49 protein-coding genes and 1 tRNA gene (2 of these 50 cut by a window edge) are annotated in these 57,671 nt (G+C 66.4%); 35 read left to right on the top strand and 15 right to left on the bottom strand.

Going from position 1 to position 57,671, the window contains the following annotated elements; translation table 11 throughout:
• Positions 1–1,404: the 3' portion of a sensor histidine kinase gene (locus tag ASF60_RS20090; RefSeq protein WP_056189279.1), read on the top strand. It extends 87 nt beyond the left edge of the window; the window shows 1,404 of its 1,491 coding nt (coding positions 88–1,491); its start codon lies beyond the left edge, outside the window; the stop codon is at positions 1,402–1,404.
• A 27-nt stretch (positions 1,405–1,431) separates the two neighbouring features.
• Here the strand turns inward: ASF60_RS20090 and bioB are convergent, their stop codons facing one another.
• Together bioB and ASF60_RS20080 are read right to left on the bottom strand one after the other, a co-directional pair.
• Positions 1,432–2,451: a biotin synthase BioB gene (gene bioB / locus ASF60_RS20085; protein ID WP_056189276.1), complete on the bottom strand. Its 1,020-nt coding sequence runs from the start codon at positions 2,449–2,451 to the stop codon at positions 1,432–1,434.
• A 47-nt stretch (positions 2,452–2,498) separates the two neighbouring features.
• Positions 2,499–3,383 (bottom strand): fumarylacetoacetate hydrolase family protein, encoded by an 885-nt coding sequence (locus tag ASF60_RS20080; protein ID WP_056189272.1) that lies wholly within the window; start codon positions 3,381–3,383, stop codon positions 2,499–2,501.
• A gap of 438 nt (positions 3,384–3,821) precedes the next feature.
• Between ASF60_RS20080 and ASF60_RS20075 the strand changes: the two genes are divergently transcribed.
• Together ASF60_RS20075 and ASF60_RS26055 are read left to right on the top strand one after the other, a co-directional pair.
• Entirely contained in the window at positions 3,822–5,141 is a 1,320-nt protein-coding gene (locus ASF60_RS20075; RefSeq protein ID WP_056189689.1) for an OmpP1/FadL family transporter, read from the top strand.
• A 417-nt stretch (positions 5,142–5,558) separates the two neighbouring features.
• Positions 5,559–7,994, top strand: a complete 2,436-nt coding sequence (locus ASF60_RS26055; RefSeq protein WP_056189269.1) for a PQQ-dependent sugar dehydrogenase — start codon at positions 5,559–5,561, stop codon at positions 7,992–7,994.
• Positions 7,995–8,149: 155 nt separating this feature from the next.
• Here ASF60_RS26055 and ASF60_RS20065 read toward each other — a convergent pair whose 3' ends face one another.
• Entirely contained in the window at positions 8,150–9,958 is a 1,809-nt protein-coding gene (locus ASF60_RS20065; RefSeq protein ID WP_056189266.1) for a PHA/PHB synthase family protein, read from the bottom strand.
• A gap of 144 nt (positions 9,959–10,102) precedes the next feature.
• Here ASF60_RS20065 and ASF60_RS20060 point away from each other — a divergent pair, with 144 nt between their 5' ends.
• The 5 genes from ASF60_RS20060 (at position 10,103) to prfB (ending at position 14,329) form a co-directional block, all read left to right on the top strand.
• Positions 10,103–10,432, top strand: coding sequence for a hypothetical protein (locus ASF60_RS20060; RefSeq protein ID WP_056189264.1), 330 nt, complete (start codon positions 10,103–10,105; stop codon positions 10,430–10,432).
• A 232-nt stretch (positions 10,433–10,664) separates the two neighbouring features.
• A complete protein-coding gene (locus ASF60_RS20055; protein ID WP_056189686.1) occupies positions 10,665–11,897 on the top strand; it encodes an LL-diaminopimelate aminotransferase in 1,233 nt (410 codons plus the stop codon).
• Positions 11,898–12,074: 177 nt separating this feature from the next.
• On the top strand, positions 12,075–12,287 hold the full coding sequence (locus ASF60_RS20050; protein WP_056189261.1) for a hypothetical protein: 213 nt from the start codon (positions 12,075–12,077) through the stop codon (positions 12,285–12,287).
• Positions 12,288–12,492: 205 nt separating this feature from the next.
• Positions 12,493–12,810: a hypothetical protein gene (locus ASF60_RS20045; RefSeq protein ID WP_056189683.1), complete on the top strand. Its 318-nt coding sequence runs from the start codon at positions 12,493–12,495 to the stop codon at positions 12,808–12,810.
• A 390-nt stretch (positions 12,811–13,200) separates the two neighbouring features.
• A protein-coding gene (prfB, locus tag ASF60_RS20040; protein ID WP_156375915.1) for a peptide chain release factor 2 occupies positions 13,201–14,329 on the top strand; the annotation gives its coding sequence in 2 pieces (ribosomal slippage) (positions 13,201–13,269 and positions 13,271–14,329; 1,128 coding nt in all).
• A gap of 53 nt (positions 14,330–14,382) precedes the next feature.
• Here prfB and ASF60_RS20035 read toward each other — a convergent pair.
• Together ASF60_RS20035 and ASF60_RS20030 are read right to left on the bottom strand one after the other, a co-directional pair.
• The gene (locus ASF60_RS20035) at positions 14,383–15,519 is read right to left on the bottom strand and encodes a M23 family metallopeptidase (RefSeq protein ID WP_244478521.1); all 1,137 of its coding nucleotides are present in this window, start codon (positions 15,517–15,519) and stop codon (positions 14,383–14,385) included.
• A gap of 160 nt (positions 15,520–15,679) precedes the next feature.
• Positions 15,680–16,147: a peroxiredoxin gene (locus tag ASF60_RS20030; RefSeq protein ID WP_056189680.1), complete on the bottom strand. Its 468-nt coding sequence runs from the start codon at positions 16,145–16,147 to the stop codon at positions 15,680–15,682.
• A gap of 172 nt (positions 16,148–16,319) precedes the next feature.
• Between ASF60_RS20030 and ASF60_RS20025 the strand changes: the two genes are divergently transcribed.
• The gene (locus ASF60_RS20025) at positions 16,320–19,769 is read left to right on the top strand and encodes a YhdP family protein (protein WP_056189254.1); all 3,450 of its coding nucleotides are present in this window, start codon (positions 16,320–16,322) and stop codon (positions 19,767–19,769) included.
• A gap of 183 nt (positions 19,770–19,952) precedes the next feature.
• Entirely contained in the window at positions 19,953–21,191 is a 1,239-nt protein-coding gene (locus ASF60_RS20020) for a GGDEF domain-containing protein (RefSeq protein ID WP_056189251.1), read from the top strand.
• 96 nt (positions 21,192–21,287) lie between these two features.
• Here the strand turns inward: ASF60_RS20020 and tyrS are convergent, their stop codons facing one another.
• Positions 21,288–22,586, bottom strand: a complete 1,299-nt coding sequence (tyrS, locus tag ASF60_RS20015) for a tyrosine--tRNA ligase (RefSeq protein WP_056189247.1) — start codon at positions 22,584–22,586, stop codon at positions 21,288–21,290.
• Between the two features lie 120 nt (positions 22,587–22,706).
• Here tyrS and ASF60_RS20010 point away from each other — a divergent pair, with 120 nt between their 5' ends.
• The 3 genes from ASF60_RS20010 to ribB all read left to right on the top strand — a co-directional run bounded on the left by ASF60_RS20010 (position 22,707) and on the right by ribB (position 26,172).
• Positions 22,707–23,846, top strand: a complete 1,140-nt coding sequence (locus ASF60_RS20010) for an anhydro-N-acetylmuramic acid kinase (protein ID WP_200941008.1) — start codon at positions 22,707–22,709, stop codon at positions 23,844–23,846.
• A 94-nt stretch (positions 23,847–23,940) separates the two neighbouring features.
• The gene (aroC, locus tag ASF60_RS20005) at positions 23,941–25,044 is read left to right on the top strand and encodes a chorismate synthase (RefSeq protein ID WP_056189244.1); all 1,104 of its coding nucleotides are present in this window, start codon (positions 23,941–23,943) and stop codon (positions 25,042–25,044) included.
• A 51-nt stretch (positions 25,045–25,095) separates the two neighbouring features.
• On the top strand, positions 25,096–26,172 hold the full coding sequence (gene ribB / locus ASF60_RS20000) for a 3,4-dihydroxy-2-butanone-4-phosphate synthase (protein ID WP_056189241.1): 1,077 nt from the start codon (positions 25,096–25,098) through the stop codon (positions 26,170–26,172).
• A 143-nt stretch (positions 26,173–26,315) separates the two neighbouring features.
• On the opposite strand, the gene ASF60_RS19995 is transcribed toward ribB, so the two are convergent.
• On the bottom strand, positions 26,316–27,245 hold the full coding sequence (locus tag ASF60_RS19995) for a histone deacetylase family protein (RefSeq protein WP_056189238.1): 930 nt from the start codon (positions 27,243–27,245) through the stop codon (positions 26,316–26,318).
• A 197-nt stretch (positions 27,246–27,442) separates the two neighbouring features.
• Between ASF60_RS19995 and ASF60_RS19990 the strand changes: the two genes are divergently transcribed.
• From ASF60_RS19990 to ASF60_RS25855, 9 genes are all read left to right on the top strand, one after another.
• The gene (locus ASF60_RS19990) at positions 27,443–28,096 is read left to right on the top strand and encodes a L,D-transpeptidase (protein ID WP_056189235.1); all 654 of its coding nucleotides are present in this window, start codon (positions 27,443–27,445) and stop codon (positions 28,094–28,096) included.
• A gap of 168 nt (positions 28,097–28,264) precedes the next feature.
• Entirely contained in the window at positions 28,265–28,702 is a 438-nt protein-coding gene (locus tag ASF60_RS19985) for a hypothetical protein (protein WP_056189233.1), read from the top strand.
• 99 nt (positions 28,703–28,801) lie between these two features.
• Positions 28,802–30,082, top strand: coding sequence for a GGDEF domain-containing protein (locus ASF60_RS19980; protein ID WP_056189230.1), 1,281 nt, complete (start codon positions 28,802–28,804; stop codon positions 30,080–30,082).
• 134 nt (positions 30,083–30,216) lie between these two features.
• On the top strand, positions 30,217–32,220 hold the full coding sequence (locus ASF60_RS19975) for an acetyl-CoA carboxylase biotin carboxylase subunit (protein ID WP_056189226.1): 2,004 nt from the start codon (positions 30,217–30,219) through the stop codon (positions 32,218–32,220).
• A gap of 77 nt (positions 32,221–32,297) precedes the next feature.
• Positions 32,298–32,729 (top strand): gamma-glutamylcyclotransferase, encoded by a 432-nt coding sequence (locus tag ASF60_RS19970; protein ID WP_056189223.1) that lies wholly within the window; start codon positions 32,298–32,300, stop codon positions 32,727–32,729.
• Positions 32,730–32,853: 124 nt separating this feature from the next.
• On the top strand, positions 32,854–33,693 hold the full coding sequence (locus tag ASF60_RS19965) for a formate/nitrite transporter family protein (RefSeq protein WP_056189220.1): 840 nt from the start codon (positions 32,854–32,856) through the stop codon (positions 33,691–33,693).
• 15 nt (positions 33,694–33,708) lie between these two features.
• On the top strand, positions 33,709–33,993 hold the full coding sequence (locus ASF60_RS19960; protein ID WP_056189218.1) for an acylphosphatase: 285 nt from the start codon (positions 33,709–33,711) through the stop codon (positions 33,991–33,993).
• 114 nt (positions 33,994–34,107) lie between these two features.
• A complete protein-coding gene (locus ASF60_RS19955) occupies positions 34,108–34,830 on the top strand; it encodes a DUF599 domain-containing protein (protein ID WP_056189215.1) in 723 nt (240 codons plus the stop codon).
• 149 nt (positions 34,831–34,979) lie between these two features.
• Positions 34,980–35,240, top strand: a complete 261-nt coding sequence (locus ASF60_RS25855) for a DUF3253 domain-containing protein (protein WP_056189674.1) — start codon at positions 34,980–34,982, stop codon at positions 35,238–35,240.
• Here ASF60_RS25855 and ASF60_RS19945 read toward each other — a convergent pair.
• Complete coding sequence (locus ASF60_RS19945; protein WP_056189672.1) at positions 35,198–36,040, bottom strand: YdcF family protein; 843 nt, start codon at positions 36,038–36,040, stop codon at positions 35,198–35,200. The genes ASF60_RS25855 and ASF60_RS19945 overlap by 43 nt on opposite strands.
• Positions 36,041–36,263: 223 nt before the next feature.
• Between ASF60_RS19945 and ASF60_RS19940 the strand changes: the two genes are divergently transcribed.
• Complete coding sequence (locus tag ASF60_RS19940) at positions 36,264–36,566, top strand: DUF6894 family protein (protein ID WP_244478520.1); 303 nt, start codon at positions 36,264–36,266, stop codon at positions 36,564–36,566.
• Positions 36,567–36,735: 169 nt separating this feature from the next.
• On the opposite strand, the gene ASF60_RS19935 is transcribed toward ASF60_RS19940, so the two are convergent.
• Both ASF60_RS19935 and ASF60_RS19930 read right to left on the bottom strand, forming a co-directional pair.
• The gene (locus tag ASF60_RS19935; RefSeq protein WP_056189212.1) at positions 36,736–38,169 is read right to left on the bottom strand and encodes a mannose-1-phosphate guanylyltransferase/mannose-6-phosphate isomerase; all 1,434 of its coding nucleotides are present in this window, start codon (positions 38,167–38,169) and stop codon (positions 36,736–36,738) included.
• 234 nt (positions 38,170–38,403) lie between these two features.
• Entirely contained in the window at positions 38,404–38,691 is a 288-nt protein-coding gene (locus ASF60_RS19930) for a hypothetical protein (RefSeq protein WP_056189209.1), read from the bottom strand.
• Between the two features lie 559 nt (positions 38,692–39,250).
• Here ASF60_RS19930 and ASF60_RS19925 point away from each other — a divergent pair.
• Together ASF60_RS19925 and ASF60_RS19920 are read left to right on the top strand one after the other, a co-directional pair.
• Positions 39,251–39,583 carry a SelT/SelW/SelH family protein gene (locus ASF60_RS19925; protein ID WP_056189205.1) on the top strand — a complete coding sequence of 111 codons (333 nt, stop codon included), beginning with the start codon at positions 39,251–39,253 and terminating at the stop codon, positions 39,581–39,583.
• 95 nt (positions 39,584–39,678) lie between these two features.
• Positions 39,679–41,823, top strand: a complete 2,145-nt coding sequence (locus tag ASF60_RS19920) for a sensor histidine kinase (RefSeq protein WP_056189668.1) — start codon at positions 39,679–39,681, stop codon at positions 41,821–41,823.
• 36 nt (positions 41,824–41,859) lie between these two features.
• Here the strand turns inward: ASF60_RS19920 and ASF60_RS19915 are convergent, their stop codons facing one another.
• Positions 41,860–42,696 carry an aldo/keto reductase gene (locus ASF60_RS19915; protein ID WP_056189203.1) on the bottom strand — a complete coding sequence of 279 codons (837 nt, stop codon included), beginning with the start codon at positions 42,694–42,696 and terminating at the stop codon, positions 41,860–41,862.
• Positions 42,697–43,447: 751 nt separating this feature from the next.
• On the opposite strand from ASF60_RS19915, the gene ASF60_RS19910 reads away from it, so the two are divergent.
• The 3 genes from ASF60_RS19910 (at position 43,448) to ASF60_RS19900 (ending at position 46,697) form a co-directional block, all read left to right on the top strand.
• Positions 43,448–44,821, top strand: a complete 1,374-nt coding sequence (locus tag ASF60_RS19910; RefSeq protein WP_056189200.1) for a methyl-accepting chemotaxis protein — start codon at positions 43,448–43,450, stop codon at positions 44,819–44,821.
• A gap of 94 nt (positions 44,822–44,915) precedes the next feature.
• Entirely contained in the window at positions 44,916–46,448 is a 1,533-nt protein-coding gene (locus ASF60_RS19905; RefSeq protein WP_056189197.1) for a class I adenylate-forming enzyme family protein, read from the top strand.
• A 157-nt stretch (positions 46,449–46,605) separates the two neighbouring features.
• Positions 46,606–46,697 (top strand) — tRNA-Ser (locus tag ASF60_RS19900).
• Between the two features lie 198 nt (positions 46,698–46,895).
• Here ASF60_RS19900 and ASF60_RS19895 read toward each other — a convergent pair.
• The 4 genes from ASF60_RS19895 to ASF60_RS19880 form a co-directional block, all read right to left on the bottom strand.
• On the bottom strand, positions 46,896–47,630 hold the full coding sequence (locus ASF60_RS19895; RefSeq protein WP_056189194.1) for a DUF4396 domain-containing protein: 735 nt from the start codon (positions 47,628–47,630) through the stop codon (positions 46,896–46,898).
• A gap of 802 nt (positions 47,631–48,432) precedes the next feature.
• On the bottom strand, positions 48,433–48,894 hold the full coding sequence (locus ASF60_RS19890; RefSeq protein ID WP_056189191.1) for a hypothetical protein: 462 nt from the start codon (positions 48,892–48,894) through the stop codon (positions 48,433–48,435).
• 723 nt (positions 48,895–49,617) lie between these two features.
• Positions 49,618–50,223: a hypothetical protein gene (locus tag ASF60_RS19885; RefSeq protein ID WP_244478519.1), complete on the bottom strand. Its 606-nt coding sequence runs from the start codon at positions 50,221–50,223 to the stop codon at positions 49,618–49,620.
• Positions 50,224–50,436: 213 nt separating this feature from the next.
• Positions 50,437–50,859 (bottom strand): hypothetical protein, encoded by a 423-nt coding sequence (locus tag ASF60_RS19880; protein ID WP_056189183.1) that lies wholly within the window; start codon positions 50,857–50,859, stop codon positions 50,437–50,439.
• A 436-nt stretch (positions 50,860–51,295) separates the two neighbouring features.
• Between ASF60_RS19880 and ASF60_RS19875 the strand changes: the two genes are divergently transcribed.
• The 7 genes from ASF60_RS19875 to ASF60_RS19845 form a co-directional block, all read left to right on the top strand.
• Positions 51,296–51,583, top strand: coding sequence for a hypothetical protein (locus tag ASF60_RS19875; RefSeq protein ID WP_056189180.1), 288 nt, complete (start codon positions 51,296–51,298; stop codon positions 51,581–51,583).
• A 484-nt stretch (positions 51,584–52,067) separates the two neighbouring features.
• Entirely contained in the window at positions 52,068–52,721 is a 654-nt protein-coding gene (locus ASF60_RS19870) for a LemA family protein (protein WP_244478518.1), read from the top strand.
• Between the two features lie 21 nt (positions 52,722–52,742).
• Entirely contained in the window at positions 52,743–53,525 is a 783-nt protein-coding gene (locus ASF60_RS19865; protein WP_056189176.1) for a TPM domain-containing protein, read from the top strand.
• Positions 53,515–54,147 (top strand): TPM domain-containing protein, encoded by a 633-nt coding sequence (locus ASF60_RS19860; RefSeq protein WP_056189662.1) that lies wholly within the window; start codon positions 53,515–53,517, stop codon positions 54,145–54,147. The genes ASF60_RS19865 and ASF60_RS19860 overlap by 11 nt, the downstream gene beginning before the upstream one ends.
• Before the next feature lie 145 nt (positions 54,148–54,292).
• Positions 54,293–56,359 (top strand): carbon starvation CstA family protein, encoded by a 2,067-nt coding sequence (locus ASF60_RS19855; RefSeq protein ID WP_056189173.1) that lies wholly within the window; start codon positions 54,293–54,295, stop codon positions 56,357–56,359.
• Between the two features lie 5 nt (positions 56,360–56,364).
• A complete protein-coding gene (locus tag ASF60_RS19850) occupies positions 56,365–56,589 on the top strand; it encodes a YbdD/YjiX family protein (RefSeq protein WP_056189170.1) in 225 nt (74 codons plus the stop codon).
• A gap of 131 nt (positions 56,590–56,720) precedes the next feature.
• A protein-coding gene (locus tag ASF60_RS19845; RefSeq protein WP_156634323.1) for a DUF898 family protein crosses the window boundary here: on the top strand, positions 56,721–57,671 show its 5' portion. It continues 330 nt past the right edge of the window; the window shows 951 of its 1,281 coding nt (coding positions 1–951); its start codon is at positions 56,721–56,723; its stop codon lies beyond the right edge, outside the window.

The raw sequence follows: 57,671 nt of genomic DNA, 5'->3' as shown, positions 1-57,671 counted from the left end.
CTATCCGGGCGGCTGTTCCTGCTCACCGTGGCCTTCGTGGCCCTGATCGAAGTGCTGATCTACGTCCCGACGGTGTCGAACTACCGCCGGATGTGGCTCTCTGACCGGATCGCCGCAGCCCAGGTCGCGGCCCTGGTGCTGGACGCCGCTCCGGACCAGCAGGTCTCCGAGGGCCTGTCCCAGCGCCTCCTGGCCGGCGCGGGTGCTCGTGCCATCGCGGTTCGGGGCAATGGCGCCCGACGTCTGCTGTCGATCGAGATGGTGCCGGACACCGTGTCCGAAATCATCGATCTGCGTGAGGATCATTGGATCGCGTCGATCCGCGGCATCGCCCGGACCCTTCTGGCCGAAACACCACACCCGATTCGGGTCATCGGACATGGACGGGACGGCTTCGATCTCGTCGAGATCCTGATGGATCCGGGGCCATTCCGTGAGGCGGTGGCAGACTTCGCCATTCGCCTCGCCCTGTCATCCCTGGCCATCGCGGCGGCTGTGGCGGGGTTGATCTTCCTCGTGCTCCAGCGCGCGATCGTTCGGCCGGTCGGCCGCCTCGTGCGCAACATCACCGACTTCGCCGAGAACCCCGAGGCGATCGATGGCGTCATCGTGCCCTCTCGCCGGACGGACGAGATTGGACAGGCGGAAATCGCCCTGGCCCGGATGGAAACTGCGCTCGCGGGCGAGCTCCGTGAGAAGCGGCGCTTGGCCGGGCTCGGTCTCTCGGTGAGCAAAATCAACCACGAACTGCGCAATCTGCTGACCACCGCGCAGTTGCTCAGCGACCGACTGGATGGCGTCACCGATCCGGTCGTTCAGCGCGTGGCCCCGCGCCTCGTGGCGACCCTGGATCGGGCGATCCGCTTCTGCGAGGAAACCCTGGCGTATGGCCGGACCTCGGAGCGCAAGCCGAACCGGCGCACGGTTCCGCTGGCTGCGCTGTTCTCGGAACAGGCCGACCTCGCCGGACGCGGCCGCGATTCAAAGATCGCCATTCACGAGATCTGCCCGGGCGATCTCAAGATCTTCGTCGACCCGGATCAGTTCTCACGGGCGCTCGCCAACATCGTGCGGAACGCAGTCCAGGCGCTGAGCCCTTCGGCCAATGGGGCGGAGGCTTCGGTTCGCGACAATCCTGCGATCACCATCGAGGCCAAGCGTGTCGGCGCGGCGGGATCTGGCGAGACCACGATCCTCGTGGCCGATAACGGCCCGGGTCTTCCGGCGCGTGCTCGCGAACACCTGTTCAGCCCGTTCAAGGGGTCGTCGCGCTCAGGCGGAACCGGTCTCGGCCTCGCTATCGCATTCGAGCTGGTCGAGCTGAACGGGGGACGCTTGACCCTCGACGAGACCGCGTGTGGAACCTGCTTCCGCATCACCATCCCGGACGCCGCCGGCGGGTGAGCCGCGGCGGGTTTTGGGAGAGGGAGGCTACTCCGCCGCCGCGAGCGTCAGGCCCGGAACGGTGATGCCGATGTCGCGCAGCAGCTCGGCATCGGAATCGGTCTCGTTGTTGGCCGTGGTCAACAGGCGCTCGCCGTAGAAGATCGAGTTGGCGCCGGCGAGGAAGCACAGGAACTGTGCCTCGCGGGTCAGGCCCTTGCGCCCGGCGCTCAGCCGCACGCGGGCGCGCGGCATGACGATGCGTGCGGTGGCGCACATCCGAACGAGATCGAGGGGATCAACGGCCGGACGATCTTCCAAAGGCGTACCCTCCACCGCCACCAGGGCATTGATCGGAACGCTTTCCGGATGCGGCGCATGGTTCGCCAGCACCTGAAGCATGCTCGCCCGGTCCTTGACGCCCTCGCCCATGCCGACGATGCCGCCGCAGCAGACGCCGATACCGGCGTCGCGCACGTGCTGCAGGGTGGTCAGGCGGTCTTCGTAGGTGCGGGTCGAGATGATGTCGCCGTAGAATTCGGGTCCGGTGTCGAGGTTGTGATTGTAGGAGGTGAGCCCGGCCTCCGCGAGGCGCTCGGCCTGCGTCGGCGAGAGCATACCCAGCGTCACGCAGGCTTCCATGCCGAGGCCGCGCACGCCGCGCACCATCGCCAGCACGGCATCGAATTCCGGGCCGTCCTTGGGCTGGCGCCAGGCCGCGCCCATGCAGAAGCGGTGAGCGCCGGCGGCCTTCGCCTCCGCCGCTTCGCGCAGCACCGCATCCACCGGCATCAGGCGCTCGCGGGCCATCCCGGTGCCCTTGTGGTGGGCCGATTGCGGGCAATAGGCGCAATCCTCGGGGCAGCCGCCGGTCTTGATCGACAGGAGGCTGGCGCGCTGGATGTCGGCGGGATCGTTGTGGGCGCGGTGAACCTGCGCCGCCCGGAACACGAGATCGAGGAGCGGCAGATCGTGGATCGCCTGAATCTCGGCCACCGTCCAGTCGTGACGGATGGCCGAGGTTTCGGCGGCCGGGAAGGGGGCGAGGGGGGCCAGAGCGTCGGTCATATGCCCAGAAGGCGAATCCTGGCCGGAAAATCAAGCCGGCCGCGCATTCAGTGGGTTGGCTCGCCGGCCGCCACCTTGGCGGTCCAGTCGTCGAAGGCGATGATCTCCTGTCGCTGCTCGCCGAGACCGTCGATGCCGAGGGTCACCACGTCGCCGTTGCGCAGGAAGCGGGGTGGCTTGCGCGCCATGCCGACACCGGGCGGCGTGCCCGTGGTGATGATGTCACCGGGCTCCAGCATCATGAAGTGCGAGACGTAAGCGACGAGCTGGGCAGGATCGAAGATCATCGTGGCGGTCGAGCCGGTCTGCATGCGGGTGCCGTTGAGGTCGAGCCACAGACCGAGCCGCTTGAGGTCGGGGATCTCGTCCAGCGTGACGAGCCAGGGGCCGAGGGGACCGAAGGTCGGGCAACCCTTGCCCTTCGTCCAGGTCCCGCCGCGCTCCATCTGATATTCGCGCTCCGACACGTCGTTGCAGATGCAGGCGCCGGCCACGTAGGACAGGGCCTCGTTGGCGTGGACGTAGGAGGCGCGGGCGCCGATCACCAGCGCCAGTTCCACCTCCCAATCGGTCTTGGCCGAGCCCTTGGGCAGGATCACCCGGTCGTTGGCCCCTGCCAGGCACGACGGAGCCTTGTTGAAGAGGATCGGCTCGGGCGGAATGTCGGCGCCGATCTCGGCGGCATGGTCGGTGTAGTTCAGCCCGATGGCGATGACATTTCGCGTCGCGCCGACGCAGGGGCCGAGGCGTGTCCCGGCGGGCAGGGCCGGAAGGCTGGCCGGATCGATCCGGCGCAGGCGCTCCAGAGTTTCGCGCGACAGGGCGGGGCCGGCGATGTCCTTCACGTGCGCCGACAGATCGCGCAGGACGCCCTGCGCGTCGACGAGACCCGGCTTCTCATCCCCGTTCGCACCGTACCGAACCAGTTTCATGGCTGATGCCTCTCTCTACTTCCCGAAGCAACAGATCGATCCCCGGACAACAGGCGGCAAGAGGCGACACGCGACAGATGCCGCGGAATCTGTTCGCTTCAGAAACGTCGGAACCGCCCGACGACGGCACTTTTGTCGCCCAAAGGCCACACCGATGCCCGGAGATGCGTCTGCGCCGATTTTCCCGGAACGGCGCTTACTCACAAATGAGAGAGTTTAGATATGAACCATTCTGCGGCCCATCTCATACAGGGGATTACGAGGATGAAATATTACGCATATCGAAGTATAAACGCGAATATTAACGCGATATTTACTTAAGTTTAACAGGATTGCGAAGTCGACCCGACCACGTCATTGTCACACCCAAGGTGCGGGGCCGCCCCGTTCGGGACGGGACAAGCGAGCATCAGCAACAGGGGTGGGTCTTACATCATGATGGGCACGTTTCGGGGCCGTTCCATCCGCAGCTTCGCGCGGTCGGGCGTTTCGGCAGCCTTTTTCTGCGCGAGCGTGACCGCTGCCTCGGCCGGTGCCTTCGGCATCCGAGAGCAGAGCACGCAGGCCCAGGGCCTTTCCTTCGCGGGTGCCGCCTCCGGCTCCGGCGGCGTGTCCTCGATGTTCTGGAACCCTGCCACCGTCACCATGCGGCCGGGCTGGGTGACCGAGCAGAACCTCTCCTTCATCAACCTGTCCGGGCGGATCACTCCCGAGGCCGGCACCAACCCGGCGTTTGCCCGCCTCGGTGGCAGCGGCGATATCGGCCAGGGCGCCGTAGTGCCTGCGGGCGCCACCTCCTACCAGCTCAACGAACGTCTCTGGATCGGCATCACGACCGGCGCGCCCTTCGGCCTCGTGACCAAGCCGCGCAACACTTGGGCCGGCGAGATCTACGGACGCTCCAGCCGGATCTTTTCCCTCGCCTTCAATCCGGTCATCGGCTTCAAGGTCAACGAATGGCTGTCGGTCGCCGCCGGTCCGAACATCGAATATTTTAAGCTGACCCTGCGTCAGGGGTTTCTCTCGCCGATCAATATCGATCCCGCGAACCTGCCGAGTTCCGGCATCAAGGCGGATTCCTGGGGCGTCGGATTCACCGCCGGTGTTCTGATCACGCCGCTGGAAGGCACCGCAATCGGCGTCGGCTTCCGGTCGTCGGTGCATCACGACATCGGTGGTCAGCTCATCCTTCCGGGCCCGTTCGCCGCTCTGGGCGGTGACGTGAAGGCGAAGCTCAACACGCCCGAGAAGCTGAGCGTCGGCCTCACGCAGGCGATCAGCCCGGTGGCCCGCATCAATTTCGGCTTCGAGTGGGACAACTGGAGCCGCCTCGGGGAGATCAATGTCCTCTCCAATCGGACCGGTGGCGTCGCGACCGTCCTACACCTGAACTACAAGGACGGTTATACCTATTCCATTGGTGGCGAATACGATTGGTCTCCGGCGCTGACGGTCCGCGCCGGTGTCGCCTACGAGCAGTCGCCCATCAACGACGCGAACCGCACCGTCCGCCTCCCGGACGGCGACCGGGTCAACCTCTCCTTCGGCGGAAGCTACCGCTGGAGCGAGAAGCTGACGCTCAATCTCGCCTATTCCCACCTGTTCGTGGACAAGAACAGCATCGTGACGCGCGACAACCCGCTGGTGCCCTTCGTCGGGACGGCGAACGGCAGCGCCGACATCGTGTCGGTCGGCTTCCGCTACGTCTTCGGCGAGCCGGCCGTAGTCGCACCTGCGCCTCTGGTGCGTAAATTCTGAAGCTGGTGCCGGCGGCGGTGCAGACGCGATCTTCAACGCCGCCGAGACGCCCCGGGACCGGCCGCTCATCGCTGAGAGCTAACAGACCCGGGCCGCAGGCAAGGCCGTTCCAGAACGCAACCAAAAGAACGATTGACGCCGCATCGAGATCTTCCAGCCTGCGATATATCCTACGAGATCACGGGCCGCCCCCATCAAGCAGATGATTTTTGTGCGCCGGCAGTGAGCGACCAAGGCCTGTAATAGCCATTACTTGAAAGATTTTCTGACAACCGATCCGGATCGCGAAAAAGCTGGACAACCCGACCCAGGGTCGAATGCTCATTTATCAAGAGCTTTCAGAAAAGCGCATTGATACCTTGATGGATGCGATGTCTCGCGTCACCATGGCCGATCTCGGCACATGGAGTGGCAGGAATGATCACGAATCTTGGTCCAGATGACGATCGGGTCGTCGGTTCGTCTGGCGCGGACACCCTGTCGGGAGGCTTGGGCTCGGATACCCTGACAGGCAGCGGCGGAGACGATATCCTGTACGGGTTCGGGTCCGCCGATCGCGCCCTCGATTCAGGCGCCATCGACGTCCACCGCCTACCCGTCGGCTTCGCCAGTCCCGTCTATGCCGCATCGCCGCCCGGGCAGCCGGGCCTTCTCTACGTGGTCGAGCAGCATAGCGGTCGGATCGTCATCCTCGATACAGCCAGCGAGACCAAGTTGGCGATTCCGTTCCTCGATCTTCCCGACACCAGCCTCGCGCCCGGTGGAGAGCAGGGCCTTCTCGGCCTGGCGTTCGATCCCGGCTACGCCGCCAACGGCAAGTTCTACGTCTATCTGACCAACCCGACCGGAGCCGTCGAGATTCGCGAGTACACGCGATCCGCGACCCAACCGAACCAGGCCGATCCGGCCTCCGCCAAGGTCATCCTCGCCTTCGACCATCCGGGAGACCAGCATTACGGCGGCTGGATGGACTTCGGTCCGGACGGCTTCCTGTATATCGCCACCGGCGATGGCGGATTCCCGGGACGCGTGGAGGACACGGCGCAGGACACGAATTCACTCCTCGGCAAAATGCTGCGGATCGACGTCCGTGCCGATGGCTTTCCGAACGACTCGACCCGGAACTACGTCATCCCGGATGGGAATGCGTTCGCGCCGGGCGAGGGTGCACCCGAGGTTTGGGCGCTCGGCCTGCGCAATCCCTGGCGGAACAGCTTCGATTCCAAGACAGGCGATCTCTACATCGGCGATGTGGGCGAGGACCGAACCGAGGAGATCAACGTCGTCCAAGCCGGCACCGGTGGCGGTTTGAATTTCGGCTGGCGCGTGAAGGAAGGATCGATCGGCCCGGACGATCCGGCCTATACCGATCCGACCTTGGAGTACCAGCATGGCAGCGGCCCACTGAACGGGTCCTCAGTCACCGGTGGCTACGTCTACCACGGCCCCGGTGGTGTGCAGGATCTCTACCTCTTCACCGATTTCTCGGCCAATCATCTCTGGGCCACCCGCATCGTCAACGGCGAACCCCAGTTCTTCCGGAATCTGGATCAGGATTTGCGCATCGATAATGGCCGCTTCAGCGCCATCGTGTCTTTCGCCCAGAGCGGCGACGGCAGCCTCTACGCGATGGGCGTCGACGGGAAATTCCTCCGCTTGAGTTTCTCGGAAGGTGCCGGCGACGGGAACGACACGCTCGACGGCGGCGTGGGGAACGACATGCTCTTCGGCGGGAGCGGCGACGATCGGCTTTTCGGCGGCGCCGATGTCGATCAACTCGTCGGCGGGCTCGGCGATGACGTTCTCGATGGCGGCACCGGCGACGATATCGCCCGCTTCTCCGGAACGTTGGCGCAGCATGCCATCCGGTACGACGCCCCCACCGGACGCTTCACCATCAGCGACACGCGGCCTGGTCTCAATGACGGGACCGATACCCTGAGCGGCATCGAACGTTTCCAGTTTGACGATCAGGTGGTCAACGCGTCGAGCTACCAGCCGACGGTCTTCTCGCTCGCCGCCCTCTCCGCTGCTGCGCTGGAGGGGAACGGCGGTTCGACACCTTTCCAATTCGACATCACCCGTGACGGGTCCGTCGATGCCGCCGCGACCATCCGCTTCTCGGTCACCAGCGACACGGCGGACGGCGCCGATTTCTCCGGTGGTGTTCTCCCGTCCGGTACCGTGACGTTCGCTGCCGGGCAGAGCACGGCGCGCGTCACGATCGCGGTTGCGGGCGATGCGCTGGTCGAGCGCGACGAGGCCTTCACGGTCACCCTCGCATCCCCCAGTACCGGCAGCATCGACCCGCTTCATGCAACCGCATCGGCGACGATCCGCAACGACGACATTGCGTCAGGGAGCTACGTCCGCGGCACGGCATCGGCCGACGTCCTCGATTTCTCGACCTCGACCACGCGCGTTCAGATCGCCGGCCTCGACGGCGACGACACGCTTCGCGGCGGCCGCGGAGATGACTCCCTGAATGGGGGCGCCGGCAACGACGTGCTGTCCGGGGGCAACGGCAATGACGTGCTCACCGGGGGCCTCGGAGCGGATCGCATGGCCGGTGGTGCCGGAAACGACACCTTCCTGATCGCTCGCGGAGACTTGGCTTTGAAGGGAGCCACGGACCTGATCGTCGATTTCCAGGGTGCGGGCGCCCTCGGCGGCGATCTGATCAAGCTCACCGGTTTCACGGCCGGCTCGACTCTGGCTATGGTGGGGACATCGGGGAACGCGATGGTCTACGAGATCCACGATACCGCTGGCCTGTCCGAAGGACAATTGCTGATCAGCACCGGCGGCACACCGGGCACCCTTCTGATTCCGAGCGACTACGCCTTCGCCTGATCGGCAGACGCGACGAAGCATCTGTTCTCTGAGGGCGGCCATGGATGCCCTCGGGGGACGGCGATGAATGCCCTCAGGGCCGATCCTTCAGGATTGGCCCGTCGTCAAAGACGATCGGAACGGCACGCGGTCGATGTACCGCGAGGGCGCAGCCCTTACGCTTTCATCCGGACGTAGGTGCCGGGTGCCGGGCCAAGAGAGGCAAGGCCGGCTTCGCCGGGAATCCGGGCCGGGACGCGGGCCGGGGCCTGATGCTCCAGCCACTGGAACCAGTAGGGCCACCACGATCCCTTGGTTTCGATCGCCGCCGCCAGCCAGTCCTCGAATTTTCCCTTGGCCGGGCCGCCGGTCCAGAACCCGTATTTCGGCTTCGAGGGCGGGTTCACCACTCCGGCAATGTGACCCGATCCCGCCAGCACGTAGTCAACCGGACCGCCGAACTTCGAGGAACCCTCGAACACCGACAGGGCAGGAGCGATGTGATCCTCCTTGGTGGCGAGATTGAAGATCGGAATTTTCACCTTCTTCAGATCGAGCCGCACGTTGCCGAGGATCATCTTGCCCTGCGCCAATGTGTTGTTGAGGTAGCAGTTGCGCAGGTAGAACGAGTGGTTGGCCGCCGGCATCCGGGTCGAATCGGCATTCCAGTACAGAAGGTCGAAGGGCATCGGCGACTGGCCCTTGACGTAGTTGTTGACCACGTACGACCAGATCAGATCGTTCGGCCGCAGCATGTTGAAGGCTGTGGCCATGCCGGTGCCCTCGAGGTAGCCGCGCTTCTCCATCCGCGACTCGATCAGGCGGATCTGGTCCTCATCGGCGAACACCTTCAGGTCACCCGCATGGGTGAAGTCCACCTGCGTGGTCAGGAAGGTCGCGCTCTTAATGCGCTTGTTGCCGGTTGCGGCCTGCATCGCCAGGGTGACGGCGAGCAGCGTGCCGCCGACGCAGTAGCCCGCCGCCGCGACCTCGCTTTCGCCGGTGGCCACCCCGATCGCGTCGATCGCGCTCTCGATCCCCTCCCGCATGTAGCTTTCGAAGTCCTTGTCGGCGTGCCGCGCATCCGGGTTGACCCAGGAGATGCAGAACACCGTCAGTCCCTGGCTCACCATCCAGGCGATCAGGCTCTTCGAGGGGTTGAGATCGAGGATATAGAACTTGTTGATCCAGGGCGGCACGATGAGGAACGGGCGCTTCAGCACCGTGTCGGTGGTGGGCGCGTACTGGATCAGCTCCATCAGATCGTTGCGGAACACCACTTCGCCCGGCGTCACCGCTACGTTGACGCCGACCTCGAAGCCGGCGGAGGGGTCGGTCTGGCGCACGCGAAGCTGGCCCTTGCCGGCCTCGATGTCCTCGGCCAGCATCTTCATGCCGCGCACCAGGTTGGCGCCGTTCTCCTTCAGGGTGTGCCGGATCAACTCCGGATTGGTCATCACGAAGTTCGAGGGCGAAAGCGCGCCGGTAATCTGGCGCAGATAGAACTGCGCCTTGTGCCGGGTGTGCTCATCGATGCCCTCGGCGTCCTCGACCAGCCCTTCGGCCCAGCGGGACGTGATGAGATAGCTCTGTTTGATGAAGTCGAAGATCGGGTTGGTCGACCATTCCGCGTGGGCGAAGCGGTTGTCCTTCGGCTCGGGCTGCGCCACGGGCGCGGCCGCCTCGCCCTGCAGCCTCTGCCAGGTCGAACCCCACAGGGTGATGAAGGCCTCGCTGAGCTTGGTCTGGGCCTCGACCGTCCGCTTCGGATCGGACAGCCAGGTCTCGGCCACGGTGCCGAGGGTGCGGACCACGTCCTTGACCTCCTCGGGCGGCTCGACCGCCTCGACCGGGAGGGCATCCGGCGTTCCAACCGGTTTCATGTAGCGAGAGGCAGCACGCCCGAATTCCTCGACCAGAAGGCTGGCGTTGCGGGACAGAGCTTCGATGTCGGGCAGCGGCGGCGTCGTCCGTTCGGTCGTCACGCGTGCGTTTCTCCCCGAGTTCGGCCCGACCCTTGTGCGTGCGACGCCTGTCGCGCGACCGAGGGAAGCCTCGTTTCCGACAAATTAACGCGCCATCGCGCAGTTCCGCCAGAGCGCCCGCTTCCGAAACGGCCGAGTACCCCCATGTCCCGGCGTCACAACCGTCAGTTTGTCGCCCTTGCTGTCGCCGCCGCGCTGCTCGGCGGCTGTTCCAGCGATCTCAATCCGATGCGGGCCGCCTATGGCACGGGCGAGGCGGGTCCTCAGGCCAAGGCGCCGGAATTCGTCGCCGAGTCGCGGCGCAAGGATGATGGTTTCATGCCCGTCGGCGTCTCCGCCCCGGCCCGACCCACCCGCGCCAAGACAGCCGAGGGCACCAAGGCGCTGGAGGAGGAACTGGTGGCCGCCCGCGGCCGCAACGAGGCGCGCGGCCGCTCGGCGGAGAGTGCCGCGCAGGCCGGCAAGGCGCAGTAGCCCGATCGCGCGCGCCCGCTGATTTCGTTCGGCGTCGTGGCACAAAACTGCTAGACCCTTGCGAAGCGTGCGATATCTGCGATGGCCCTGTGCCCGGCAAGGTCGCCATGAGACGTCCGGATTTCCGCCCGAGGGACCTCCGGACGAAACCACGATTCCGCTCGGGTTGATGACAGATTCGCGCGTCGGGAGAATCCCGCGCCCACCTTTGCTCCTGGACACCGTGAAGGCCATGACCGACTTCCACCGCATCAAGCGCCTGCCGCCCTACGTGTTCGAGCAGGTGAACCGGATCAAGGCCCAGGCCCGCGCCAACGGCGCCGACATCATCGACCTCGGCATGGGCAACCCGGATCTCGACGCCCCGAAGCACGTCATCGCCAAGCTGGTGGAGACCGCCGGCCGCCCGCGCACAGATCGCTACTCGTCGTCGAAGGGCATTGCCGGTCTGCGCCGGGCCCAGGCGAACTACTATAAGCGCCGCTTCGGCGTGAGCCTGAATCCCGACACCCAGGTGGTGGCGACTCTGGGCTCGAAGGAAGGCTTCGCCAACATGGCCCAGGCCATCACCGCGCCGGGCGACGTGGTGCTGGTGCCGAACCCGAGCTATCCGATCCACGCCTTCGGTTTCCTGATGGCCGGCGGCGTGATCCGCTCCGTGCCGGCCGAGCCGACCCCGGCCTTCTTCCCCGCGGTCGAGAAGGCGATGCAGCACTCGATCCCGAAGCCGGTGGCGATCGTGGTGTGCTACCCCTCGAACCCGACCGCCTACGTGGCGAGCCTCGATTTCTATCGGGACCTCGTTGCCTTCGCCAAGCGCCACGAGATCATCATCCTGTCGGATCTGGCCTATGCCGAGGTCTATTTCGACGGTGATCCGCCACCCTCCGTTCTGGAAGTGCCGGGCGCCATCGACTGCACCGTCGAGTTCTCCTCCCTGTCGAAGACCTTCTCCATGGCCGGCTGGCGCATGGGCTTCGCGGTCGGCAACGAGCGCCTTCTCGCGGCGCTGACGCGCGTGAAGTCGTACCTCGATTACGGCGCCTTCACGCCGATCCAGGTGGCGGCAACCGCGGCCTTGAACGGGCCGGAGGATTGCATCGTCGAGATGCGATCGATCTACAAGAAGCGCCGCGACGCGCTGATCGAGTCCTTCGGCAAGACCGGCTGGAAGATCCCGACGCCCTCCGCCTCGATGTTCGCCTGGGTGCCGATCCCGGAAAAGTACCAGGCGTTGGGCAGCCTCGAGTTCTCGAAGCTGCTGCTGGAGAAGTCCGACGTGGCGGTGGCCCCCGGTATCGGCTTCGGCGAGCACGGCGACAACTATGTCCGCATCGCCCTGGTTGAGAACGAGCAGCGCATCCGGCAGGCGGCGCGCAATGTCCGGCGCTTCTTCGAGACCTCCGACAAGACCCTGCACAACGTGGTGCCGCTGTCCGAAGCGCCCCTGTCGAAGGCGGGCTGACCGCGCGCCGGCTGCTTCCGCCGCAGCCTGTTGCGGTCGGGAGACAGGCGGCCGCAAAGCGGTCCGGCGATCATCGGCGTGCTTGTCACGACGGGGCCGGGTCAGCAGGGTCTTGCGTGGCCGCGTCCGGGTTTCCCCCCGTATCGCGCGGCCGGTTCGCCGAGGCCCGAGGAACGTATGCGTCGCCTGACCCTTGCCGTCGCCCTGGTGCTCAGCGCCTCCGCGGGAGCCTGCGCTCCGAAGCCGATCGTGGCCCGCGATCCGGTGCCGGCGCCAGAGCCGACCCTCGGCTACGAGTGCACGTCGCGCTCGACCGTGCTGAACGCCTATCACACCAATTGCGAGCCGATCCTGCAGGAGCGCTCGGTGGTGGTTCGCGCCAAGGGCTGACCCTGGCCCGGTGGATCGCGTTTGCGACTCGCCGGTCCAACCCCGCGCCGCCCTCGGATTTCTCCGCCTTACCCACAGGGTACCGTGCGAATCCTGCCGCAGCGCGTCCGATCGGACACGGACAGCACCATCGGGTTGAGGCATAAGGGGATCGGGCGCGTTTCTCCCTGAGTCTGTCTGCCCACCGGAGTTCTTCGTGCTGACCATGCGAACCGTCCTCGCCGCCGGCCTGATCGCGCTCGGGCTCCCGGGTGCCGCCTCGGCACAGATGCGTTATCTCGGGGCCGATGGTCCGATCGTTCTGCCGACGAGCCCGAGCAGTGGTCGTCCGGTTCCGGACGTGCCGAACGCCATTCCGGTGCCGCAGGTGATGAACGGCGGCGGCTTCGGCCTGACCGGAACCGATTATTTCAGTGATGGGCTCAGCGAAGGCCCACTGAACAGGAAGCACCGGCCGCGCGAATTCGTCCTCGCACCCGCCCGGATCGGACCGGCGGACTACGTCCGCCCCGCTCTGCGTTAGCGCCGGTCGCGCAGCCGCCCTTCCGCTCCAGCGACGGGTCCGCGCCGGACGAAGTGCTTGCCGTACCGTTTGCGCCGCCGAGACGAACACCGGCGCGGATTCGATGCGACGTGACCATCGAGGGCGGGGACCATCGCGCGCCCGGGCGACTGATCTGCCTCACGTGTCAATTCTTGAGGTCGGCCCGCCGCGTAGGCGTCGAGGACGGGATCGGCGATGATCGGCGAGCGCATTACTCGCAAGCGAGGCACGCTGAAACCCGTTCGATTCCGGTGATGCCGCTCGCCCAGGAGACACCAGACCCAAGGTTTCGGCACGTGCCGTTTACACCATCGGGTCCGCCCGGTATCACCCGATCCCAGATCCCCAAAAACGAGCCCGAAACACCAGATGCGCGCCGAGATCGAACAACTCTCGGATGCCGCCAAGCAGTCGATCGGACTGCTGAGGAGGCATCTTTGACTGGGATACCGTCGAAAAACGTCTCGCGGAGCTGAACGCAGCTTCCGAGAACCCCGAACTCTGGAACGACGCCGAGGCGGCCCAGAAGGTGATGCGCGAGCGCACCCAGCTCGATGATGCGGTCAACGCGATCAAGAAGCTGTCCCAGGACCTCGAGGACGCCCATACGCTGATCGAACTCGGCGAGATGGAGGGCGACGAAGCCACCATTCAGGAAGGTGAGGCCGGGGTGCGCGCCGTCGAGAAGGAGGCCGCGCGCCGCCAGATCGAGACTCTGCTCTCCGGCGAAGCCGACGGCTTCGACACCTACCTCGAAGTGCATTCGGGCGCCGGCGGCACCGAGAGCCAGGACTGGGCCAACATGCTCCAGCGCATGTATGGACGCTGGGCCGAACGCCGGAAGTACAAGGTCGAGATCGTCGAGTGGTCGGATGGCGACGAGGCCGGGATCAAGGGTGCGACGCTCCTGATCAAGGGCCACAATGCCTATGGCTGGCTCAAGACCGAGTCGGGCGTGCATCGGCTGGTGCGGATCTCACCCTACGATTCGAGCGCAAGGCGGCACACCAGCTTTGCCAGCGTCTGGGTCTATCCGGTCATCGACGACCGGATTGAGATCGAGATCAAGGAATCCGACTGCCGCATCGATACCTACCGGTCGTCCGGTGCCGGTGGCCAGCACGTCAACACCACCGATTCGGCAGTGCGCATCACGCACATTCCGACGGGTATCGTGGTGGCGTGCCAGCAGGAGCGCTCGCAGCACAAGAACCGAGCGACCGCCTGGAACATGCTGCGCGCCCGCATGTACGAGGCCGAATTGAAGAAGCGGGAGGAGAAGGCCAGCGCCGAGGCCGCCGCCAAGACCGACATCGGCTGGGGTCACCAGATCCGAAGCTACGTGCTGCAACCGTACCAACTGGTGAAGGACCTGCGGACCGGCACGCAATCGACCGATCCCGACGCGGTGCTGGATGGCTCCCTCGATCCGTTCATGGAAGCCTCCCTGGCCCAACGCGTCTATGGCGGCGCCGACGTGGTCGAGGACATCGAGTAGGGCAGGGGCGCTCTCGAAGCGCCGCGGCAACTCTCGGAGCGCCGCGGCGACCCTCAAAGCGCCACGGCGACCCTCAGGAAGCGGATCGGATCGACGGGCTCACCGTCGATCCGGGTCTCATAATGCAGGTGACTGCCGGTCGAGCGCCCGGTCGATCCGACGCGGCCGACGATCGCTCCGGGTTCGACCCACTGCCCCGGGACCACGTCGAAGGCCGAGAGGTGGGCGTAACGGGTGATCAGGCCATGGCCGTGATCGACCTCCACCATGTTGCCGTAACCGCCGTTGTAATCCGCCAGCGTGACCCGTCCGGCCGCGGTGGCACGGGCCGGCTCGCCGGTCTCCGCCCGCAGGTCCATGCCGGTGTGCATGGCGTAGCTGCGGGTGAACGGATCGAGCCGCCCTCCGAAATTGCTCGACAGGCTGAACTCCCCCGACAGGGGACGACGCACCGGCAGCGTGGCCGCGATGCGGCGGAGGCGCGCCTCGTCGGCAAGCGAGCGCTGGGCCTGAGCCAAGGAGAGGCCGAACGCATCGGGATCGAGCGGAACCAGGGGGCCGCCGATGCCGCCGGTGGACTCGCGTTCGAAGCGCGCGGGGTCCAGCCCGAGCCGGGCGACGAGACCGCGAAGGCGCTGGGCGCCCTGGCCGGCCCGCAGGCCGATGCGGTTGAGCACGCGGGATTGCGCTTCGGCGAGCCCGTCGAGGCTTTGCTCCAGAGCGGCAAGCCGTCCCTCCACAGCCCTTGCCGACTGGCGCCCGGGTGCGAGGTCGTCCTGGGTACGAAGTTGCAGCGTGTCGGGAGTCGGATAGGGCTTCGATCCGCTGGTCGGCTTCGATAATGTCTCGGCAGCCCGCTCCTCGACCGGAGCTGCGCCGGGCTGGGACGTGCCGGGTTCCCCTGCCAGAGTGGCGATGGCGGCCTGACGGGCTTCCATCGCGGCCTGACGGCGGACGAGTTCGGCCAGGCGCTGGGTGATACCGTCCCGCGCGGCGGCCTGCTCCATCGTCACCCGGTCGAGTTGCAGGCGCAGGGCGCCGATGCGCTCCTCGTATCCATACTGGATTGCGCTTTGCTGGGAGACGAATCGGGCGAGGACCTCGTCGTGAAAGACGAGGTAGTATGTCGCCCCGCCGGCCCAGGCGACGGCCAGGGCCAGCGCTCCCGCGAGGAGGCGTGTCCGAAGCACGGAACCGGAGACGACGGGGGTCGCCTTCCGAGATGGTTTTCGAGAGGACGATGGCGACAGTGACATGGGACGCGTGACCTGATCCACGACGTCACCCTGCCGAATCAGGGTTAACGAACCGCCAAGACGTTCTGGCGCGAACGAGTTGCGAGATTTCGCTTCAGGCGAGGTCGCGCGCTGCCGCCAGCACCTCTTCGGCATGTCCCGGCACCTTCACCTTGGGCCACAGCCGCGCGACGCGGCCATCGCGGTCGATGAGCAGCGTGGTGCGCTCGACGCCCATGTATTTGCGGCCGTACATGCTCTTCTCGACCCAGACCCCGTAGGCTTCCAGCATCGCCTTGCTCTCGTCCGACGCAAGGGGGAAGGTCAGGCCGTACTTGGCGCGGAACTTGTCGTGGCTTTTCACCGAATCCGGTGAAATCCCGATCACGATGGTGTCAGCGGCGGCGAAGTCGCCCTCGAGAGCGTTGAAGCCCTGAGCCTCCAGGGTACACCCGCTCGTGTCGTCCTTGGGATAGAAGTACAGGATGGCCTTGCGGCCCCTCAGGGCGCTGAGACTGATCGTTTCGTCACCGGCGCCCGCAAGGGTGAAGTCGGGCGCCTGATCTCCGGTCGCGAGGGGCATCATGCCTTCCTTTCGGCTGATTGATAGTGTGCGTCTGCGGTTGCATCCCGATGGAGCCCGATGCTCCGGAAACGCGTCGCCGCGGACCTGATAAGCCCCGCGAAAGCCGAAACCCGTAGGACAGCCGCTCGATAGCCCGGGGGGACGTTCCGATCCAGCGGCACAAGGATTGATGGACCAGGAAACGGCCAACGTTGTGCAACCCGCGCGGCCCGGCGTGCGATGGCGCGCCTTGCTCTGGCTGGTGGCAGCCCTGGGGCTCATCGTAGTCTTGAGCGTCGGCGGTCTCATCCTGCGCCTTTCGCAGGGACCGATGCGGTTCGATGGACTCTCGGAACGGGTCGCGTCCGCGATCGCCGGCAGCATCGGACCGGGCTGGCGCGTCGGGCTGAGCGACAGTGCGGTCGAGCTGGATTCAGAGAACTCGCTGGCCCTGAGGGTCGTCGGTCTCGACATCCACAATCCCGAGGGCGACCTCGTGGTGCGTGCGCCCCAGGCCGTGGTCAGCCTGGACAGCTGGAGCCTCCTGCGCCTCTCGGTCCTGCCCCGCGCCATCGAGTTCCGCGACCTGCAGATGACGGCGCTGATCCACCGGGACGGCAGCATCGCCTTCGCGGCTTCCGACTCGACCCAGGCCGGGTCCGTCGAGCCGCACACCCTCCCGAGCGTCGATGCCGTGCTCGGCCGCGTCTCACCGATCTCCGCCACGGTCGCCTCAATCTTCGGCGTCGTGCTCGACTCGGCCGGCGTGATCGGGGCCCTGGACCGGGCGCGGATCACCAACGGGCGGCTCACCCTCATCGACGACGACGCCCGCCAGCGCGCCGTGTTCGAGCACGTCAACGGTCTGTTCCGCCGCGATGCCGTGCGGGACGCCCGTATCTTCGAATTGCGGATCGACGGCCCGCACGGCGAGTGGCGCTTCGGCGGCGACCTGCACGAGGCGGGCGGCACGAAGCGCACCGGGACGATCACCCTCGACGATCTGCCGATCAACGATCTCCTGCTGCTGTCGGGTCAGTCCAAGCTTCCGGTCGAGACCGACCTGAAGGTTTCGGCCAAGACGGACGTCGCCATCGATGCCGGCCGTATCGAGACCATGAAGGCCGAAATCCGCACCGGCGGCGGCAATGTCCTGATCGAGGAGAAGGACTTCAACCCGGTCACCATCGACAGCCTAGTGGCCGAACTCAGCTGGGACGAGGCCGGTCGCGCGATGAAGCTCGACGGGCTCGATTATCGCGGCGCCGGCAATGCGGTCCATCTCACCGGTGCCTGGACGGCGGCCCCGTCCGGCGCGGATACGGCCTGGACCCTGGTGCTCGCCGGCAAGGACGCGGTGCTGCGCGGTGCCAGCCCGGCTGACAAGCCGGTGACGCTCGATGCGGTCTCCGCCCACCTCACCGGTAAGGCCGGCGGCGTCGTCATCGACGATTTCGCCATCAAGGCGGGGGCGGCGACCGGTCGGATCACCGGGACTCTCGGAACGACCGCCGACGATGACGGCCTGACCCTGAAGATCACCGCCGCCTCAACCGACGCGCGCACGGCACTGCGGCTGTGGCCCGAACACGTGGCGCCGCCCGCACGCAACTACCTCGTCGACTATCTGCGTGGCGGGACCGTCAACGCCGTCGACATCAGCGTCGACATGAGCGGGACCGAACTGGCCGCCGCCACGCGCGGCGAGCCCATGCCCGACAATGCGGTGCACATCGACTTCGCCGTGTCGGACGCGACCCTGACGGTCGTGCCGGAATCGCCGCCGCTGACGCGCGGACGCGTGACCGGCACCATCACGGGGCAGACGACCAACATCCGCAACGTCACGGCCGATGTCCAGATGCCGGACAACCGGATTTTGTCGATCTCGGACGGATCGTTTGTCATCCCGAAGATTACCCCCGACATGGTCACGGCGCAGATCGGGCTGCGGCTCAGCGGGGGGGCGGATGCCCTGGTCTCCCTGCTCCAGACCAAGATGTTCAAGACGCTCACGGGCCTCGACCTCGATCCCGCGACGGTGAAGGGCAGTGCCGACCTGCGGATTGATTTCCCCCTCGACCTGAAGCACATTCCCGACTTGGCGGATCTGCCGGTGGGCATCAAAGGCACCCTGTCCGACATCGGTGTCGACAAGGTCTTCGGCAAGGATCGGCTCGAGGGTGGACGCTTCACTATCCTCTGCGAGCGCGGGGCGTTCTCCCTGAAGGGCGAGGGGCGGGTGATGGGCACCCCCCTGACCGTCGACCTGCGTCAGCCGAAGGCCGGCGCGCCGGGTGAAGTCAATATCGGCTTTGCCCTCGACGACGCCCTCCGCGCCCGCAAGGGTCTGCCGGTGGCGCCGCAGCTCTCAGGCTCCATCCCGGTGCGGATCACCATGCCGATCGGCCGGGCCGGCCCCGGCAAGGCGCCGGCCCGGGTGGAGGCCGATCTGAGCCGGGTCGGCAGCGACGGCCTGCTGCCCGGCGTTACCAAGGCGGTGGGCAAGCCGGGACGCGCCAGCTTCACGGTGGTGGAGGGCGCGAACGGCGCTCAGGATTTGCGCGATCTCAGCGTCGATGCCGGCCCCCTGATGGCGCGCGGCAGCATCAGCCTGAACGGCGAGGGCGGGTTCGAACGCGCGGACCTGACCGCCCTCAAGCTGTCGCCCGGCGACGACATGCGCCTGTCGGTCGACCATACCAGCGGCAACGCCTATCGGGTCTCGGTCCGGGGCGCAGTGGCCGATGCGCGCCCGTTCCTGCGCGGGTTGACCGGGCCGGCCGCCAAGGGCGGCCGTGAGGCGAGCCCGAAAGACATCGACGCCGACATCAACCTCGCCATCGTCAGCGGCTTCAACGGAGAAGCGTTGACCAACGCAAGTGCCAAGCTCCTGTTGCGCGGCCGCGACCTCCGAAGCGGACGCATTCTCGGAAAGTTCAGCAGCGCGCCCTTCTCGGCCCAGATCACCCATGCCGATCGCGGCGGATCGAGCATCGCCATCGAGACGCTGGATGCCGGCTCGGCGCTCCGTTTCGCCGACATCTACAAGCGCATGTATGGCGGCAAGCTGATCATGAGCAGTTCGCTGAACGACGGGCCGCAGCCGGGCTCGGTCCAGATCCGCAACTTCATCCTGCGCAACGAGCCCGCGCTGTCGAGCATCATGGCCCAAGGACCGGCGACCAGCGAGGTCACCGATGCGCGCGGCCGGAAATACGTGGTCCAGAACGCCGGGAACGACGTGGAATTCGACCGGCTTCGGGCGATCTTCACCCGTACGGGGAGCCGGATCGACATCAGCGATGCGGCGATCTCGAATCCCGCCATGGGCTTCACCATGACGGGTTACCTCGACACCGCCAAGGAACGCACCGACATCAACGGCACGTTCGTACCGCTCTACGGCCTCAACAACGTCGTCTCGCAACTGCCGATCCTCGGCCAACTCCTCGGCGGCGGCCGAAACGAAGGGCTTTTCGCCCTCAACTTCCGCGTCTCGGGACGCCTGGCCAAGCCGGATGTGAGCGTGAACCCGCTCTCGGCATTGGCACCCGGCATTCTGCGCAAGCTGTTCAGCGCCGGCGGCGGCAACGACGGCGTCGCAGCCGGGCCGCCGATGGACGAAACCGAGCGCTGAGCGGAGTCAGTCCGAGACAGCGGTAGCAGGACCGCAGCCAGACGGGACGAGAGTCAGTCCGGTTCATTCTGAACCAGCCAGACTCTCGGGTCTTTGGTTTTCGTTTGTCTTATCGGGATAACCGATTTCCACTCATCCCTGACAAACTCTAGACCAGGATTCTGACAAACGACGGACTATGACGTGACCCTCGACATCGCTACTCTGCTCATCGCCACGACGGTGATCGACTTTGGTATTGCGGTCTACTTCTGGGTATTGTGGGTCAGCGGCCGCGCTGCCCGCATCCATCTCTGGATCGCCGCCTCGGCGACCAGCGCAACGGCGGGATGCCTTCTCTTCATGCTGCGCCAGATCGCGCCGGACTGGGTCGCGATCTGGCTCGCTCAGGTCTGCTTCATTCAGACCTTCGCCTTCCTGTGGGCGGCGGTCCGACTCGTCCACCATCGATCGCATTCTCCGATCGCGATCTGGGCCGGCACGACGGTCTGGACGGCAGCCTGCCTGGTGCCGGCCTTCTTCGCGGGCGAGCAATTTCGCTACATCGTCGCAACCCTCGGCTTCACGGCCTATTGCATCGCCATGTCAATGGAGATGCTGCGGCCCGATCAGGTACGGCCAACCCCCAACCGCGTTCTTGCCGCGTTTCTGCTCTGGCTGCTCTCGATCGCCTCTCTTGGACTGACGGCCTACACGGCCGTCCAGGAGAACATCGTCGTCCCGCTCGATCATGCTCAGACCCGGGCGGCGCTGTGGCTAATGCTGTATCTGGTGATCTACATCGTCCTGATCCTGGCCGTGACCACGCTGGAACTCGGGAACGAAGCGGAGCGCCAGCGCAAGGTGGCGACCACCGATAGTCTGACCGGATTGCTGAACCGGCGCGCGTTCTTTGATTGCGCCGAGGGGCTCGCGGCACAGCACCGGGACATGGCCGTGCTGATGCTCGACATCGATCATTTCAAGCGGATCAACGACAGCGGCGGGCATTCGGCCGGTGACGCGGCTCTGATCCGCTTCGCGGCGCTCCTGCGCCAGACGGCCAGGAGCCTGCGCGAGACACAGCCGCGGTCGACCGAAAGGCTCGGCGAACCGGTCCTCGCTCGGATCGGAGGCGAGGAGTTCGTCTGTCTGATTCCGGGTGGAACCCGCTCGGACGGCGCCCGTCTCGCCGAGGCAATTCGCTTGAACGTCGAGACCGACGGGCCGGCCACGGGCCGGCCCGGCATGACCGTGAGTATCGGCTGTGCCGCGGCGCCGGTGACGGGCAGCACCCTCATAGACCTGCTGCAGGTTGCCGATGCCGCCCTCTATCGCGCCAAACGGGCGGGTCGCAATCGCGTCGAAGCGGAAAATTCGTTGATCGAACCGGCGACCGATACCCTCTCGGATTCCGGGACCCAACAGCAGCGGTTTGCCTGATCCCGGGCGCCACGCCGTCCGGGCCGCAGGCAGTCATCGGGACTGCCGGCGGTATCCTGGTCCGAAACGATGTCCGGGTGACGGAACGTCCCCGCCTCAGCCCACCCGCACCAGCACGTGCTTCTTGCGGCCGAACGAGAGCTTGATCACACCATCTGCCGTCAGGTCGGCGTGGCGCAGCACTGACCGTTCGTCGGTGACCGGCACATCGTTGACGCGCAGGCCCCCGCTCTTGATCTGACGCCTGCCTTCGCTGGTGGAGGGCAGAAGCTTGGCGTATTCGGGCCCGAAGGCCGAGAGTACGCCGAGGCCGGCGTCCAGCAGATCGGCCGAGACCGTGATGCTCGGCAAATCCTGCGCCACCGTGCCTTCCACGAAGGTCTTCCGCGCGGTCTCTGCCGCGGCGTCTGCAGCCTCGCGGCCATGCATCAGGGCGGTGGCCTCGGTGGCTAGCACCTTCTTGGCCTCGTTGATGCCGGCACCGGGCAGGGCTTCGAGGCGCGTGATCTCGTCCATCGGCAGCAGCGTGAACAGCTTGAGGAAGCGGCCGACATCGGCGTCCTCGGTGTTGCGCCAGAACTGCCAGTAATCGTACGGGCTCAGCATCCCGGCATCCAGCCAGACCGCGCCGGCCGCGGTCTTGCCCATCTTGGCGCCCGAAGCGGTGGTGAGGAGCGGGCAGGTCAGCCCGTAGAGTTGCGGCGTGCCCATGCGACGGCCGAGATCGATGCCGTTGACGATGTTACCCCACTGGTCGGAGCCGCCCATCTGAAGCACGCAGGCGTAGCGGCGATTCAGCTCGACGAAGTCGTAGGATTGCAGGATCATGTAGTTGAATTCGAGGAACGATAGTTCCTGATCGCGCTCCAGACGCATGCGCACGCTGTCCATCGACATCATGCGGTTGACCGAGAAGTGGCGCCCGATGTCGCGCAGCATCTCGATGTAGTTCAGCTTGGTCAGCCACTCGGCATTATCGACCATCGTCGCAGCATTGCCACCGTCACCGAAGTTCAGAAACCGCGAGAAGGTCTTCTGGATGCCGGCCTTGTTCTCCTCGATCTGCTCCAGGGTGAGGATCTTGCGTGATTCGTCCCGGCCCGAGGGGTCGCCGACCCGCGTCGTGCCGCCGCCCATCAGGGTGATCGGAGTGCCGCCGGTGGCCTGAAGCCAGTGCAGCATCATGATCGACAGGAGGTGACCCACATGCAGGGACGCGGCGGTGCAGTCGTAGCCGACATAGGCCGTCAGGCGGCCCTCGCGCGCGGCCGCGTCGATGCCGGCGAGGTCCGAGCCCTGGTGGATGTAGCCACGCTCGGTGAGGACCTTCAGGAACTCGGATTGCGGCTGGAAGGGCGCGGCGGCGGAGGCAACCTGGGTGGCGTCGGAGGACATGCGAAGTTCCGGTTCGAGGGAATCGCGGCGCGGGACAGGGTCGAAGGCCGCGTGATAGCACCGCACGGGATCTGGGCGGCTCTTAGCAGGGCTGCACACGGAAGGCACGGGGCGGAAACCATGGCGATGATGCGCGCGATCGGACTGATGAGCGGCACGTCCCTCGACGGCGTCGACGTCGCGCTGATCGAGACGGACGGCGAGACCGTGCGGGTGGTGGTGAGCCATAACGGCTATCTCGAACCCCTCGGGCCCACGGGCTATCGCGGCTACTCGGACGAGGATCGGTCCCTGCTGCGCCAAGCGCTGATCGATGCGGAGGGCATTAACGCGCGCGAGGACCGTCCGGGATGCCTTGCCGAGGCCGAGGCCTTCGTCACCGCCGCCCACGCCGAGGCGGTCGAGAGCTTCCTGGCCGATAACGGCCTCACGGCCGCCGACATCGATGTGGTCGGCTTCCACGGCCAGACCGTGGTGCACCGGCCGGACCAGCGCATGAGCGTGCAGATCGGCGACGGCGCGGCCCTCAGCCGCCGCCTCGGCATCGCCGTGGTCTCGGATCTGCGCCACGCCGACGTGCTGGCAGGTGGGCAGGGAGCCCCCCTGGTACCGGTGTTCCACCAGGCGCTGGCCCGTGCCTCCGGCTTCGAAGGGGCGCTGGGCATCCTGAACATCGGCGGAGTCGCCAACGCCACGATCCTGTCGGCGAACGGCGACGTCATCGCGTTCGACACCGGACCCGGCAATGCCCTGATCGACGACTGGATGCGCGAGCGCACCGGCCGCCCCCTCGACGACGGCGGCCGCACCGCCGCCCGCGGCCGGCCCGACGAGCCGCTGCTGGCCTGGCTGCTGATCCACCCGTTCTTCGCCCGGCGCCCGCCGAAGTCGCTCGACCGGAACTGGTTCTCGCACAAGCTCGCGGGCCAGCTCTCCACCGAGGACGGCGCGGCGACGCTGACCGCTTTTACCGCGCGGGCGGTGGCGCGCGCCCTCGACCATGCGCCCGAGATTCCCGCACGCTGGATCGTGGCCGGCGGCGGCGCCCGCAACGGCGAACTGGTGCGCCTGCTGAATTATCACCTGCGCGCCGAGATCACGACGGCCGACGCCATCGGCTGGTCCTCGGCCTATCTCGAGGCGCAGGCCTTCGCGCATCTCGCGGTGCGCTCGGTGAAGGGCCTGCCGATCACCTTCCCGTCCACCACCGGCGTCCGTGAACCAACGACCGGCGGCGTGCTGGCACGACCGGAGGCTTAAGGTTCGGCCCGTGTCCTGGCGCACGGTCGTCCCCGAACCGGCGCATGGCCCCGCGCTGGCCCTCGGGGCAAACCCGCGCTAGAGCGGGTGCGCCATGTCGCACAATACGTTCGGACACCTGTTTCGCGTCACCACCTTCGGCGAGAGCCACGGGGTCGCCCTCGGCTGCGTGGTCGATGGCTGTCCGCCCGGATTGGCCCTGTCGGCGGAAGACATCCAGGCGGAACTCGATCGGCGCAAGCCCGGGCAGTCGCGCTTCACCACGCAGCGGCGCGAACCCGATCAGGTCCGCATTCTCTCGGGCGTCTTCGCCGACGACCGCACCGGCGGCATCCAGCTGACCACCGGCACCCCGATCGCCCTCGAAATCGAGAATACCGACCAGCGCTCGAAGGATTATTCCGAGATCCGCGACAGCTTCCGGCCGGGCCACGCCGACTACGCCTACGACGCGAAGTACGGAATCCGCGACTATCGCGGCGGCGGGCGCTCCTCGGCGCGCGAGACCGCCGCGCGGGTCGCGGCGGGCGCCGTCGCCCGCAAGGTCCTGCCTGCCGGCGTCACCATCCGCGCCGCCCTGGTGCAGATGGGACCGCACGCCATCGACCGGTCGCGCTGGGATTGGGAGGCGGTGAACGCTAATCCGTTCTTCTGCCCCGATCCCGAGACGGCAAGCTTCTACGAAGACTATCTCGACGGCATCCGCAAAGACGGCTCGTCGGTTGGCGCCGTGATCGAGGTGGTGGCCGAGGGCGTGCCCCCCGGACTCGGGGCGCCGATCTACGGCAAGCTCGACGCGGATCTCGCCGCCGCCATGATGTCGATCAACGCCGTGAAGGGCGTCGAGATCGGCGACGGCTTCGCCTCCGCGGCCCTGCGCGGCGAAGACAATGCAGACGAGATGCGGTCCGGCAATGCCGGCGCCCCGACCTTCCTGGCCAACCATGCGGGCGGCGTCCTCGGTGGCATCTCCACCGGACAGCCCATCGTGTGCCGCTTCGCCGTGAAGCCGACCTCGTCGATCCTGACCCCGCGCATGAGCGTCACCCGTGACAACCGCGACGTCGACCTCATCACCAAAGGGCGGCACGACCCCTGCGTCGGCATTCGCGCCGTGCCGGTGGCCGAGGCCATGATGGCGTGCGTCCTCGCCGATCACTATCTGCGCCATCGGGGGCAGGTCGGCGCGCGGGACTGATCCCGCTTGCGCCCGCCATCGTCCGATCCGCGAAACGTCAAGAGACAGCCCGTGCCCCACACCCAAGTCACCGAGGCCATCGAGGCCTATGCCCGCGGCGAGATCGTCGTCGTCACCGATGACGACGACCGCGAGAACGAGGGCGACCTCGTCGTCGCGGCCTCGCTCTGCACCCCGGAGAAGATGGCGTTCATCATCCGCAACACCTGCGGCATCGTCTGCGCGCCGCTGACCCGCGCCGAGGCCCGGCGCCTTCGCCTCGACCCGATGGTGGCCTCGAACGACGCGCCGCTCGGCACCGCCTTCACGGTCACGGTGGACACCAAGCACGGGCTGACCACCGGCATCTCGGCCGAGCAGCGCTGCAACACCGTGCGGGCGCTGGCCAACGGCAACATGGGCGAGGACGATTTCGTCCGTCCCGGCCATGTCTTCCCGCTGATCGCCAAGGATGGCGGCGTGCTCATGCGCTCCGGCCACACCGAGGCGGCGGTCGACCTGTGCAAGCTCGCCGGATTGCCGCCGGTCGGCGTGATCTGTGAACTCGCCAACGACGACGGCACCGTGATGAAGGGCCCGCAGATCACCGCCTTCGCGGACCTGCACAAGCTCAAGCGGGTTTCGGTGGCCGATCTGATCGCCTACCGGCAAGCGCGCGAAACGCTTGTCGAGCGGGTCAGCACCTTCCCGGTGAAGACCGAGTTCGGCGAAATGACGGGCTACGCCTACACCACGCCGTTCGAGACCGTGCAGCAATTCGCGTTCGTCCATGGCCGCATCGGCGATGGCAAGGACGTTCTGGTGCGGCTCCACCGTTCCAACGTGGTCGCCGACGTGATCGAGGGGGGCCGTCAAATCGAAGCGGTGATGCGCCGCTTCGCCGAGGAAGGCCGGGGCGTTCTGGTCTACCTGCGCGACGGTACGGCCGGCGTACCCCTGAAGCCCTTCGCCGAAGAGGGTTCGGAGGCCCAGCGGGTGGCCCAGTGGCGAGAAATCGGACTTGGGGCGCAGATCCTGCGCGACCTCGGCGTCGCGTCGATCCGCAACCTCGCGACCTCGTCGCGCGCCTATGTAGGCCTGTCCGGTTTCGGGATCGAGTTCCTGGGTGACGAGCGCATCGACGGATAGGGCGCGCGAAGCGTCCGCTCGCGCGTCAAGCACCCGGTCCAAGCCTCGAATGCACGCGCCGAAGAGCGAGGCTTACGCCCGACCTTTCGGTTTCCCAGGTTCTTGCGAGTTTGAGGCGTAGCCCCCGCAGGCGGCGTGCTCCTTCACCGGCCCATCAGGGCGTCAACGTGAGCCGACACCGAAAGTCCCAGTCCCTTCAGGCTGTAGCCCCCCTCCAGTACGGAAACCACGCGGCTGCCTGCATGTCTGGCGGCGAGGTCCACGAGGCGGCGCGTCGCCCAGCCGAAATCGGCCTCGGTCAACTGGACATGCCCGAGCGGGTCGAGGTGGTGCGCATCGAACCCAGCCGAGATGATAACGAGGTCGGGCGCGAAGGCGTCGAGACGGCGCAGGATGCCGGCCTCGAAGACCTCGCGGAAGCGTTCGCTATCGTCGCCGGCGCGCAGGGGCACGTTGACGATGGTGTCGTGATTGCCGCGCTCGGACGCCGCCCCCGTGCCCGGGAAGAGCGGCATCTCGTGAGTCGATGCATACAGGACCGATTTGTCGTCCCAGAAGATGTCCTGGGTTCCGTTGCCGTGGTGGACGTCCCAATCGACAATCGCGACCCGGCTCGTCCCGTACGCCTCCCGGGCATGGCGGGCCGCGATGGCGGCGTTGTTGAACAGGCAGAACCCCATGGCGGTCATGCGCTCGGCATGGTGCCCCGGCGGGCGCATGGCCACGAAGGCGTTGGTGCACTCACCTGTCATGACGGCATCGACCGCATGGACCGCGCCGCCGACCCCGCGCAGCGCGGCTTCGAGGGTACCGGGCGACAGCAGGGTGTCGCCATCGATCTGGACGTAGCCGTCCATCGGCGACGCTTCGATGATCGCCTGGACGTAGGGGACGGGATGGACCAGGGCCGGAACGGAGGCGTCGGCCTTCGGCGCCAGCCCGCGCAGCAATCCCGCGAAGCGCTCGTCCTCCAGCGCCCGCTCGACGGCGCGGATGCGATCGGCCCGCTCGGGATGCCCTTCGGGCATGGCATGGTCGAGGGCGGACGGATGGCTCACGTACAGCGTCGTCACGGTCGTCCCTCCAATGGCGAACCTGTGCTGCGGCATTCCCGCAACACATGGTGCCAATGTATCACATCTTGCATGCGATCGTCGTGTTGGGATGCGCGTTCGGCCCTGGTTGTGCAAGACCTGATCCACCTAGAATCGATCGGGCCGCGTCACAGGTGGGCAGGTCGAAACCAGCCCTACCAAGACAGGCCCCACCCATGCGCACTCCCGCCATCGCCCTGCTGTTGAGTGCCCTGCTGCCCCTTGGGGCCTGCAACCCCCGGACGGCGGGGATCTCCACCGCACCGGCGACGGTCCAAGTCGCCGCGGTCACACCCGCGCCTGGCAGCGCCGCACCGATGGACCCCGTTGCCCGCGACAAGGCCTGGATGAAGCTGGCGCCAACGGCAATCGTCGATCCGAAGATCGCTCGCACCACCGTGGATTACCTGACTCGGGAAGCCCCCGGTACGGTCATCGTGGTTACCAAGGAGCGGCGCCTGTACTACGTGCTGCCGGACGGCAAGGCGGTGCGCTATCCCGTGGCGGTCGGCCATGCCGGCATGGCCTGGGCCGGGACGGCCAATGTCGATCGCAAGGGCGAGTGGCCCGATTGGAACCCGCCGCCCGAGATGCTGGCGCGCCGGCCCGACCTGCCGAAGCGCCTGGAAGGCGGACCGACCAGCCCCATCGGCGCACGGGCTCTGTACTTGGCCGAGGGCAGGAAGGACACGCTGTTCCGCATCCACGGCACCAACGAGCCCGAGAAGATCGGCCAGGCGGTGTCCTCGGGCTGTATCCGCATGCTCAACGACGATGTCGTCGACCTCTACGACCGCGTGCCGATCGGCGCGAAGGTGGTGGTGCGCTGAGGCGCAGTGTGGAAGGTCATCTTTTCGAAAGGCTCATTCGTGATCAGGCTTTAACCTGAACGTCGATTCAGATTTGGGCGTTAACTGCTTGAACGATGCCGTCCTGCATAGTCAAACCATCGACAGGGACACAGACCGGCCAAGACAAAGCCGGGGAGGCATCAAGACATGATCAACCTTTCGCTTCAGGTTTTCTGTAACCGTATCGTCGCCGCCGGCGCTATCACCGCCGCCGACGTCGTCGCGCTGACCCGCCACGTCCTTCCGGATGGCCTCACCAGCCGCGACGAGGCCGACATGCTGATCGCCCTCGACCGGGTCGTGACCGCGACCGATAAAGCCTTCGGGGATTACCTGACCGCCGCCGTGGTCGACTTCGCGGTCTGGGGCGAGCGTCCCACCGGCTACATCAACACCGAGCTGGCGTGCTGGCTGGTCAGCTCCCTGCGCGCCGGCAGCGGCCCGAGCCCCCTTGCAGCTCGGATCGCCCGCGAAGTGGTCCGCGAGGCCCAGGTGAGCGACGAAGCACTGATCGCATTCGCGCTGTCCGCGAAAACCGTTCGACAACACACGCATCCCGAGACATCTTTTGTTAAGGCGGCATGACTTATCCTGATACCGTGACCCGTTCAGGCCTTGACAGCAGGTGCTCGTCTCAACCCGGATTTCCTGATGAGGCAGTCGACAGTCGGAAAGGCAGCGAAGATGCGGGCCAGCCGATGGCGGGCGCCCATCGATGCCCTGGACCCCGCAGGACGAGCGGAACTGCTGACCGAGGTCGAAGCCGTCCTTGACGGCCGCATCCGCGACCTCACGCTGACGAAACGTCTCGAAGCCCTCTATCACAGCAGCACCTGGCACGAACGTGCCAAGCGTATTCGCTCATGGCTGATCTGGGTCGCGATCCTGAATACGCCCATCTTCGCCATCGACGTTCTGCAGAATCCCCGTATTTTCGAAGTGTCGCTCCTGTCGCACTTCATCTTCCTTCCGGTTATCTATGGTAGCTTGTGCTGGGCGATGACCCGGTTTCGGTCGCAAAAAGCCGAAAGTCTCATCCTGCCGGTCGCGGCCGTATCCCTGATGCTGATGTCCGGCGTCCTGGGCTACACCGGTGAGGGCGCAATCCCCGAGCGCTACCTGAGCGGTGGCTTGTTCGTCCTGGCGACCGGCTTGGTGATCTTTCCGGTTCGCCTCGTCTCGACCATCAGCGCCGCCGTCCTGGCCATCGGCATCTACGGGGCTTTCTGCCTCCGGAACCCGGCCATGGATCCCGTCATTCGGGCGACGATGGCGGTCTTCTACGGCGCCATACTCGGATGCCTGATCCCGGCGCGTCGGAGCATGAATATCCTCCATCGCCATTCCTTCATGCTCAGGCTGGAAGACCTGCTCAAGGCCGATCGATTGACCGAGATGAACACGCGCCTCGCGGTGCTGGCCGGGACCGACGACCTCACCGGTCTCGCCAATCGCCGCGCCATCCGGGGCCGTCTGGTCGATGCCTGGGCCGAGGCGGCACAGCGCGACGGCAGGCTCGGCGTCGCCCTGCTCGATATCGATCACTTCAAGCGATTCAACGATACCGCCGGACACGATGCGGGTGACCGCTGTCTCATCGCCGTTGCGGAGGCCATACGTCAGGCGATGCCGGCCCAGGCGGTGGTCGGTCGCTTCGGCGGCGAGGAATTCATAGCCGTTTTACGGGATGCGACGCCGGAGAGCCTTCTGGTATTGGGCGAGGTGATCCGCTGCGCCGTCTCGGACCTCGGCATGCCTCATCCGGGGCTCGAAGGCCGGCAGGTGGTCAGCGTCAGCGTCGGGATCGCGCTGGCGACACCCGACGACTCGACCAACTGGCCGGACAATTTGGTCAAGCACGCCGACATCGCCCTCTATCGCGCCAAGGCTAACGGCCGGAACCGCGTCGTGGCGGCCTGGGATGCGCAGGCGGCCATCTCGGCGCCGGCGCGGCAGATGGCGTGAACACAATTCACGGTTCAACGGGCGCCTCACGGTTCGGTCTGCTTCCCGAAGCCGCATAACTGCTTTATCGGAGACAAGCTTGGGCGCCGACCGCGCCTCGATGTTTACCGTTTGAATACAGAGTGCGCGGATCAATGTTCGAGAAAATCCTGATCGCGAACCGTGGCGAGATCGCCTGTCGCATCATCAAGACCGCCCGCCGCATGGGCATCAAGACCGTGGCGGTCTACTCGGATGCCGACCGCGATGCCGTGCACGTCGCCATGGCCGACGAGGCGGTGCATATCGGGCCCGCGCCGGCGGCACAGTCCTACCTGCTGATCGACAAGATCATCGAGGCCTGCAAGCAGACCGGCGCCCAAGCCGTGCATCCGGGCTACGGCTTCCTATCCGAGCGCGAATCCTTCCCGCGCGCTCTGGAGGCGGCCGGCATCGTCTTCATCGGTCCGAACCCAGGCGCGATCGCCGCGATGGGTGACAAGATTGAGTCGAAGAAGGCGGCGTCCGCCGCCAACGTCTCCACCGTTCCGGGCTTCCTCGGGGTGATCGAGAGCCCCGAGCACGCGGTGACGATCGCGGACGAGATCGGCTATCCGGTCATGATCAAGGCGTCGGCCGGCGGCGGCGGCAAGGGCATGCGCATCGCCCATTCCTCGTCGGAGGTCGCCGAGGGCTTCGCCCGTGCCAAATCGGAAGCTGCTTCGTCCTTCGGCGACGATCGCGTCTTCGTGGAAAAATTCATCACCGATCCGCGCCACATCGAGATCCAGGTGATCGGCGACAAGCACGGGAACGTGATTTACCTCGGCGAGCGCGAGTGCTCGATCCAGCGACGTAACCAGAAGGTTATCGAGGAGGCGCCGTCGCCACTTCTCGACGAGGCCACGCGCCGGAAGATGGGCGAGCAGGCCGTCGCCCTCGCCAAGGCGGTGAGCTACGATTCCGCCGGCACGGTCGAGTTCGTCGCCGGCCAGGACAAATCGTTCTACTTCCTCGAAATGAACACCCGCCTGCAGGTGGAGCATCCCGTCACCGAGATGATCACCGGGCTCGACCTCGTCGAGATGATGATCCGGGTCGCGGCCGGTGAGACGCTTCCGCTCGCGCAAACCGATGTGAAGCTGAATGGCTGGGCCGTCGAGAGCCGCGTCTATGCCGAGGACCCGACCCGCAACTTCCTGCCCTCGATCGGCCGTCTCACCACCTATCGGCCGCCGGCCGAGGGCGAGTTCGGCGGCGCCATCGTCCGCAACGACACCGGCGTGGAGGAGGGCGGCGAGATCGCGATCCACTACGATCCGATGATCGCCAAGCTGGTGACCTGGGCGCCGACACGGGCCGAGGCCATCGAATCGCAGGGCGAAGCCCTCGACGCCTTCGCCATCGAGGGCATCCGCCACAACATTCCGTTCCTGGCGGCCCTGATGGCCCATCCGCGCTGGCGTTCGGGCAACATCTCCACCGGCTTCATCGCCGAGGAGTTTCCCGAGGGCTTCGTCGCCCCCGATCCGAAGGGCGCCGTCGCCCAGCGCATGGCGGCGGCCGCGGCGGCCATCGACCACAAGATGAACCAGCGCAAGCGCGGGATCTCCGGCCAGATGCGCGATCCCGCCCTGCTGCATTTCGAGCGCGACCGCATCGTCGTGCTGGCCGGCGAATCCTACCCGGTCACCGTCGACGCCGTCGGCGGTACGCTGCTGGTGACGGGCGAGGACGGCACCACCTGGACGGTGTCCAGCGAGTGGCGTCCCGGCGAGCCGGTCTGGCAGGGCGAGATCGCCGGCACCCGTGTCGCCATGCAGGTGCGTGGCCTCCTCAACGGCGTCGCTCTGCAGCATGCGGGCGCGGCGGCCGAGGCCCGCGTCTACACCCGGCGTGAAGCGGCGCTGGCAGCCCTGATGCCGATCAAGGAGGATGCAGGCTCCGGCAAGCAGGTGCTCTGCCCGATGCCCGGTCTGGTGAAGGCGATCCTGGTGAAGGAAGGCCAGGAGGTGAAGAACGGCGAGCCGCTGGCCATCGTCGAAGCGATGAAGATGGAGAATGTCCTGCGTGCCGAGCGCGACGCAACCGTCTCCAAGATCTCCGCCAAGGAAGGTGACAGCCTTGCCGTCGACGCGGTGATCCTCGAATTCGCCTGAGGTATCGCTGAGCCGCACCGTGCACCCTCCTCCATTCGGGGAGGGCGCACGGTCGGGACGGACGCCAGGAACGGTCGATGCCCCTCTACTTCGCCTACGGTGCGAACATGGATGCCGCCGCGATGGCGGCGCGGTGCCCACGCTCGACGCTGATCGGGCAGGGACGGCTCAACCGGCACCGCTTCATCATCATGCGCGAGGGCTACGCCTCGGTGGTGCGTGACCCGCGTGCGACCGTGTTCGGAATCCTGTGGGACCTGTCCCTCGGAGACGTGCCGGCCCTGGACCGCTACGAGGGCGTCGCGGCCGGCCTCTACATCAAGGCGATGCAGCCGGTCTCGATGCAGGGCGGCGCGAAGCGGGCACTGATTTATCTCGGCGGCAGCAGCGCTACGGGCGCGCCCCGTCCGGGCTACCTGGAGGCGGTCATCGCGGCTGCATCGGCGGCGCAACTGCCGCCAGCCTACTGCGCCGAGTTGAAGACTTGGCAGCGTGGCCGCGCAGGGTAGGGCGCCGGCACGGAATGTTTCGCAGGGCCGCGTCGGTCTTGGATCGCACCATCGCCCTGCGTAATCGTAGTTTGGCCTTCCCCTTGCGTCGAGCGTCCTCAAAACACATTGAGGAAATCTGCCGATGGACTTCGTAAAACCTGCCGACATGGCCGCCGCGATGAGTGAGGCCGGTGTCGTACGCGCGGATCTGTCGATTCGGGACATGCTGGTGCGCGGCATGATGGCCGGCGCGCTGCTCGGGATCGCCACCAGCCTCGCGCTCACCGGTGCCGTTCAGAGCGGCGTTCCCTTCGTGGGCGCCATCGTGTTCCCCGTCGGTTTCGTGATGATCGTTTGCTTGGGCCTCGAACTCTGCACAGGGAATTTCGGCATCCTGGCGCTGTCCTTCATGGAGGGGCGGATCGGCTTTCGGCCGATGATGCGCAACTTCGCCTGGGGCTTCGTCGGCAATCTCGTCGGCAGCGTTCTCTACGCCGTGCTTCTGGTCATCGCCCTCACCAATGCCTGGCACACGCCGCCGGCCGGTGTGGCGCAGAAGATCATCGACATCACCCTGTCGAAGACGGTCGCCTACGAGACTCTCGGCAGCGCCGGCATGCTGACCTGCTTCGTGAAGGCCATGCTGTGCAACTGGATGGTCTGCCTCGGCGTCACCATGTCGATGATGTCGACCTCGACCTTCGGCAAGATCCTGGGTGCCTGGCTGCCGATCTTTCTCTTCTTCGCGCAGGGCTTTGAACACGCCGTCGTCAACATGTTCATGATTCCGGCGGGCATGATGCTCGGGGCACACGTCTCGTTCGAGCAATGGTGGGTGTGGAATCAGATTCCCGTTACGCTCGGCAACTTCGTCGGTGGCGTGCTCTTCATCTCGGTGGCGTGGTATCTCACTTTCCGCAGCGGAACGGCTCAGCCGGCCCCGCTCGCGAGGCCGCGCGCGGGCGGGATCGTCGCGCGCTGAGAGTCGGAGCAGGTGATGGAGACCCCCGAGATCCGAACCGTTGACGTGATCATCCGCGGACGGGTCCAGGGGGTCGGCTACCGGATGTGGACGCGTCGCGAGGCCGGCCGTCTCGGCTTGGCCGGTCATGTCCGCAACCGGGCGGACGGCTCGGTCGAGGCACGCTTCTGTGGTCGACCCGACACCATCGACCGGATGCTGGAGGCCTGCCGGACTGGACCACCGGGCTCACGCGTGAATGAGGTTGCGGTGACGGATCGCACCGATGCGGTGGTCGAGGTCGGTTTCGCGATTCGGTGACGTTCGAGGCCGGTCGGCGCGGGTACGGTCCGGCAGCGCTGGACAGGGCGGCGGAAACCGCGCTAGCGCCCGGGGGCGAGGCGCCCCCGACCCGGTCGTCGAAGAGCGGACGCGATGCTGACCCCCGACTTCTCCTATCTCGACCTCGCGGCGCTCTGCTACTTCGTGGCCGCCTGGGCCGGATACGGCGTCGCCGTGGCGCGGATGCGCGGGCGCCGCACCAGTCTCAGCCAGATCATGAACGCCCAGCGGGCGGAATGGACGCGCCAACTCATCGAGCGCGACAACCGCGTGGTCGACACCACCATCAACGCCTCGCTGCAGAACGGAACCGCCTTCTTTGCCTCCACGTCGCTGATTGCCCTCGGGGGTGTGCTCACCCTGTCGCGCTCGGGCGACGACGTGCTCACGCTGTTCGGGGCTCTGCCGTTCGGAGCCATCGCCTCGCGGGTGACCTGGGAGATCAAGGTCGCGGGGCTGGCTGTGGTGTTCGTCTATGCCTTCTTCAAGTTTTCCTGGGCCTACCGGCTGTTCAACTACGGCGCGATCCTGCTCGGCGCGGTCCCGCCGAAAGGGTCGAGCGCGACAGCGGAGCAGATGCAGCGTGCGGCGCGCAAGGCCGCCGCCATGAATATCGCTGCGGGCAGTCACTTCGCTCGCGGCCAGCGGGCTTTCTTCTTCGCCTTGGCTTATCTCGGCTGGTTCATCAGCCCATGGCTGCTCGTTCTCACCACCACGGCCGTCGTCCTGGTGATGTGGCGCCGGCAATTCGCTTCGCGAATTCGCGCCGCCCTGCTAGCGGAAGACGACGGGACAGGGCAGGGGTGGCAGCCATGACGATACCGAAGAAGCCGACGCGCCAGCGCACATCCTCACCCAAGAAGCTGGCGGCCGAGCCGGCTGCCAAAACCGCCGTGAAACCGGCGGTCAAACCGACGCCCAAGGTTTCGGGCCGTCCCGAGCGGAAGGGGCCGTCCGAGGACCTCATCGCGGAGACAATCCTGCGCCTCGTAGCGGCCCGCGATGTCGGCAAGACGGTTTGCCCATCGGAAGTGGCGCGGGAACTCGGCGGCTCGCAACCCGAGGCGTGGAGCCCGCTGATGCAGCCGATCCGCCGCATCGCGGTGCGCATGACCAAGGCCGGACAGGTCGCGATCCTGCGCAAGGGCAAGGCCGTCGAGGACCCCGATGATTTCCGCGGCGTCTACCGGCTCGGCGCGGTCGCCTCGGTCGCGGACGGCGCCTGAGGCGCCTGAGGCGCCGGCAACCACGCGTCGGTGTAGCCGGCGAGCCGATAGGCCGTGAGGCCGATCCACTCCTTGGTCACCAGATCGAGAAGGGCCAGTCCTTCCGACGCGAACCCGTTTATGCGCCAGATGTCGTCCCAGCCGCCGGTGCGGTAATCGACCGGATAAGCGGTGATGTCGAAGCCGGCCTGCCGGAAGCAGCCGACGGCACGAGGCATGTGCCAGGCCGACGTGACGAGGAGCCAGCGCTCGTCGGGCTTCGGCTTGACCATGTCGGCGGTGAACAGGGCGTTCTCCCACGTGTTGCGCGATCGATCCTCCAGGATCAGTCGCGTCCGCGGCAGGCCTGTGGAATCGGCGTACCGGCTGACGGTCTCCGCCTCGGACGGTTTTCTATTCACCAAGCTGCCGCTGCCCCCGGTGAAGACGAGCCGGGTCGTCGGATAGCGCCGGGCCAGATCCGCCATCGCGATCTGGCGCTCGGCGGCATCGTTCAGGACGAGCTGACCACGCTCGCCCGAGAGCCGCGTTTCGATCGCACCGCCCAGCACGATGATCCCAGCGACCGGTCTGCCATCGTCGACGAAAGCCGGAAAGCGCTCTTCCAGGGGAAGGGCGACGGTGACGGCGAGAGGAGAGAGCCCCGCGATGAGGAGGAATAGCCCGGCGACGGCCGCCAATCCGAAACCGAATCGCCGCGATCCGGATGCGCCGAAACCGAGCCCGACGAGCATCAGGAGCACGAGCGCATTCGAGGGTGTCACCACGAAAAACAACAGCTTCGAAAGCGGAAAGAACATGAGGCGCAGCCGGACCACACAAGAAGGATGCGCTTGATAGCGCAGGGGTCGACGGCCTGTCCGCCGTCACGGTTTCGGATGGCCGCTTTCTCCGACGGGCGATACAGACCCGCGACACTGGCGGCAGATTGCGTCGATCAGGGCGCCGACAAATCTGTCCGGGAGGCGACCTAAGTCGACAGCACCAATTGCGCTCGGTGCTCGAACAGCCTAGGTTAATCATATGGAGTGGGATAAATTCCCACGGGTGTTATTGTCTATGCCGCGCTTCTTTATTGATCTTCATGACGGAGCCAATTTCGTCAAGGACAATGTTGGCTTCGAATTGGCTGATGAGAGCGCAGTGCGCAGCAAGCTTGTACGCATCATGGCCAAGATCGCGCAAGAGTTCGGCACCGAGACCGAGCGCCAGGACTATCTTGCGATCGTAAGGGGGGAGGGGGCGCAGGTTCTCTACCGCGCTCATTTGTCCCTAGACATCCAGCAAGTCGACGGTTCCGTCGAGGTTACTTCAACCGAGTCTTGAGCTTCCCGTTTAGACAACAAGTTAACCGAACGTCTGCGGAGCGAGGCCGCACGCAGATCCTCCGGGCGCCGCTTGACGGCACCGGAGGGCCGAGCCCGCTCAGGCTGTCGGACGCCGATGGCGCCTGTCACAGTCTGAGCCCGATGCCGCCGCGTCGGTCCCGACCGTACTAGCGGCCGTAGATGTCCTCGACGCGGATGATGTCGTCCTCGCCGGTATAGGAGCCGACCTGAACCTCGATGAGTTCCAGGGGGATCTTGCCGGGGTTGGTGAGGCGGTGCATCGAGCCGATCGGCAGGTAGATCGCCTCGTTTTCGTGCACCAGCACCACGGACTCGTTCAAGGTCACCTCGGCGGTGCCCTTCACCACGACCCAGTGCTCGGCGCGGTGGAAGTGCTTCTGCAGCGACAGCCGACCGCCGGGCGTGACCATGATCCGCTTGACCTGGAAACGCTCGCCGATGTCGATGCGCTGGTACCAGCCCCAGGGCCGGTACATCCGCCGATGGGCATCCGCCTCCGGGTGAGCCTTGTCGCGCAAGCGGGTGACGAGGTCCTTCACCTGTCCGGAGCGCGCCTTCGAGGTCACCAGGACGGCGTCCGGCGTGGTGACCACGACGACGTCGTCGAGGCCGACGACCGTGGTCAGGTGCTCGCCCTCGCTGTGGATCAGGCTGCCATGGGTGTCGATGGTCTCGACCCGTCCGCGCACCGCATTGCCGTCGGAATCATGCGCGAGCACGTCCCAGACCGCATCCCAGGTGCCGACATCCGACCAGGGGAAGGACACCGGCCGGACACCGGCCCGGCCCGTACGCTCCATCACGGCGTAGTCGATCGAGGTCTTGGGCGCCCGGCCGAAGGCCGCCGCATCGAGCCGGACGAAGTCGAGGTCGATCACGGCGGCATCGAGGGCGGCCCGCGTGGCGGCCAGGATCTCGGGCGCGTAGGTCTCGAGTTCGGCCAGCATCACGTCGGCCCGGAACAGGAAGTAGCCAGAATTCCATAACGCCCCCTCGTCGATGAGCCGCAGGGCGCCGTCGCGGTCCGGCTTTTCGACGAAGCGCTCGACCTTGTGGTTGCCCTCGCCCCCCGCGAGAGCGGCGCCGACGCGAATGTAGCCGTAGCCGGTGGCGGGCGCGGTCGGGGTGATGCCGAGGGTCATGATGGCCCCCGCGCGGGCACCGGCGGCGGCGGCCCTGGCCGCCTCCACGAAGGCGGCCGCGTCGCCAATGACGTGGTCGGCGGCCATGATGAGCACGATCGCCTCCGGATCGCGCCGGGCGGCATGCAGGGTCGCGACCGCGACGGCAGCGGCCGAATCCCGGCGCTCCGGTTCGAGGATGATGTCCGCCGCGATGCCCACATGCTGCAACTGCTCGGCGACGATGAAGCGGGCATCGCTGCTGGTGAGGATGGCGGGTCGCGAGAAGACCGAGCCGTCACCGAGGCGCAGGGCGGTATCCTGGAACGTCGAGGAATCCGGATTGACCAGCGGCGTGAACTGCTTGGGCATGCTCTCGCGCGAGGCGGGCCAGAGCCGCGTGCCGGAGCCGCCACAGAGAATCACCGGATGGATCAACGCGTTGGCGTGCTGCGACATTTCACCATTCATCCCGAAAAATCTGCCTATCGTGGATCGAAGAAATCCGCGCAGATCGCACTGCAACAATAACGTGCTCTACCAGTTCAAAGACCAGTTCGCCACCACGGGCACCAGCGCAAAACCATCGATCACGATTAATGATCGATGCAGCGTTTGGGGGTCGACTTCCCGAAAACACAATCGTCGCCGGGGAAGCTTCCAGGGCCGGCGTCCGCTGGTCCGGCACAAACGTCAGCGCCGTGGCTTCACCGCCTTGCGGACGCCCGCTTGTGGGCGACCGATCGGCAGGCGTGGCGTTTGCGCGGCAAGGGCCGTCCGGGCAATCTCCTGCGGCCGAGGGGCCCCGCTGGCGATCCGCTTCAGCGCTTCGGCCATTTCCTCGATCATCTGAGCCGATTCGCCCTCCAGGGTCTCCTCGGCCTTGATGCCGTTCAGTTCGGGCGCGATCTCCTCGGCGGCCTCGCGAAGTTCCGCGACGAGTTCCGCCGGCGACCAGCGGGGATAGGACGTCTGTGACATTCCCTGATCATGCCAGGGTGTCGGAGACTCGACAACGGCGGTGGAACGCCAGAGCAAGGAAAACGCGGACGCTCGGCTCTCCGAGAGGGCGGATTGTCGTGCATGGAAATGGCGCGTCCGGAAGCGCGGCGAACCATCTCGATGGAGCGATTGATCGGCTGATGCCAAGACCGAGGCTAACACCGATGCCAAGAGGGGGCTGGCCGAGTTGTCGGGCGTTCCGCGTCGGCCTCTGTTCCCGTCCACCGGGCTGACACTGGGCGGGTTCGGTCGGCGCCGATCGCGCGAGGATACTCTTGTCAGGCCAGCACTGTCGGGAAGCAGCATGCTGTTCGCGGATGGATCGAAGCAGCACCTCCCTCGCCGGCTCGGCCCCCTGTCCGTCATCCGTCATCGATGATCGGTTTCTGACGGCGCGTGCCGGCTAAGCACGCCCGATCCGAGTGACCGCCTCCGAGCGATCTGCCGCGTCGGATGAAGACCTTGCATGCGCCGCAACCGCGTCCCGGGCTGTCGTCATAGTTGACAACGTGGGACGGATTGGTCGCTTTACCGACCCATGGACGAAACGCGACGCCCATCGCCCGAGAAGCTGCGGGTTTCGATCACGTACTGCACGCAGTGCCAATGGTTGCTGCGTGCGGGATGGATGGCGCAGGAACTGCTCTCGACCTTTCGCGACGATCTCGGTGAAGTCGCGCTGATTCCAGGCAGCGGCGGCACGTTCGTCATCCTGTGCGGAACGGAATTGATTTGGGACCGGACCCGCGATGGCGGCTTCCCGGAGATCAAGGTTCTCAAGCAGCGCGTGCGGGATTGCCTCGCCCCGGGTCGGGATCTTGGCCACATCGATCGCCGGAAAGACGATCGCCCGCCTGCGGATCCCGCATGAGCGATCGTACCCCGAAGGATCCGGTGACAGCGCGCGGTTCGGCGACGGGTGATCCGGGGGGACGTCCCAGGTGGTGGCCCCGCTCCGTGGCCGCAGTGATCGACCGGGTCCGTCACCGCGGGTTCTCGACACAGGTCTACCTGGTCGCCTTGGTGGTGGCGCTGATCGGGCCGGGCCTTCTCTTCACCGCGATTCTCCTCGTCCGCTATGCCGGCACCGAGCGGGCGCGCTTCGAGCAGGATGCCCGTGAGAAGGTGCGGGGTATCGCCCTCTCGGTCGACCGCGACACCGCCGGCCTCGTCTCCGTGCTGCAGACCTTGGCGACCTCGCCGCGGCTCAAGGACGGCGAGTTCGACAGCTTCGACGCCCAGGCCCGGCTCGTGCGCGATACGGTCGGCCTGGAGATCCTCCTGCGGCGCCCCGACGGACAGCAGGTCGTCAACACGGCGGTCCGGCGCGGCGCGCCCCTGCCGCGCACCGGGCTTCCCTTCGATCGCGAAGTCGCCTCCGGGGCCCAGCGGGCGATCGTCTCAGGGTTCATCAAGGGCATGAAAGCGGACGACGCGACCTATGCGGTCGCGGTGCCGGTGCTCAATGCGGGCAATGTCAGCCACATCCTCAGCTTCTCGGTCCCGGTTGGGCGATTGGACAGCCTCGTCGCCCGGGAGACCGTCGACGGCTGGACCACCGGGTTGTCGGACCGCGACGGCATCATCCTGGCTCGCGTCCCCGACCGCGACACCCTCGTCGGGTCGATGCGCCTGGGCAGCCTGCGCCAAAACCAGACGGCGACGCAGGGAGTCTGGGACGGCAAGGATCAGGGCAGGAAGCCGGTCACGGTCGTGGAGGCGCGCTCGCGCCTAACCGGATGGACGGCGGCGGCGATCATTCCGCAGGCCCTGGTGGAGGCGCGCCTGCGCAACTGGATCTGGGCCTTCTGTGGATTCGGCCTGATCGTCCTGGCAACCTCGTCGATGCTCGCGGTTCACCTGTGGTCACGGGTATCTCGGCCCCTGCGCCGGCTTGCCGCCACGGGACCGGCCTTGGCGCGCGGCGAGGTCATCCCGCGCATCACCTCGCCGATCCACGAAATCCGGCGTCTCGGTGATGTCCTCGCCGAAGCCTCGCAGCGTCTACGCCTGCGCAGCGACGAGCGCGACCGGGCGCTCGCGGAAACGGAGCGGGGCCTGAGCGCCCTGCGCGAGAGCGAAGCGCGGTTCCGGCACATGGCGGATTCGGCGCCGGCCCTGATCTGGATGACCGACGAGGCGGCCCAGATCAGCTTCGCCAACATGCACTTCGACCACATGTTCGGCGGCCAGACGGCGGCCGAACTCAGCGGGGAGAACTGGCAGCGCATCATCTTCGCGGACGATTTCGAGGCCTTCACCCGACGGTTCAACGACGCCTTCGCGGCACGGGTGCCGTTCCAGGCCGACGTGCGGGTGATCGACCGGGACGGGGTGGTGCGCTGGCTCCGCTGCGAGGGCGTGCCGCGCACGGACGATACCGGCAACTTCCTCGGCTATACCGGCTGCAACGTCGACATCACCGATGCCAAGCGCGCCGCCGAGCACCAGCAGCTCCTCATTCATGAGCTGAACCATCGGGTGAAGAACACCCTGGCCACCGTGCAATCGATCGCCGGCCAATCCCTGCGCAGACTGGACGGGCCGGAAGCCACCGCCGCCCGCGCGGCCTTCGAGGCGCGGCTCCTGGCGCTGGCCCGGGTCCACAATGTCCTGACCCGCGAAAATTGGGACGGGGCCGAGCTGGGAACGGTCGTCTCCGATGCCATCGCGCCCCTGGACAGCGGGGAAGGACAACGGTCGCGCTTCATCGCCTCCGGTCCGACTCTCCGCCTGCCGCCGCGCCTCGCTTTGTCGATCGCGATGGCGCTGCACGAACTCGGGACCAATGCGGTCAAGTACGGGGCGCTGTCGCAGGAAGGCGGCACCGTCACCATCGCGTGGTCGGTCGAGCGCCTGACCGAAACCCGCCTGACCCTGAAATGGACCGAGGACGGCGGTCCGCCCGTCGTGCCGCCGAGCCGGACCGGTTTCGGATCGCGGCTGATCGAACGCAGCCTGGCGCGCGAACTCGATGGTACGGTCCAACTCGCGTTCGCCCCGACCGGCGTCGTGTGCACGATCGAAGCTCCCGTTCCGCCGCCGACCCTTCTGGAGCGGAAGGTCGATCTGATCGGTCCCCGCGAGGTCCCGCTGTCCCGCTCGGCCTGACCGGGAACGGGAGACCGTGCCCGACGCCGGCCTGCGTTACCCGAACGTCATCGGGTCCGGCCCCATCCGGCCGTCGGGGCGGTCGAGAGTGTCGATGGCCGTCAGCTCGTCCGTCTCCAGGGTGAAGCCGAAGACGTCGAGATTCTCCGGAATGCGGGAGAGCGTTGCGGTCTTCGGGATCGCCACGAGACCCTGCTGGATCTGCCAGCGCAGCACGACCTGCGCCGGCGTCCGGCCGTGCCGCTCCGCGATCCCCATCAGGATCGGATCGGACAGAGCCTGCCCGCGGCCGAGAGGGCTCCAGGATTCCGTGACGATCCCGTATCGCGCATGGACGGCGCGCAGCGTCTTCTGTTGAAAGCGCGGGTGCAGTTCGATCTGATTGACGGCCGGGACCACGCCCGTCTCCGTGATGATGCGATCGAGGTGATCGGGCTCGAAATTCGAGACGCCGATCGATTTCGCCCGACCCTCCGCCTGGAGACGCACGAAGGCCTTCCAGGTCTCCAGGAAGAGGCCCCGATCGGGACAGGGCCAATGGATCAGGTAGAGATCGACATCATCGAGGCCGAGCCGGACCAGGCTTTCGTCGAAGGCCCGCAAGGTCGCCTCGTAGCCCTGGCGGTCGTTCCAGAGCTTTGTGGTGACGAAGAGATCGCTGCGTGACACCACGCTCGCCCGAACGGCCTGTCCCACACCAGCCTCGTTCTCGTAGATGGCCGCCGTATCGATCGAGCGGAAGCCGGCGCGGATCGCTGCGCCCACAATCTCCGGCGCCCGGTCGTCCGGCAGCTGATAGACCCCGAAGCCGAGCTGCGGGATCGTGCGTCCGTCGCAGAGGTTGATTGCCGGGATATCAGTCGCGTCAGCCATCAGGTCGATCTCCTAGGCGTGGGGTTGCCGCCATCGGCGACCTCGGAATGTGAACCCGCCAGGGATCGACGGGTGAGGTGCGGCAGACGGTCCGGCAGGCGGTGTTGCTTCCAAAGCGGCCATCGCCACGGCCGAAGCGAGTTGGTTGAAAATCGAAACCGATCAAAAGTTATGAATCGCAGGAGTGCGTCCTCAGGCCGACAATCTAACTAAAGTTGTATTATAACAATTCACACGACAAAGGTGAATTGCGAGAGGAATCCGATCCATTTGGCTCAAAACCAAGATGAGAACTTGTCTTCCTTAACGAAACGGGAAATCTTCTGCCGGTAGAACATGCCAGTGTATCGTGCGATGGCTGATGTCGGGTTTCCTTTCGAGGGCTTATTGTTGTTGAAAACGAGGGCCAAAGGCATCCGCCGCAGTTTTGCACGGATGAACCGGCGTTTGTGTTTTTCAGTAAGTGCTCGATCAAGAGCTAAGATTCGCCGATCACGGTCGCAGATTTCGCCACTTGCAAGTCGCGCTCCGCGCTCGTTGCGCAGATCTTTGAAACTTCGATCTCAATTCAAAACCGCAATCATTGAATAAATCGAAAGCGGCGACCTTATCGATCTTTTTGCGTTGCAACGATATCCGGATTGACAAGTCCGTGATCAACCCCCGGTTCTTCCACGGTGCTATTGCGCATAACGATAACTTAAGGGGGTTCGGCTAAACCCTGTCGTTACGCCCAACAGGACCCATCCCGATGCTCGGACTCCCCTTCGCTCGTTCCACTCCGAAGCAGCCCTCGACTGATGTTCAGTCGGACACCGGACGTGGCACAGAGGAGGTCCGTCTCGTCCGCGCCGTCGAGGCCCTGATGGCGAGCCAGACCCTTGCGGCAGTCGACCTCCCGGAGGGCGCCCTGCGCGCAGCGATCGAGCGTCTGCACGCCGAGCGTGAGAGCGACCTGCTACGCAGCCTCGCCAACACCGCCGCCGTCGCCCGCGAAGCGTCCGAGGCGGCCACCAACACGGGCTGGATGACTTACGATGTCGGCGAGGTGGCGAGCGCCACCCAGACCATCGCAGGTGCCACCGAGGAGATGGCGGCCTCCGTCGCCGAAGTTGCCCAGACCTCCGAGACCGTCGTCATGGTGGCGCAGGGCGCCCTGGCGGAGACGCAGGCCTGTATTCTGGACGCGCAGAAGGCGCGGACTGCGATGCACGAGATCGACACCCGGACCGCGCAGATTTCCGATCGGGTCGTGGTCCTCGAGCGTGCCATCGCGCAGATCGAGGTGATGGCCACAACCATCGCGGCGATTTCCGCCCAGACCAACCTGCTGGCCCTGAACGCCACCATCGAGGCGGCCCGTGCCGGCGAGGCCGGCCGCGGCTTCTCCGTCGTCGCCGCCGAGGTGAAGTCGCTTTCGGCCCAGACGGCCAAGTCGACCGGCGAGATCCGCGGTCTTCTCAGCACCCTGACCAGCGAAATGGGCGCGATTTCGGAGGCGGTTGGCGAGAGCCGCAGCGCCGTCACCACCGGACGCACTATCGTCGACCATCTCGAGCACCGGATCGTCGAGACGAATACCCGCATCGCTCAGGCGAGCGACCTGAACCAGGCGATCTCGCAGATGCTCGGCCAGCAGCGCGCGGCCACGTCCGAGATCTCCACGAGCGTCCAGAACATCGCCGCGAAAGCGGCCAAGACCCACGAGGAGATCGAGAAGATCACCACCCGCCTCGTCCGTGCCGAAGCGACCGGCCAGGCGGCCCTGAGCGCCAACGCCCGCGACGTGCCGGTCTACGGGCTCGTGCGGCTGCCCGCGGATGTGGGCGCCTGGAAGCGCAAGCTCGCGCGCGTCCTCGTCGGCATGGCGCAGCCGGAGCCGTCCCTGGCGAACCTGTCGGGGCAGCCGGGCCGCAGCCTGCGCACCGACCTTGCTGGAACGGCGCCTGCCGCCCATCCGGCCTTCGCCCGCTTCGCCGCGGCCGAGACCAAGGCCTGCGCCGAGGCCGCCAAGATGCTGGAAGCCATCAAGGTCAGCAACTGGGATATCGGCACGCCCGCCTATCAGGCAGCCGCAGAAGCCATGAAGGATATGCTGTCGGCCGCCAAGGAGATCACGGGCTGATACGCTCAGGACGAGGTGGCGCAGCAGTCGGCGCTCTTGTGCCGCCGGCGGGTTTCGGTTTCCCTGCGGGCCGAACGCCACGGAGCCTGCCCGCTTGCCCCCATCGTCGGACGCCGCCGCCCCCGAATTCCGCTTCAACGGTGCCCGCTACTGTCTGGCCGAGAACGCCCGGCTCCGGCCCGACAAGGTCGCGCTGATCATGGCGGGGGCCGACGACGACGTCAGGTCCCTGACCTTCGCGGAGGCCGACCGGGCGGTCCGCGGCATCGCGGCCGGCTTCCAGAGACTCGGCCTCGCACCCGGCGCCCGGGTCATGATCCGTATGGGCAACGAGATCGACTACGTCCTGGTGTATTTCGGCGCGCTGGCGGCGGGCCTCGTGGCGCTGCCCTCCTCCCCACAATTGACCGAGGCCGAAGCGGCATTCCTAATGGAGAATGCCGATGCCTCGGTCGTCGTGGTGGGCCGCGATCACCCAGCCGATCCGGCCGGCCTCGGTGGCCGCATCCTGTTGAAGCCCGACGCGATCGCCGCGATGAAAGCGGGACCGGCGCTGGTCGACTACGCCGATACCGGCGCCGAGGATCCCGCGACCCTGGTCTACACCTCCGGCACCACCAGCCGGCCGAAGGGCGTCCTGCACGCCCATCGAGCCATTCGCGGCCGCCGCCCGATGCATGAACACTGGCTCGGTTTGTCCGAGCACGACGTGATGCTGCATGCCGGCACGATGAACTGGACCTACACTCTGGGCGTCGGCATCACCGACCCCTGGGCCTGCGGTGCCACGGCGGTGCTGTACGACGGCCCGCGCGATCCGGCTGTCTGGCCGGCACTGATGGCACGCCATCGGGCGACCCTGTTCGCCGCCGTCCCCAGCCTGTACCGACAGATTCTGAAATACGGCGATCTCTCGTCCGTCGACCTGCGTGCCCTGCGTCATGGGGTGACGGCGGGCGAAGCACTCTCGCCCGCGCTGCACGCGGCCTGGACCGAGGCGACCGGGAAACCCCTCTACGAAGCGCTCGGAATGAGCGAGGTCTCGACCTACGTGTCGACCGGACCGACCATTCCGGTGCGGCCGGGCTCTCCGGGCAAGCCTCAGCCCGGCCGGCGCGTCGCGATCCTGCCAACGGACGGGCCGGCGGATCCGCTCGGTCCGGGCGAGATCGGCCTGCTGGCGGTCCATCGGTCCGAACCCGGCCTGATGCTGGGCTACTGGAACCGCCCCGAGGAGGAGGCCGCGGTACGGCGCGGGGATTGGTTCGTCGGGGGCGACCTCGCCAGCCTCGATGCCGACGGCTACCTGACCTTTCACGGCCGCAACGACGACCTGATGAACGCGCTGGGTTATCGGGTTTCGCCGAACGAGGTCGAAGGCGTGCTGGGCGCCCATCCAAGCGTGGCCGAAGTCGGCGTGACGGAGGTGGCGGTGCGCAGCGACCTCAGCGTGATCACGGCCTTCGTCGTCGCGAGACCGGGTGCCGAGTTGGAGGCTGACGACCTCATCGCCTGGTGCCGCGATCGGCTGGCGGCCTACAAATGCCCTCGCGAGGTCCGGTTTCTCGACGCCTTGCCGCGCACGCCGAACGGCAAAGTCCAGCGCAAGAGACTGGCTGGCCCGTGATCAGGATCGCGACGGCAACCGTGCCAAGCGCTGCTCCATCGGGCTCTCGGCCCTTGTGCTCCCCACGGCACAGCGTCCGCAAAGCCGCCGAATTCCCCACCGTTGGCCGAAACGCGGCTTGACCCGCCGGATGCGAAATTCTAGATCGACGGCCTGCGGAGACGTGGCCGAGCGGCTGAAGGCACTCGTTTGCTAAATGAGCATACCCCGAAAGGGGTATCGAGGGTTCGAATCCCTCCGTCTCCGCCAGACCCCAATCCCCCGCGTCGCGATCGTCAGTTCGGTTCGGGCTGAGCGGATGTGAGTGACCGCTCGCCCGCTGTTGTCAGACGTGCTTTGCCGGAGTGCGATAGGGGACCGGGAGAGCGCTGAACCGCCCCTGCCGTCGAACCTCACCTGTCCGGCTCGGGGCCGATCCGTCCGATCCCGATTCGATGTCGGCCCCCCTCACATGCGCTCCTTGCGGCCGGTGGTGATCAGCCGCCAGTTGACCGGGTAGCTGGTCAAAAAACCGCTTACCATCGCGATCTGCATCACGAACCAGAACTCGGGCGTGTTCACCGCCGCCCGCGGCGCGCCGAGGGCCGGGAGCAGGACGAACTGGGCCAACGCCATGAAGCCGTACATGCCGATCTGCCACGCGATGAGGGAAGCCGTGTCGGCCTTCAGGGCCGCAACGAGTCCTTGGACCGGCGAGAGATTCCGCATCGGCACGATGGCGAAGTACTGAAACACGATGCCGAGCCCGAAGGCGAACACGAAATCGAGGATCCAGACCGCGTACATCTTCTCGGCGAACACGGTCTGCCAGCCGAACCAGACCGCCACGGCCGGGATCAGGAAAGCAAGCCACTCCGCCGCGATATCGCCGAGCATGCAGCCACTGCCGCAGTGAAGGGCGCCCTTGCCGACCATGACGGGGAACGGGGGCTCGGTCCGGTGCGCGGTCGCTGTGTCCCGATCCCTCCCCGCATGATGCACCTCCGGGATGACGGACCGTCCATAGCGGAGATAGGCCCACGCGACTGCGATCGTCCCGAACAGGGCACAGACCGGCCATACGACATTCATGATGCCCATAGGTTGGGGATGCCGGACAACGTCGATGGAGATCAAGAGGGCACAGACAGCGCCCAACAGCAGGGCGGTGATCGAAAGACCATGAAGCCATCCAGGAAACATCGGGATCCTCTCTCCATCGCACTCCCAATTCAATGGGAGGTTGTTGCGCGATCGATTGTTCCCGCAGATCTGCCGTGTCCGGACCGCGTTCAGACATCGCTCTCCCGGCGAAAGAGAATCTCCAGTCGCGCCGCCGGCTGCACCCGTTCGCTGGGTAGGCTCTATTGCCGCGTCGGTTACGATGCGTTCCAGCGATGGAGAAGCCTGTCACCGATGCAGGCGGATGGCAGCCGGACCATGCCGTTCGCCTCGGCCCTATCGTCCTCTGCGTCGGAATGCCAAGTTTCGTCCGGCCGATCATCGCCACCATTACGCCTGCAGCCGATCCGACCGCCGCGCATGCCGATGGTCGTGCAATGCCACCAATGCTGCGTGTCAGGCTGACACTGAATCGAGGGCCATGAGGTTGAGGGCCATCAAATTGACGGCCACGGGCCGGATCGAGAGACATGCCGAGCCGCCGCGTCGAAGCTGGCGCCATGGACGCGGCGGGTCGGTCCACCGTCCGGGGTTTGCGAAGACCGGCTGTGCCAAAGTGCCTTGAGTTCCGCCAAGCTGATCAGCAGGTTGGGCCGCGTGTTCACCCGCCGCACGCTGGAAAAGTCTTCATCCGTCAGACGGCTGACGATCGCGATGTCCGCCCTCCCAGAGCCGGAAGTCCACAGGGACGCGCTGGCGGTCGAGACTTGCTCGGTGCATCCGAGGGTGGTCGGCAGGCGCGGGCCTTCTCGCGGCTGCACACGAGGGTCTCATCGGATCGCAATGGGTGTCTTGATCCGATCGAAGCGGAGCCGGCCTGACCTTATTGCACGGCCGGGATCGTAAAGTCGCCGCCGGTGGGCAGGAGTGAGGTCGGGTCGGACGGCGCCGGTGTCTCGACGCTCGACGTGCCCGTCGCCGTCGCCGTCGCCGGTGCGGCCGCGAGGTGCAGATCTGACGGGAGAAGGGCCACGCTTGCTCCCATGAGCCCGGCAAGGGCGCGAATCTCATCAGGTTCACGCGGATCGCGGGAAATGCGCGCGGCGTCGCGCTGCAGACGGAGATTGCAGGCGCGCGATGGCAACGCGCCGGACGGGGTGCACGCATCGTGGCGGGCGCAGGCCGCGTCGAGGGCATCGATCGGTGGACGCGGAGCGTTGTTGCCGGGTCCGCAATAATTGCCATGCACCAGCAGCGCCGGTGGAGCGTCGGACAGCGCCGGTTGGGCCAAAGCGGGCACCGCTGCGCTGACGAGGAGGGCGAGGGACAGGCTCAGACGAACCATGGGATGACATCCTTCCATTACGGGTCGGCTCCCCGACTGGCAGCCGACGCGATGGTCTCGGTGATGAGAAACAGCCGGTGGGGGCTCGCATGCGGAGGCTCGGCCGTCCGGCATATCGCTTAGTGCTGCGTTCCTCGGGACGGACGGGAGAACCGGGATTGCAGGGCCGGCGTCCGAAACCCTTCGCTCAGCCCATCCAACCGCGTGCTTTCCGCTGTAGTTCCGCAGCCATCGCCTGGGTTCCGGCACAAATCCGGTGCGTCTAACATCGGTTAGCCACATCGAAGAAGCTTATATACTGTCAATCCATAATAGGGCGCGACGAAACGTTGCGAGAGATCAAACTGTTCGGGGATTGTGATTCACGCGCGGTTCTGGATCAGAACGGTCATTGCTGGGCGAGGCGCCGAGCGCCGGACGATGCGTCCGCTCCCGACTCAGCCATCGAAGGGGCGCAGTTCTTTGGCCAACGCGGCGGTCTCGTTCAGCGCGCACCGTGATCGCACAGCCTGCCGTTCGCGAAAGGCGTCGGAGCAGTTTTGCATGCGGGAATAGGATCGCTCACGCGAGTGTTTGCCGTCACGAGACGGAGCGCCATCCGGTGATGCGGCCTCAGGCCCGACGCGCCGGTCCAGACCCAACCAAGATTTGGCGCACATGGAAACGGCGTGCCCCGTCATCCGGGACACGCCGTACCTGATGTCTGGTGGCGGCGGCCGCCGATCAGCGACCCTGTTGCGGCATCAGCGAACGCGCTTGCTGGACGGCCTCGCGGCAGGATTGGTCGCCCTTGGCGTTCAGGTCGGTCGCGCGCTGAAGGGCCGTCTTGGCCTGGGAGACCTTGTCCTCGGCCGAGAGGCTGGGCGAAGCCGAGGCCTCTCCGCCGTTGGCAGCCTTGGCGGCCGCCGTCGGCTTGTTCTCGGATTGCGCGCGAACGTCGGCCGGAGAGGTGGCGATCCGCCCGGAAGCAACCGAATCCGCCTGTCCGGTCCCGGTGGCAGCAGCCACGGGTCCGGAAACGCCGCCGACGGTACCCGGCGATCCACCGGCCTCACGGGACGCTCCGCCCAGCTGGGTGCGATCCGTCTCGGCATTGCCGACGGGCTTGGCGTCGGGCGATGTGTTGCTGGCCGCGCGATCCGCTGAACCGGCGTGCGGCCCCTTATGCTGCCCGGAATCCGGCTGGGACACAGGTGCCCCCATCCCCACCTGGGTCCCGAGTTCGCGCTTCAACGTGGCGATATCGTCGGTGCAGGGGCCGCCCTCCTGGGCGTAGGCCGCCGTATGGACGAAGCCGAGCGCGGACAGAGCGGCTACACCGCACAGCATTTTAAAAGGTGACATTGGCTTCCTTTAAATAATCCGACGACCAACGCGAGCGTCAATCGGATGTTCGAATGATAACGGAAGCCTTTTCGCCGCAGATAGATGAACGATCGAAAGAAGAAAAACAAAACAAAGGCGGCACACTCGAAATTTTCCGAATGTGCCGCCAATGATGTCGATTGTACCCCGCCCTACTGGGGAGCTTAATTGACTACGTTAGTATCCGTAGCCATAGGCCGGATAGCCGTAGCCATAGGCCGGAGCATAGCCATAGGCGGGGGCCGGGGCGTAGCCGTATCCGCCGCCGTAATAACCAACGGGACGGCCGTAGCCGTATCCATAGCCGCCATAGCTGTTTGCCACGATCGCGCCGGCTGCCAGACCGGCGATGCCGAGGCCGATGGCGGCACCCGGGCCGATGCCGCGACGATGGCCGTAACCGCGACCATAGCCGCCGCCATAGCCACGATATCCACCGTAGCCGCCGCGGAAGCCGACACCGCGATAACCCCCGCCGTAGCCGTAACCGCCATGACCGTAACCACCGTGGCCGTAGCCCCAACCGCGTGCCTCGGCAGGTGCCGATGCCAGAAGGCCAAGGCCGACCAAGGCCGTGGAGGCAAGGACGAACTTCCGCATCTGAGAACTCCTGTCGTATGAACGTTAGGCTAGAAACAACCTGCGCCCCAGGCCGTTCCCTCGAACCTGTTGGTTCAACACGTCACAGGGTGAGTCTCCGGCGCCACGCCGGTTCGGGCCGCAGCCTATTTGGCCGTAGTTTGGTCTGCGGATCGTCCGAGGCACAGCGATGACGCTTCGTCTCAACTGTGCTGTCGCAGGGCGATGGAAGAAATGCTGTGATGCGCGACCGTCGATCCGGTCGCTGCAGGCACTCTGACCTGTTCAGCGATCCGACGCTCGTAGCGGCGACGTTTGAAACGCCCGGTGCGCGCAGCCTGTCCCTCGCTCATCGGTTCGATCGACCGCGCAAACGGACGCGACACCGGACCGATCATCTCCGTTTGGTCGCAGGAACAGCCCCATCCGGCCCGTGTTCACCGATCAGGATTCTTGCATGGAGGACGCCGTGAGCATTCGTGTCGCGCTGGTCAGTTCGCTTGTCATCGGGGCTACATCGGCGGCCCCGGTTCTGGCGCAGGGTGTGTTCCTTCCCGAAGACCGGAGGGGCGTCATCGTCCAGAATCAGCCGAACACCACCGGCAACAGTCGCGATGTCGTCATCTCCTATGGAGCCACGGGGGCCGATACGGTGACGACGAACTCTGCCGCCGGCGGCAATGCGAGCCGGCCCGAACAGGCGTTTCCGAATGGAAGCGCCAACGGCGGCCCCGGGGGGCGCTGACTGGCACCTGCTGGCGGACGGTCTCTCGGCCTGATTGCGCTGCGTGGCCATCGCGGGAGGCAGGGCAGAAAGCAGAGGCCTGCCCAAGGCCGTTCGAAAGCGCTTGAGCTCTGTCCTTGCCGAGGTGCCTGCCGGATGGGATGCCCAAGCAGAATCCGACTGTGTGACGGCCCGGCATCGGGGACGCGGGCAGGAGCGTCGCTCAGACTTGGCGTTCGACGAAGGTTTCACCCGGACAGAGTCCCCCTCCAGCTGTTCTGCCAAGGTGGCGGGCGTGGGCATCTCGGGGAAGAACGATGGCTCAGCACCCAAGGATCGGGTGATAACGGCTTTTCGCGGCCCCGATGGGTTTGGTACTTCGGCTTTCTCGTGGCAGGAGCGGCATCGTGAGTAGCGCGCACCGCCGCGACGCGCGGCCCCATCCCTCGGAGACTGGGGCGGGGCAGCGCCGATGCGCGGCGGTCCGGTTCCGAGGAGTTCGACGATGCACGCAGGTGTGATCACCCCCACGACCCAGTCGGTCAGATCCGGTTCGGTCGGAAACTGGCTCGGCCGGGTGCGGATCGCCGTCGCCGCCCTGACGCTCGGCATCGGCCTGTCTGGATGTGGCGCCGTCAATCGGGTGCCGACCCTGGAGGAGCGGGCGAAGTCCTCGTGGAGCGAGGTCCAGAACCAGTACCAGCGCCGGGCGGATCTGATCCCCAATCTGGTCGAGACGGTGAAGGGCTATGCGCAGCAGGAGAAGGACGTCCTGGTCGGTGTGACCGAGGCGCGGGCCAAGGCGTCGAGCGTCAAGGTCGACGCCTCGACCGTGAGCGATCCGCAGAAATTCAAGGAATTCCAGGACGCGCAGAACCAGCTTTCGGGCGCTCTCGGCCGCCTGCTCGTCACCGTCGAGCGCTATCCCGACATCAAGTCGAACCAGAACTTCCTCGCCCTGCAGTCGCAGCTGGAAGGCACCGAGAACCGGATCGCCGTCGCCCGCCGGGACTACATCGCGGCGGTTCAGGACTACAACACCGAGGTCCGCACCATTCCGGGCCGGTGGATCGCGGCGATCTTCTACCCGGATGCGAAACCGATGGAGACCTTCACGGCGACGCCGAACGCCGAGCGCCCGCCGAACGTGAAGTTCTAGCCCAGGATGGGCGCTCCGAGCATGCGGGGGATCGCGGCGCGCCGCCTCTGGATCGACACGGCCTGCCTGCTGCTGGCGCTCTGGCTCGCCCTCTGGGCCGGAGCCGCGGGCGCGGCCGAACCGACGTTTCCGGCCCTGACCGGGCGGGTGGTGGACGCGGCCGGCATCCTCAGGCCCGAGGACCGGGCGACCCTTGAGGCCAAGCTGAAGGCCTACGAGGACAAGACCTCGGACCAGGTGGTGGTCGCCACCATCCCGAGCCTGCAGGACCGCACCATCGAGGATTACGGCAATCGGCTGTTCCGGGCCTGGAAGCTCGGAGAAGCCAAGACCAACAACGGAGCGCTGCTGCTGGTGGCGCCCAACGAGCGAAAAGTACGGATCGAGGTCGGCTACGGCCTCGAAGGGGCGCTGACCGACGCGCTCTCGAAGGTCATCATCACCACCGCCATCACCCCGCGCTTCAAGACGGGCGACTATGCTGGCGGCCTCAATGCCGGCGTCGACGCCATGCTGACGATCCTGGCCGGTGACGCCGAGGAGTGGCAGCGCAAGGCCAAAGTCCGGACCGACGAGGCCGATCCGAGCCAGGTCCTGATCTTCATCGTGCTGTTCTTCGTCATCCTGTTCGTCGTCTATCGGATGAACCGGGGCGGGCGCGGCGGCCGCGGTGGCGGGTTCGTGATCCTGCCGGGACCGGTCTCCGGGGGATGGAGCGGCGGCGTGTCCGGCGGCTTCGATGGGGGCGGCTTTTCCGGCGGCGGCGGCTCGTCGGGTGGGGGAGGTGCCTCCGGTGACTGGTAAATCGAGGGACCTCCTGGACGAGGGCGCCCGCGCCCGCATCGCGGAGGCGATCCGCAGGGCCGAAACCAAGACCTCCGGCGAGATCGTGGTGCTGGTCGCCGCGCGGGCCGGCTTCTATCGCTCGGCGCCGCTTCTCGCCGCGCTTGCCTGCGGGCTCGTGGTCCCCTGGGCGCTGATCCTGCTCACGCCCTGGAGCGCGGCCGCGATCGCCCTGGCGCAGATCGCCGTCGTGCTCGTCGTGCTGCTCGCGGGTCTGCATCCCCGTGTGCGAATGGCCCTGGTGCCCCGTTCCATCCGCCGCGACCGGGCTCACGAACAGGCCCTGCGCGAGTTCAGGACAAGGGGCCTGTGCCAGACCGAAGGGCGCACCGGCGTGCTGATCTACCTCGCCCAGGCCGAAGGGCATGCGGAGATCGTGGCGGATCGCGGTGTCGCCGCTCGGGTCCCGACCCCGGCCTGGTCGAACGCGATCGATACCCTGCTCGATGCCCTCCGGCGCGATGAGGTCGAGGCAGGCCTGACCGCCGCCGTCGGCCAGGTCGGCACCATCCTGGCGGCTGACTTTCCTCCGCGCGCGGTCCCTCTCGACGCCCTGCCGAATCGCGTCATCACCATCCACTGAGCGGCGCGAGTCGACCTGCGCCGAAGGCCGTTCGGTTTTCAAACCGCGTCGATTGAAATCGGCTGCCCTGGCCCTTCCAGTCAATTTGCGCGAGAAGGCCCCTTGACGACCTGCCGGCAAGGACAGGTCGCGGGAGCGAGACGTCATGAGTGCGGTATCCAAGCACGGACCCTGGGTCCTGGTCGGAGGTTTGGGGGCGGCCGCCCTCGCGATCGTCGCAACGACGCGCGGCGAAACCGTGAATGCCCTCTGGATCGTCGTCGCGGCGGTCTGCGTGTACCTGATCGCCTACCGCTACTACTCGCTCTTCATCTCCGAAAAGGTCATGCGGCTCGACAACGGCCGTCGGACGCCGGCGCACGTGCACAATGACGGGCTCGACTATGTGCCCACCAACCGCAACGTCCTGTTCGGCCACCACTTCGCCGCCATCGCGGGCGCCGGCCCCCTGGTCGGCCCGGTGCTCGCCGCGCAGATGGGCTACCTGCCGGGCCTGCTCTGGATCCTGGCCGGCGTCGTCCTGGCCGGCGCGGTGCAGGACTTCATGGTGCTGTTCATCTCGATGCGACGGGACGGCCGCTCGCTCGGCGAATTGATCCGTGCCGAACTCGGCACCATCCCGGGCATCATCGCGCTGTTCGGCACCTTCATGATCATGGTGATCCTGCTGGCGGTGCTGGCGATGATCGTCGTCAAGGCCCTGGCCGAGAGCCCGTGGGGCACCTTCACGGTCGCTGCGACGATCCCGATCGCCATGCTGATGGGCCTCTATGCGCGCTACATCCGCCCGGGCAAGGTCGGCGAGGTCTCGATCATCGGCTTCGTCCTGCTGATGCTCGCCATCGTGTACGGCGGCAACGTCGCGGCCGACCCGTATTGGGGTCCGGTCTTCACCTTTACCGGGACCCAGCTGTGCTGGCTGCTGATCGGCTACGGCTTCGTCGCCTCGATCCTGCCGGTCTGGCTCCTGCTCGCTCCGCGCGACTATCTGTCGACCTTCCTCAAGATCGGCACCATCGTGGGTCTGGCGCTCGGCATCGCCTACGTCGCCCCGCACATGCAGATGCCGGCGGTGACCAAGTTCGTCGATGGCAGCGGTCCGGTCTGGGCCGGCTCGCTGTTCCCGTTCCTGTTCATCACCATCGCGTGCGGCGCGGTCTCGGGCTTCCATGCCCTGATCTCCTCGGGCACCACGCCGAAGCTCATCGACCGGGAGTCGGATGCACGCTTCATCGGCTACGGCGGCATGCTCATGGAGAGCTTCGTCGCCGTGATGGCGCTGGTCTCCGCCAGCGTGATCGAGCCCGGCATCTACTTCACCATGAATTCGCCCGCGGGACTCGTCGGCACCACGCCGGAGAGCGCGGCGGCGGCGGTGACGAAGCTCGACCCGGCCTTCACCATCACGGCCGCCGAGATCGCCCAGACCGCCGTCGACGTCGGCGAGCACTCGATCATCTCGCGCGCCGGCGGCGCCCCGACCCTCGCGGTCGGAATGGCGCACATCATCTCCTCGGCCATCGGCGGCAAGGGCATGATGGCGTTCTGGTACCACTTCGCGATTCTGTTCGAGGCCTTGTTCATCCTGACGGCGGTGGATGCGGGCACGCGCGCCGGCCGCTTCATGCTGCAGGACCTGCTCGGCCTCGTCTCGTCGGCCTTCAAGGACACCACTGCCTGGGTTCCCAGCATCCTGGCCACCGCCCTGTGCGTCGGTGCCTGGGGTTACTTCCTGTACCAGGGCGTCACCGATCCGCTCGGCGGCATCTACACCCTGTGGCCGCTGTTCGGCATCTCGAACCAGATGCTGGCCGCCGTGGCGCTGACCCTCGCCACCGTGGTGATCTTCAAGATGAAGCGCGAGCGCTACGCCTTCGTCACCATCATCCCGACCGTGTGGCTCTGCATCTGCACCCTGACGGCCGGTTGGCAGAAGATCTTCTCCGCCGACCCCAAGATCGGTTTCCTGTCGCATGCCGACCGCTTCTCGGCGGCGATCGCCGAGAACAAGGTGCTGGCCCCGGCCAAGACCATGGCCGACATGCACAAGATCGTCTTCAACGACCGGATCGACGCGGCGCTGGCGATCCTGTTCGTCGGCCTCGTGGTGGCCATCGCGGTCTTCGGCATCATGGCCTGCGTGAAGGCGTACCGGGCCGATCGCTGGACCGCGCTGGAGAGCGACGGTCCGTCCGCGGTTCCGGCGGAGTAGGCACCATGGCGCTATCGTCGGCCGAGTTGCGGGACCGCCTCAAGACCTTCTCGAAATGCGTCTGCGACGGCGCCCGGCTGATGGTGGGGCAGGGCGACTACGCGGCCTATGCCGCCCATATCCGCCGAACGCATGCGGACCAGGAGCCCATGACCGAGCGGGAATTCTTCCGCAACCGCGAGAATGCCCGCTTCGGCGTCGGCAACCGCAACGGTTTCCGTTGTTGCTGAAGGAGTCCGCCTGCTGCGACTTTGGCGGGTCTTAACCGGGTCTACAGCCTGTTCGTGTGCGGTTGTGGCAGCGGCACGGCAAATCGGCTTAGCTGGAGCCTCTGACGTTTGGGGGCACGATGACACAGCCGATGCCGGGCGACGCGCGATCCCTGGCTGGGCGGGTCGGGGCGATCACCTTCGACACGCGCCTCGCCGGGCTCACCGGCCTCGCCGTCCGGGGCTTCCTGCTGTCTCTGGTCACCTTCGGAATCTACCGGTTCTGGTATGTGACCGACCTGCGGCGCTACTTCTGGAGCCGGACCGTCGTGGACGGCAGCCCGGGCGAGTATGTCGGCCGCGGCAAGGAACTGTTTCTCGGGTTCCTGGTGGCGCTCGCGGTCCTGATCCCAATCTACGTGGCGATCTTCGTCGCCACCCTGTCGGTGCCGTGGCTCGCCCCCTTCGGCGGTGCCCTGTCCTTCGCCATCCTGTTCGTCCTCGGGCAATTCGCGCGCTATCGGGGCCGTCGCTACCGGGCCTCGCGCACTCTCTGGCGCGGAATCCGGCTCGGGCAGGACGGTTCGGCGATCACCTACGCGCTGATGGCGTCGGGGTGGGCGCTCCTGACCCTGGCGACCCTCGGACTCGCCTTCCCGTTCATGCGCGCGAGCCTGGAGCGTTACCGGATCAACCACACTCTGATCGGGTCGAGCCGCATGGCGTCGTCGGCCCGAGGCCGATCGCTGCTCCTGCCCTGGCTCGCCTTCTACCTCGTGGTGCTCGTCCCGGTTCTCGCCGCCGTCCTGGCCTTCTTCGCAGCCTCGGATTTTGCCATCCCGGCCGACCTCTTCGTGGCCAAGCCCGGCGGAAAACCCGGTGAGACCGTCTTCAATTCCGCCTATGCCGGCACTCCCATCGCCACCTACGGCGCCCTCCTCATCGGCACGATCAGCGTCTCCGCGCCCCTGGGGCTGCTGCTGATCCCGTTCTATCGGGCCCGCGAGACGCGGATCTTCATGAACGCGGCCAGCCTCGGCCCCGTTCGCCTCGCCTCGACCCTGAGAGCGCGACAGTTCTATTGGCCCTACATCGTCTACATG

It is taken from the genome of Methylobacterium sp. Leaf113 (assembly GCF_001423325.1).
GTDB lineage: Bacteria > Pseudomonadota > Alphaproteobacteria > Rhizobiales > Beijerinckiaceae > Methylobacterium.
The sequence above is the reverse complement of the archived record's forward strand: the minus strand, read 5'-3'. Positions and strand labels throughout refer to the sequence as shown.

Bases quoted from the DNA above. Each gene is read 5' to 3' on its own strand.
- aroC (WP_056189244.1), top strand. From the start codon at position 23,941: ATGTCGCACAATACGTTCGGACACCTGTTTCGCGTCACCACCTTCGGC.
- ASF60_RS19945 (WP_056189672.1), bottom strand. From the start codon at position 36,040: ATGTTCTTTCCGCTTTCGAAGCTGTTGTTTTTCGTGGTGACACCCTCG.
- ASF60_RS19915 (WP_056189203.1), bottom strand. From the start codon at position 42,696: ATGGCTGACGCGACTGATATCCCGGCAATCAACCTCTGCGACGGACGC.
- ASF60_RS19855 (WP_056189173.1), top strand. From the start codon at position 54,293: ATGAGTGCGGTATCCAAGCACGGACCCTGGGTCCTGGTCGGAGGTTTG.
- tyrS (WP_056189247.1), bottom strand. From the start codon at position 22,586: ATGTCCTCCGACGCCACCCAGGTTGCCTCCGCCGCCGCGCCCTTCCAG.
- ASF60_RS20075 (WP_056189689.1), top strand. From the start codon at position 3,822: ATGGGCACGTTTCGGGGCCGTTCCATCCGCAGCTTCGCGCGGTCGGGC.
- ASF60_RS19875 (WP_056189180.1), top strand. From the start codon at position 51,296: ATGGAGGACGCCGTGAGCATTCGTGTCGCGCTGGTCAGTTCGCTTGTC.
- ASF60_RS19960 (WP_056189218.1), top strand. From the start codon at position 33,709: ATGGAGACCCCCGAGATCCGAACCGTTGACGTGATCATCCGCGGACGG.
- ASF60_RS19850 (WP_056189170.1), top strand. From the start codon at position 56,365: ATGGCGCTATCGTCGGCCGAGTTGCGGGACCGCCTCAAGACCTTCTCG.
- ASF60_RS19930 (WP_056189209.1), bottom strand. From the start codon at position 38,691: ATGTCACAGACGTCCTATCCCCGCTGGTCGCCGGCGGAACTCGTCGCG.
- ASF60_RS19910 (WP_056189200.1), top strand. From the start codon at position 43,448: ATGCTCGGACTCCCCTTCGCTCGTTCCACTCCGAAGCAGCCCTCGACT.
- ASF60_RS19955 (WP_056189215.1), top strand. From the start codon at position 34,108: ATGCTGACCCCCGACTTCTCCTATCTCGACCTCGCGGCGCTCTGCTAC.
- ASF60_RS20080 (WP_056189272.1), bottom strand. From the start codon at position 3,383: ATGAAACTGGTTCGGTACGGTGCGAACGGGGATGAGAAGCCGGGTCTC.
- ASF60_RS26055 (WP_056189269.1), top strand. From the start codon at position 5,559: ATGATCACGAATCTTGGTCCAGATGACGATCGGGTCGTCGGTTCGTCT.
- ASF60_RS20050 (WP_056189261.1), top strand. From the start codon at position 12,075: ATGCGTCGCCTGACCCTTGCCGTCGCCCTGGTGCTCAGCGCCTCCGCG.
- ASF60_RS19990 (WP_056189235.1), top strand. From the start codon at position 27,443: ATGCGCACTCCCGCCATCGCCCTGCTGTTGAGTGCCCTGCTGCCCCTT.
- ASF60_RS19965 (WP_056189220.1), top strand. From the start codon at position 32,854: ATGGACTTCGTAAAACCTGCCGACATGGCCGCCGCGATGAGTGAGGCC.
- ASF60_RS19890 (WP_056189191.1), bottom strand. From the start codon at position 48,894: ATGGTTCGTCTGAGCCTGTCCCTCGCCCTCCTCGTCAGCGCAGCGGTG.
- ASF60_RS20055 (WP_056189686.1), top strand. From the start codon at position 10,665: ATGACCGACTTCCACCGCATCAAGCGCCTGCCGCCCTACGTGTTCGAG.
- ASF60_RS20010 (WP_200941008.1), top strand. From the start codon at position 22,707: ATGGCGATGATGCGCGCGATCGGACTGATGAGCGGCACGTCCCTCGAC.
- ASF60_RS19925 (WP_056189205.1), top strand. From the start codon at position 39,251: ATGGACGAAACGCGACGCCCATCGCCCGAGAAGCTGCGGGTTTCGATC.
- ASF60_RS19980 (WP_056189230.1), top strand. From the start codon at position 28,802: ATGCGGGCCAGCCGATGGCGGGCGCCCATCGATGCCCTGGACCCCGCA.
- ASF60_RS19935 (WP_056189212.1), bottom strand. From the start codon at position 38,169: ATGTCGCAGCACGCCAACGCGTTGATCCATCCGGTGATTCTCTGTGGC.
- ASF60_RS19870 (WP_244478518.1), top strand. From the start codon at position 52,068: ATGCACGCAGGTGTGATCACCCCCACGACCCAGTCGGTCAGATCCGGT.
- bioB (WP_056189276.1), bottom strand. From the start codon at position 2,451: ATGACCGACGCTCTGGCCCCCCTCGCCCCCTTCCCGGCCGCCGAAACC.
- ASF60_RS19940 (WP_244478520.1), top strand. From the start codon at position 36,264: ATGGAGTGGGATAAATTCCCACGGGTGTTATTGTCTATGCCGCGCTTC.
- ASF60_RS19865 (WP_056189176.1), top strand. From the start codon at position 52,743: ATGCGGGGGATCGCGGCGCGCCGCCTCTGGATCGACACGGCCTGCCTG.
- ASF60_RS19970 (WP_056189223.1), top strand. From the start codon at position 32,298: ATGCCCCTCTACTTCGCCTACGGTGCGAACATGGATGCCGCCGCGATG.
- ASF60_RS20045 (WP_056189683.1), top strand. From the start codon at position 12,493: ATGCGAACCGTCCTCGCCGCCGGCCTGATCGCGCTCGGGCTCCCGGGT.
- ASF60_RS20025 (WP_056189254.1), top strand. From the start codon at position 16,320: ATGGACCAGGAAACGGCCAACGTTGTGCAACCCGCGCGGCCCGGCGTG.
- ASF60_RS19880 (WP_056189183.1), bottom strand. From the start codon at position 50,859: ATGCGGAAGTTCGTCCTTGCCTCCACGGCCTTGGTCGGCCTTGGCCTT.
- ASF60_RS19885 (WP_244478519.1), bottom strand. From the start codon at position 50,223: ATGCTGTGCGGTGTAGCCGCTCTGTCCGCGCTCGGCTTCGTCCATACG.
- ASF60_RS19975 (WP_056189226.1), top strand. From the start codon at position 30,217: ATGTTCGAGAAAATCCTGATCGCGAACCGTGGCGAGATCGCCTGTCGC.
- ASF60_RS19895 (WP_056189194.1), bottom strand. From the start codon at position 47,630: ATGTTTCCTGGATGGCTTCATGGTCTTTCGATCACCGCCCTGCTGTTG.
- ASF60_RS19985 (WP_056189233.1), top strand. From the start codon at position 28,265: ATGATCAACCTTTCGCTTCAGGTTTTCTGTAACCGTATCGTCGCCGCC.
- ASF60_RS20030 (WP_056189680.1), bottom strand. From the start codon at position 16,147: ATGCCCCTCGCGACCGGAGATCAGGCGCCCGACTTCACCCTTGCGGGC.
- ASF60_RS20060 (WP_056189264.1), top strand. From the start codon at position 10,103: ATGTCCCGGCGTCACAACCGTCAGTTTGTCGCCCTTGCTGTCGCCGCC.